The following is a 57671-nucleotide window of genomic DNA, read 5'->3' as shown; positions in this document are numbered from 1 at the left end:
AATTATGCGGACGGCTGGCGCACCAAAATGAGCTGAGATACCCGACTGCCCTGATCGGGTTGGGCCGGGAAACGTGGAAAATCGTTCCCCGGCCCTTTTGTTTCAGCGCATCTTTTCGGAAAAACTACAAAGCAGGCGTTCAAGCCGTCGTAAAAAGCCCGACCGCCTCTTGCAGCTTGGCGACCGCATGAGCCTCCAGGTCACCGTTGAGGCGAGGCGTGGGAATCGCCACGGCAAAGGCACCGACCGCCTGGCCATCCACCACCACCGCCATCCCCAGACCGTGGATGCCTGGCGTATATTCCTCACGCGTGCGGCCTATCCCGGTGCGGCGGATTTCCGCGAGTTCGGCGCGCAGTGCGGTCTCGTCAGTGATGCTGCTGGGGGTAAAGGCTTCGCGGGGACCCTGCTGGAAATAGTGGGCCAGTTGCTCGTCGGATAGCCATGCGAGTATCGCCTTGCCCGCCGCCAGACAATGCATCGGCGTGCGCGTGCCCACGCTGATCGAGTAACGCAGCGACTGTTCCGCCGTTTCCGTGGCGATCGCCTCCAACTCCCAACCATTGCGGACGAAAAAGGACGCCGTCTCATTTGTCTGGAACCGCAGGGACTTGACCAATGGCCGGACCCGGTCGGCCAGCGACAACGATCCCCTTGGAGCCCTCAATCGCTCCAGCGCGGCACCGGGCAGGTAACGCCGTCCATCACGCGCCAGATAGTCGCGCTCCGCCAGCGTCGCCAGCAGATAGGACAGGCTGCTGACCGGGATGGCCAGCCCCGCAGAAATCTCCTGCGCAACGACGCCGGCTGGCCGGGCGACGACATATTCCAATATGTCGATGGTGCGCATCGCCGATTTGACAGTGGACGGCGGGGAACCATTCATGGATCGGCGAACTCCTGGTCAAAATCTCAGGCCGCTCCGCCTTCCGGGGCGGGGCCAGCCCGCGTCCATGGGGACGAAACGGTCATGCAGGGAACCAGCCTTAATCTGCGTATCGCTGGTGAACAACAGCATTGCGCTCCGCCAGCGTCTACGCAGACAACATCGATCAGCCGGTCTCGACAGGTTCCAGCACCAGATGGCCGATTGCAGTATTGCTGCACGGGATATGATAATGGCGGTGCAGGCATCGCGTCTCCTTGCCCAGCGCGCCGCGCATGATGAGCCACATCACCATTTCAATGCCTTCCGATCCCGTTTCGCGCAGATATTCGATGTGCGGAATCCGGCGCGCCGCGTCACTGTCGCCGATCAGCGCGTCCATGAACTGATTGTCCCATTCGCGATTGAGCAGCCCTGCGCGCGGCCCCTGAAGCTGATGGCTCATGCCCCCCGTGCCCCATATCTGCACGTTCAGATCCTCAGGAAAGCTCTCCACCGCGCGGCGGATCGCTTCACCGATCGCCCAGCAGCGATTGCCGGTCGGCACCGGATAGGTGACGACGTTGACGGCGAAGGGGATGACCTTCACCGGCCAGCGGTCCGGCGTCCCGAACATCATCGACATCGGCACGGTCAGGCCATGATCCACGTCCATCTCATTAATGATGGTCATGTCGAATTCGTCCAGGATCAGGCTCTGGGCGATGTGCCAGGCAAGGTCGGCATGCCCCTCGACATCGGGAACGGGGCGCGGCCCCCACCCTTCATCCGCCGGCTTGTACCGCTCGCCACAACCGATGGCGAATGTGGGCACGATCTTCATGTCGAAAGCGGTGGCATGGTCGTTGAATACCAGGATGACGACGTCCGGCTTCTGCTCCTCTTCCCATCGCTTGGTCCATTCATAGCCCTGGAAGATCGGGCCGAAATAATCGTCCTCCGTCTTTCCCTGGTCGACTGCCACGCCCAGCAGGGGCACATGGCTCGATCCCACGCCTGCGGTGATCCTTGCCATCTCAATAGCCTCCCTTGATGGAGCGATTACCCAGTGCCGACCGTCCGCCCCGCAGCATCATGTCGCGATATTCCGGGAAGCTCATGTCTGTCATGGTCGACACGGCCTCCGCAAAACTGATGCCGTCGGTCGAAAACAGTTTGGAGAGGAAATAGATGTTGCCGCCCAGGTCTAGCAGCGCATTATAGTCGCGCCGCAGCAACGCCTGCTTGGCCGCTTCATCGATCGGCCATTCGTCCAGATAGGCCCGTTCGTCCGCACGAAAGCGGGCGCGATTATCCTCCGTCATCAGGCTCATCGCAAACTGGTTGATATGATAGCCGCGACGGGCGCGAGCGGCAGTATAGATCCGCGTACCCGGAATATCTTCCAGTTGGGCAAGATATTCATGAATATCCGGCGTTGGTCCGGCATCGCTCGTCATGCCCGTCTCCTTGTCTTTTCCCTGCTCTTTACGCGGCTTTATCTGCGCGACCCGGCCAAAGCTGAGCTACTATAGCATCACCAATAAATTCGCATAAGCGAATCATTCATATAGGCGAATATCATATCCCGACCTCATTTGCCGGGAGCTTCACCGCCAACTGCCTCATCGGCCCAATAAAGCCGCATCGGATTGTCGATCAGCATCTTCCTCTGCAACATGGCCGTGGGCGCGATGCGGGGGATCATATCCACTAAATGCCCATCGTCAGGAATGGCGTCCTGCATATTGGGATGCGGCCAGTCGGTGCCCCAAAGGACGCGATCCTCATAGTCGGCGACCAGCGGGGCAACCGCACCCGCGAAATCGTCCCACGGGCTTCCATGCGGGTCAAGCCTGTCGGGGCAGGTCGCCTTGAACCAGATGTCATCGCGGCTATCCAGCAACCGACGAAAAGCCACCATGTCCGCGCCGTCCGGCCCCTGCCTGACGTCTGGGCGACCCATATGGTCGATCACCACGGGCACCGGAATCGCGTCGATGAACGGGCGCAATTCGGCCAATATGTCGGCCTCGAAATAGATGACGACATGCCAGCCATCGGCCAGCCGCTTCGCCAGGTCCAGAAACCTGTCCTTGGGCGCATCATCCACCAGTCGCTTGAGAAAATTGAAGCGCACCGCACGCATGCCGCCCTCGTGAAGCGCCACAAGTTCCTCGCGGGAAATCGCCGGGTCGACCACGGCGACACCCCGCGCTCTCCCGTCCGAGCGCCTGATGGCATCGAGCGTCGCGGCATTGTCGGTCCCGTGACAACTGGCCTGGACGATGACATTGCGCGTGAACCCCAGATGATCGCGCAGCGCGAACAAAGCCTCCGGCCCGGCGTCCTGCGGCAGATATTTCGCCTTCGCGCTGAACGGGAAGGCCGCCATCGGCCCGAACACATGGCAATGCGCATCGACCGCGCCGGGCGGCGGCGTGTAACGCGGCCTCGATGGCGCGTGGTGCCAGCTTTTGATGCGTTCGCCCTGCCCCACGGTCATGCGAAAATTTCTCCGTCCATCAGCTTGCGGGCCGTGCGCAGCATCGCGGCGCTGACGACCGCCCCGCCTTCGCCGACGCTGACGACACAGCTCGTCTCGCCGGTCGGATGCTCCACCGACAGCGTCTTGCGCACGCCTCCCGGAATCACGGCAACCTCCGCCGCCGGAGAGCCCTCGATCAAACAGGCGGTGGCAACGCTGACCGCACCCAATACGCCGATGGAGGCATGGGCGCGGTGCGGGATGAAGCTGCGCACCGTCACCGCGCCGCCATGGCGCGGCGGTGCGACCAACATCATCTTGGGCACCGACGCTTTCGTCACATCGCCCAGATTCATGCGTTCGCCGACCGCCAGACGGATCGCCTCGATCCGCGCTTTAAGGGCGCCATTGCCATCCAAGGCCTCGCGATCCTCATAGCCAGTGATTCCCAAATCGCTCGCCTGCATGACGACACAAGGCATGCCATTGTCGATCAACGTCACACGCACCCCATCGACCTCGTCCACCGGGTTGCCGGTGGGCAGCAGCGCGCCGCAGGACGACCCGGCTATATCCTTGAACTCCAGTTGGATGGGCGCGGCGGAACCCGGCACGCCGTCGATGCGCGCATCGCCCTCATAGCATAGAACCCCGCCGGGCGTCTGGACCGTCGCGATGGCGACCTGCCCCGTATTCTCCATATAGATGGCAACGCGCGTTTCACCGCCCTGCGCCGGGACCAACCCTCGCTCGATCGCAAAAGGGCCGACGCCAGCCAGGATATTGCCGCAATTTTGGGCGTCCGACACGATTGCCTGATCGACAAAGACCTGGAGGAATAGATAGTCGACATCGACCCCTTCGCGCACCGACGGTTTAATGATCGCGACCTTGCTGGTCAGCGGGTCGGCCCCGCCCATGCCGTCAATCTGGCGCGGGTCGGGCGACCCCATCACCCGCAGCAGGAAAGCGTCGCGCCCAGCATCGTCGGCGGGAAGATCATGGGCCAGGAAATAGCCGCCTTTGGACGTCCCTCCGCGCATCCACATGACGCGGGCGGATGCCTGCCCAGACGCCTGCTCAGACATATTTCAGGCCCATCTGCTCCAGCCGGGGCCGCATATTATAGATGTCGAGGCCAAGTTCCCCGGCGGCGAGGCGGACGCGCTTGCCCTCTTCCGCCGCCTCCCGCGCTCGCGCCTTTTCCAACACAGCGGCGGCTTCGGCGCGCGGCACGATGCATATGCCATCATCATCAGCGATCACCACATCGCCGGGATTGACGAGCGCATTCGCGCACACGACCGGCACGTTGACCGATCCGAGCGTATTCTTGACCGTACCCTGCGCATGGATCGCCTTCGACCATACCGGAAAATCCATCTGCTGAAGATCCCGCACGTCACGCACCCCCGCGTCGATCACCAGGCCACGGCAACCCCGCGCCTGCGCCGACGTCGCCAGCAGATCGCCGAAATAGCCGTCGGTGCAAGGACTGGTGGGGGCGAGTACAAGGATATCGCCTTCCTGCAACAGTTCGATCGCGACATGGATCATCCAGTTGTCGCCCGGCGGTGCGGAGATGGTGACCGCGCTGCCCGCAATCCGCGCGCCGCCATAGATGGGACGCATGTGGGGCGCGAGCAGGCCAGTGCGGCCCTGAGCCTCGTGCACGGTCGCAACGCCTGCATGGGCAAGGCCGTCGATGACGGACTGGTCGGCCCGCTCGATATTCTGGACGACGATGCCGGACATATGGGCTGCTCCTGCTCCGGGATAACTCTTCCTCTCTGGCATGGACAGTAAAGGCATCGGCCACAAATCCGAACTATGCATTTCGCATAAGTTTTTGCTAATCATGCTATATGCAGGCCGATCAAATCAATATCCGCCACCTTGCCGCCATGGTAGCAGTCGTTGACCATGGCAGCGTCAGCATGGGCGCGCGCGCCGTGAACCTGACTCAGCCTGCCGTGACGCAGGGCATCGCCAAGCTGGAGGCGCTGCTGGGCGTCGCATTGTTCGAACGGGGACCGGGCGGCATGACGCCCACCGCCGCCGCGCTTTGCTTCAAACCCCGCGCGGACGCCGCGCTGGCCCTCATCGGCAGCAAACGGGTGACAGCGACGCAGGTCCGCGCCTTTGTCGCGCTCGCCCAGACAGGCAGCTATGCTACAGCGGCGCCCCATGCGGGCGTTACAGAGCCGTCGCTGCACCGGGCCGTGGGCGACCTGGCGCTGGGCATCGGCGCGCGGCTGGTCGAACGGCGGGGGCGCGGCATCGCGCTGACGGCGGCAGGACTCACGCTCGCGCGCCGGTTGCGCCTGGCTCTGGGCGAATTACGACAGGGGCTAGAGGAAATCGCGGCGTTACAAGGGCGCGAAAGCGGGCGGATCGTCGTCGGCGCAATGCCGCTCAGCCGCGCGCGGCTTTTGCCGTCCGCGATCTCCGCCTTCCGCAGGGCGTCTCCCGGCATCGCCGTTTCCGTGGTTGAAGGGTCGCATGCCGAACTGGTCGGCCCACTGCGCGACGGAGAGATAGACGTGATGGTCGGCGCGCTCCGAACGCCAGCGCTGGGCCATGACCTCGTGCAAACGCCACTGTTCGAAGATCGCCTGACCATATTCTGCCGTGCCGGGCACCGGCTGGCCTCTGGCTGGAACGCCGACGATCTGTCCCGCTGTACATGGATATTGCCAAAGGAAGGGACTCCTCTGCGCGACCTGTGGCGCGCGATGTTCGCGGAATTCGGCAGCACCTTGCCCGATGTCCCCGTCGAATGCGGTTCGGTATTGATGGTGCGCCAGATGCTGGTCGATGGCGACTATCTGACCCTCTTGTCCATGGACCAGCTGCGGGTCGAAGTGGAAAGCGGCATCATCGCCGATATCGGGCCCGTTCCGGGAAGGATCAGCCGGACGATCGGCTTCACGACAAGGGCGCAGTGGCGACCCACGCAAAGCCAGCGCCGGTTTATCACCGCTATCGAACAGGCGGCGGACACTCTTAAACAAGTGAATTCGTAAAATATTATAGCATGGGCCGGGATTCGATTGGCGATACACCGCACCTTCCCCCATTCCCGCGTCATGAAACAGGAAGTGGGTCTGATCGGATTTGGCGAGGCCGGGTTCACGCTGGCAACGACAGGCAATTGGGGCGACTCGGCCTTCGTTTTCGACATCAAGGCGACCGAAGCGGACACACGCGCCGCCATGCTCGCCGCTTACGCCCGCGCGGGTGTGCAGCAGGCGGCATCGCTCCATATTCTGGTCGGTGACGCGGCGCTGCTGCTGTCGCTCGTGACGGCGGACAAGGCGCTGTCCGTGGCGCAGGATGCAGCGGCGTCGATAGTGCCGGGCGCACTGTTCTGCGACTTCAACAGTATCGCGCCCACGACGAAGCAGGCTGCCGCACGGGCGATTGAGGGGGCAGGCGGCCACTATGTCGATGTCGCAATGATGGCCCCGGTCGCCCCTCCAGGCGTGGCCGTGCCGCTGCTGCTGAGCGGCCCGCAGGCGTCACGGGCGCAGGCGCATCTGGCGGCGCTGGGCTTCACCCGCACCCGCATTGTCGGCGCGGACGTAGGGCGCGCCTCGTCGATCAAGATGATCCGGTCGGTGATGGTCAAGGGGATCGAGGCGCTGACCGCCGAGTGCATGATCGCAGCCGATGCGGCTGGCGTGCTGGACGAACTTCTGTCCTCGCTCGACGCGAGCGAGAAGGCGCAGCCATGGGCGGATCGGGCCGACTATAATCTGGACCGGATGATGGTCCACGGCCTGCGCCGCGCGGCGGAGATGGAGGAGGTCGTCAAGACACTCGACGCTCTTGGCACAGGTTCCATGATGACGCGCGGCGTGGTGGAACGGCAGCGCGCAATCGGCTGCCTCGCCGCCACGCCGCCGCCGAAAGGCCTGAAGGAAAAGCTGCAGCATCTTTCCACCGCCTCCATCCAGTCCGACGGACGCTCGCACAAAAATGTCGATGCTTCGAGGGAGAAGATATGAGCCTGATCATCGACTGCCACGGCCATTACACCGTGTTGCCCAAGGCGCATGACGCTTGGCGGGAGGAACAGAAGGCGGCGTTCAAGGCCGGAACCCCCTGCCCCCCCTATCCCGATATCAGCGACGCGGAAATTCGCGAGACGATAGAGGCGAACCAGCTGCGCCTCATCAAGGAACGCGGCGCAGACATCACCATATTTTCCCCGCGCGCGTCTGCAATGGCCCCCCATGTCGGCGATGCGGATGTAGCACGCGAATGGGCGACGCGCTGCAATGACCTGATCGCGCGCGTCGTCAGCCTCTTCCCGGAAAGCTTCGCAGGCGTCTGCATGTTGCCCCAGTCGCCACTGGCCGACATGACGAGCAGCATCGCCGAGCTGGACCGCTGCGTGACGCAGCTGGGCTTCATCGGCTGCAACCTCAATCCCGATCCGGGCGGCGGCCATTTCACGCATCCGCCGCTCACCGACCGTTTCTGGTATCCCTTTTATGAAAAGATGGTCGAGCTTGACGTCCCGGCGATGATTCATGTGTCGGGCAGCTGCAATCCCGCGATGCATGCGACCGGCGGCTATTATATCGCCGCCGACACCATCGCCTTCATGCAGTTGCTGGAGGGCGACCTGTTCGCCGATTTCCCGACGCTGCGCTTCATCATTCCCCATGGCGGCGGCGGCGTCCCCTATCATTGGGGGCGTTACCGGGGGTTGGCGGATATGCTGAAGAAGCCGGGCCTCGACACGCATCTGATGAACAATCTGTTCTTCGACACCTGCGTCTATCATCAGCCGGGGGTCGACCTGCTAGCGGACGTGATCGACAACAAGAATATCCTGTTCGGTTCGGAAATGGTCGGGGCTGTGCGCGGCATCGACCCCACCACCGGCCATTATTTCGACGATACCAAACGCTATGTCGACGCGCTCGACATCAGCCAGGCCGAACGGCACGCCATTTTCGAAGGCAATGCGCGCCGCGTCTTTCCCCGCCTGGACACGATATTGCGGGGCCGGGGTCTATGAGCGCCATGCCCCCTATTCGCCGCCCTTACGCAGGTCGGCTTAACCCTCTATCCTGATCCATATAAGGAGAATTTCATGCGCATCGCCCTTGCGGGAGCCGGCGCCTTTGGCGAGAAACATCTCGACGGGCTGAAGAATATCGACGGCGTCACCGTCACGTCCCTCATCGGTCGCGAACTGGACGCGACGAAGAAGGTGGCGGAAAAATATGGCATCGGCCATGCGACCACCGAACTTGACGAAACGCTCAGCCGTGATGACGTGGACGCGGTGATCCTGTGCACTCCGACCCAGATGCACGCCGCCCAGGCGATCGCCTGCATGAATGCGGGCAAGCATGTGGAGGTCGAAATTCCCCTGGCCGACAGCTGGGCGGACGCGCAGGCCGTGCTGGACAAACAACGGGAAACCGGCCTGGTTTGCATGGTCGGCCACACCCGCCGGTTCAACCCCAGCCATCAATATGTGCACAACCGCATCAAGGCGGGCGAATTCAACGTTCAGCAGATGGACGTGCAGACCTATTTCTTCCGCCGCCGCAACATCAATGCAAAGGGTGAACCGCGCAGCTGGACGGACCATCTGCTCTGGCATCACGCCGCGCATACCGTCGACCTGTTCGCCTATCAGGCTGGCAAGATCGTGGCGGCGCATGCGATGCAGGGGCCGATCCACCCGGAACTGGGCATCGCCATGGACATGTCGATCCAGCTCAAGAGCGAGACCGGCGCGATCTGTACCCTGTCGCTCAGCTTCAACAATGACGGGCCTCTTGGCACCTTCTTTCGCTATATCGGCGACACCGAAACCTATGTCGCGCGATATGACGACCTGATGAATGGCAAGGAAGAACCGATCGACGTCAGCGCGGTGGACGTGTCGATGAACGGCATAGAGCTGCAGGATCGCGCGTTCGTCGCGGCCATCCGGGACGGGACCGAACCCAACAGCTCTGTCGCGCAGGTATTTGATTGTTACCGCGTGCTGGGCGAACTGGAAAAGCAACTGAGCTGAAACATAACCGCGCGGGCGTCAGCCGCCCGCGCGAATTTATGAAAAGCGCGTAAAAAGGCCCGCCGGTGCAGCACCGGCGGGCCTTTTCATATCAGAAGGTAAAGCCAGCCCGAATGCCATATTCACGCGGCGCGCCGTAAAATTCGCGCAGCCCGAACTGGCCGCTGACATAGCGCTTGCCGGTCAGGTTGGTGCCATAGGCTTCGATATGGAACTGCCCTGTGCGCAGCGTCACGATGCCAGACAGCAACCCATATCCCGCGATCCGGTCCGACACCGGAGAATAAGCGAGGTAGGTAAAGCGCGACCCTACATGGGAATAGTTTACGCGCGGCGTCAGTGTGACGTCATCACCCAGCTGGAATTCATAAGCAGCGCTGCCACCATAGGTCCATTTGGGCGAATAGAGGTTGGGTCCACCATCGGTCGTGATGATCGCCGGTGTGTAATCGTAACAGAAGGGCGGCGTCGATGGCGTTCCGACAGGACATTGCGGCCCCAAATTACCCGACGGGATCGCCCGCGTGTTGACGAAGGTAAGCCCGCTGAGCTTTGAGTGAACATAGGCGAAGTTCGCGTCGAAACTGAATCCGCCAAACTTGCTTTGCAACTGCCCCTCAATGCCCTTGATCGTTCCCTGGGAAATATTCTGCACGCCGTTAAAGCCGGTGCTGGGTTCCACCACTTCGAACTGGAACGCCGAATAATCATTGTAGAAAGCGGAAATCTGCGTGCGGACGTGCCGGTCGAACAGGCTCGCCTTCCAGCCGATTTCATAGTTCCACACCGTTTCCGGCCGGAATTCGGAATCGACGGCGTTGAAGCCACCCGGCTTGTATCCCCGCGCAACAAAGGCATAGAGCAGATTGTCGGGGTCAACGGTCCAGTTGATCGCCGCCTTGCCCGTCACGCGTCCATCCTGATGCGCTCCCGACAGGTCCGCCACCGGCAGACCGCCCGGCGGAAAGCCGGGGATGCCCGCACCGATGCGCACCTGCCCCACGCCGCTCGCTTTATAGTGCGAATAACGACCGCCCAGTTGCAGCTGGACGTCGGGCGTGATCCGGTAGCTGCCCTGTGCGAAAGCGCCCAGCGTCGTGCGCACATTGTCCGGGTCGATGTCGGTGGGGAAGCCTACCTGAGTTTGGCGGATGCGAACCTTGATCTCGTTCCGCTGGAAATAGCCGCCGAGAATCCATTCAAACGTCCCGCCCGCAGGCGAAATCAAATTGACCTCCTCGCTATACTGCCGTTCGCGAGCATAATAATCCTCGCGGATACCGCCGGGTGCCTGCGAAGCATCAAGGTCGTTGACGCCCTCGATCTTCTTGCTCTGATACCCGCTCAACGACCGCAGGACGATGCCGTTGGCAAATTCCTGGCGCAGTTCCAGGCTGGCGATGAACGCTTTTTCCCGGATCGCAACCGGCGTGTCATAACTCAGGGTATAGATATCACCGACGCGGAAATCGCCAAATTCAGTTCCCCTGATCGGTCGATAAGCATAACCGCCGATATCGCGGTCATTATACTGGACCTTCAACAGCGCGCGAAAGTCGCCCGGTTCCCACAACACGCCGATCCGACCGCCCTTTTCGTCCAGCTTGCCTGCCTTGTTGTTAAAGGGGCCGACGTCGGTGAAATAGCTGTCATGTCCACGGTAGAAACCCGCGCCGCGCACCGCGAGATTGGAGGACAGCGGCACGTTCAGCGCGCCTTCCAATCCGAAATTACCCCGGTTCCCGGCGCTGCCTTCGGCATAGCCGCTGATGCGGTCGACATCCGGGTTGCGTGAGTTGATGAAGATCGCGCCGCCGGTCGAGTTGCTGCCGACCAACGTTCCCTGCGGCCCGCGCAGCACTTCGACGCTGGCCAGATCGTAAAAGCTGTTGGCCTGAACGATCGGCGGCTGGAACAGGCCATCGACATAGGTCGCGACACCGGCGGTGACATTGGGCGAGTTACTGGCAAGGCCGATGCCGCGAATGTTGATAGCCGACGTGACCCCCGCGTCCGAAATCGACAAGCCCGGCGTGGCATTTTGCAGGTCGTTAAGCCGGACGACGGCGTTCGCCTTCAGGGCGCTTGCATCCAGCGCGCTGGCGGAAACCGGCACCTTCTGCAGATTTTCGGTACGGCGCTGGGCGGTCACGACGATCTCGCCCAACGGGTCAGACGCGGCAGCCTGCGGCGTTGCGTCCTGCGCCCACGCCTGCCCGGTGCACAGGCTGACTATGGCCGTGGAGGTTACGAGCAATATACGCTTCATTTTTTGTCTCCCCATTCTTGCTTCTCTTGTACTTATTTCGGCGACCAGGCGGATACGGCCTGAAGGAATGCTGCGGTTTCCGCAGTGGGCTTTTCGTCACCCGGCGGGAAATAGCTGATCTTGACGACAACGGTGCGGGAACGCGGGTCGACGTAGATATACTGGCCCTGTAGCCCCAGCGCGGAATAGGCGCCCTTGTCGTCCAGGACCCACCACTGCATCGCATAGCCGGTCGGCATGCCCGGCGCGTTCGCGTCGGCGGGGGTCGATGGCGCGGTGGACGTGCGCACCCAGTCGGCGGGGATCACCTGCCGCCCGTTGGCGCGGCCATTATCCAGCATCATCTGGCCGATCCGCGCGAAATCACGCAGCGTCGCGTTAAAGCCCGCGCCGCTGAATTCGCGTCCGACGCCCGGCTGGCCGTCCATGATGTAAAAGCCGTCCTGCTCCGCGCCCATCGGCTCCCACAATTTCTGCGCGGTATAGGCCGCGACGCTCGTGCCGCTGACCCGCTCGATCAGCCAGCCCAGCACTGCGGTATCCAGCGTTTTATACTGGAACACGCTGCCCGGTTTATGGAGCCGTTTGGCCGTCCGGGCGACGTCGGCAAAGCGCGCGACATTCTTGACCAGCGCCGCGATATGATTGCGCGCGGCGACGCCGGGGTTGGCGAAATCATATCGCTCCTCATAATCCACGCCCGAACGCATTTGCAGGATTTGTCGGATCGTGACGCCGTCATAGCCCCCGCCTTTCAGTTCGGGCAGATAGGTCGCGATATTGTCGTCGATCGACTTGATCCGCCCTTCCGTCAGAGCGCACCCCACCAGCAGCGACGTAATCGACTTGGTCATCGACCAGGCAATGAACCGGCTGTTTTCATCACTGTTGTTGCGATAGATTTCGCTGACGATCTTGCCGTCCTTCATCACCAGCAATGCGTTGGTATAGGTGCGGTCGAGAAAATCTTGTGCCGTGTAGTTTTTCCCGCCGAAACCATAGGTGAAATCGAGCGCGGCGTCCGCGCGCGGCAGGCGCCATGGCGCTCCGGCATGGGCGACGGTGCGGGTCGTGAACAGCCGGTCCATGCTGCGGAAAGTCAGGGCATTGATATCCCCGTCCAGCATGCGCCAACGGGCGATCTGAACCGCGACCGGCACGGTGGAGGGCGGCCCCTCCGTCAGCACCGGTGGCAACATCTGCTGAGCGACCGCCGGCTGCGCTGCCGCGCACAATGTCCCCAGAACGAAGCTTGATAAAAATCCTGTCCGCTTGTGCACACACACATCCTATGCCCTTTGGTCGAACGATGCCCGTCGACCTGATTGGCTTGAATGTGAACCTGTCGGAAAATCGGCGCGGCTCCCAAATGGGATATGCCGCGCCATCGGCAATTCAATGCAGGTGGCCGTATATCTGCGCTATGGCAGACCCATAAAGTTTCCCGACCAGGTCGGCCTGACGGCGGCTATCCGTCTTTTCCAATATCCGTTTCATCTGGATGCGCACTGTGCCCACCGATATGCCGCGACGGTCGGCATAGCTGTTCAGTGATATGCCTTGGGACAGGGCGATGGCCAGCTGCGCTTCGGCAGGCGTCAGGCCAAACAGGGACATGACGTGCCCGGCCGAAAGCGGTGGTGCCTGCCCCGGATCGATCAGGATCATCGCCACGTCATCCTGTTCCTCGCCCCACCCCTGTGCCAACCCCGCCTCCAACGCGCTGGAGGGAATGGCGATGGCCTGCACCATGCTCCCGCCCGGTGATCCGAACACGGTCGCGATCATGTCATCGCGGCAGGCTGGCGACAAAAGCCGCTCCAGCCTGTGCCGGCTATCGGCTGACACCCCACGCAACTGCCCATTGCCCAGCGTCAGCGACGCACCGCTCGCCAATATTTCTGATGCCGCGCGATTGCGCCAGCGCACCTCGCCATTCTTGCTGCACACCAATATGCCCGCCCGCAGCCGATCCGTGATCGACCGGATCGCCGCCTCTGCCACATCTGCTGCCTGCAATTTGGCCACCACGCGCGACAAGGACAAAAGATGCGGGCCGATTTCCCGCAGGAAGGTCGCGTCTATCCGATCGCTGTCGACCAGGTCGTCAATCCGCCTGTGAAGGATCAGGCTGAAATAGCGGGATGGTTCGAATTCGAAGAGGATACCCGTCCCCCCCCTCAGCCCGACCTGCGCCAGGCGATGGCGCGTTTCGGCCAGTTGCGGGGAGCGCGCGCCAAAACGCTCATCATCGGTCAGGACGGCGAGCGACTTATTCGGCTCACTCAGCGCAAGCCGGGGGTTTTCGGCATTGTTGATCCATCGGTCATGCTGCGACGCATGGGCATGCGAATAGGAATCCCGCTCCTGCCACCTGCGTGACAGGAAATCCCCCTCCCGACGATATATCTGCACGGCTGCGCTACGAGCGCCAAGACCTTCGCAAATCTGGTCGAGCAGAGAACGCCACTGGCCCGGATGATCGCAACATCCGTAAAGATCAGGCAAAATTCGCGTGCTAAGATCGTTTGCCATTGCATCCCTCCCTCCATCGCCGCGCGCTTATTATTTTCTGCGGAGACGGATTGCCTACGATAACAAATGTTATTCATGATAACAAACTATACCGCGAGGAGCAGACAGTAATTTCTCCACTGCACAGGCACCGCCCCCCGCTACAGAGGCAATCCGACATAATTTTCCGCAATCGCCGTCCGCGCGGCGACGGACGATGCGATATAGTCCAGTTCGGCGATCTGCATCTTGCGATCGAACGCGTCGCTGTCGGGAAAACGATGGAGCAATCGCGTCAATTGCCAGGAAAAACGCTCCGCTTTCCACACCCGCGCCAGCGCGCGACCGGAGTAGGCTGCGACAGCGTCGTTATCATTGCTCCTGAAATAGCGGGAAAGCGCTTCCGACAGATAATGCACGTCCGATGCTGCCAGGTTCAGCCCCTTGGCCCCTGTTGGCGGCACGATATGGGCGCTGTCCCCCGCCAGCATCACCCTGCCATGCCGCATCGGTTCAAAGACGAAGGAACGCAAAGGCGCTATCGACTTTTCCAACGCCGGGCCGCGCACGATATGCGCCGCCGCCTCTGGCCCCAGCCGGATCGCCAGTTCGTCCCACAGCCGTTCGTCGGGCCAATTCTCTATCCGGTCGTCCAGGGGCACTTGCACATAATAGCGGCTTCGCGATCCAGACCGCATCGACGCGAGCGCGAAGCCGCGCTCATGGTTCGCATAGATCAGTTCCTGACTGCATGGCGGCACATCGGCGAGGATGCCGAGCCAGCCAAAGGGATAGTTTTTCTCATAAGCCGTCGCTACCAAAGCCGGAACCGCTTGCCGGGATGGCCCATGATAGCCGTCGCAGCCGCATATGAACTGCGCGTCGATCCTGTGGGCCACGCCGCCCTTATGGTAGCTGATATAGGGCGCGTCGCTTTCGACATCGTGAAGGCACACGTCGGACGCCTCATAGACGATCTGGAGTCCACGGCCAGGCGCGGCATCCATAAGGTCGCGTGTCAGCTCCGTCTGGCCGTAAACCATCACCTGCCTGCCGGTCAGGGCTTCGATGTCGATATGGATCAACCGTTCGCCGTCGGCCAGATGGAAACCCGAATGGACCAGCCCCTCGCGGTGCATCCGCTCGCCCAGGCCGATGCGGTCCATCAGGTCCGTCGTCGTCCTCTCCAGCACGCCTGCGCGGATGCGGCCCAGCACATAATCGGCAGAAGCGCGCTCCACCACGACAACGTCCACACCCTCCGCGCGCAGCAAATGCCCCAGCAACAGACCGGCGGGGCCAGCGCCCACGATGGCGACCTGCGTTCTCATGACGATCCTCCCTAATCGGCCTGCGACCTTCCTGATCGAACATGACGCCACCGGCGCTTGTCCGACAGGGCGGCATCCGTCTATTAGTTGGACAATCCAACAGCCATGGGACCTGCCATGCCCTCACCATCACCCACGCCATCGCCGCCGATCCCCGCCTTCTATCTCTACGGCGAACCGGTACGCAGCGTCGCAGAGGGGTTCGTCCATGTCGAAGCCCTGGACGACCGATCCCGCCCCAGCGAATGGACGATCCGGCCTCATGTCCACCGCGACCTCAACCATATCATCCTGATCGCCGAGGGCGGCGGCTCCATGCGGGCGGAGGGTGACACTGTGGATTTCACCGCGCCCTGCATGCTCCTCATCCCCGCAGGCGTGGTCCACGGCTTCACCTGGCATAGGGACTCGCGCGGCTGGGTGACGACGATTGCGGACCTCTACCTCTCCCACCTGCTCCAGCGCGACCCGGATCTCACCGCCCTGTTCCGCAGGGCCTGCGCAGTTGCCCTCCCGCCACAGGAACGCGCGCCGGTCGAACATCGGATAGAGCGTCTCGCGCAGGAGCTTGGCTGGTCCGGGCGCGGCCGCCGCGCAGCCGTGGAATCGCTGCTGCTGTGGCTCATGGTCCATATATTGCGCGTGACGACGGTGTCGGAAGCCAATGTGAACGTGCCGGGCCGCCAGGCCATGCTCGTTGCACGACTGCGTGATCGGATCGAACAGCGTTTCCGCCTACGTGAACCCGTCGCGGTCCATGCGCGCGCACTCGGCATCAGTGAAAGCGCGCTGCGTCAGGCCTGCGCCAACGTGGCGGCGGCGGCTCCCGCCACGATGCTGGACGAACGCACATTTCTGGAAGCATGCCGCCTGCTGCTCTATTCCAACCTGTCCGTGACCGAAATCGCCTATGCCGTGGGGTTCGACGATCCCGCCTATTTCTCGCGCTTCTTCGTTCGTCGCGCCGGAATGCCGCCGCGCGCATATAGAGCGCACACGGCACAGGCGCACTCACCCGACCCTGTCTAACCGGGCGGCGGCACCCTATGCCGTCGCGCCCGGCTCTTCCCGTTCAAGAATATCCAGCGCATCCTGCAACGCCTGCCTGATTTCAGGCGTCAGCCTCTCTTCATAACGCTGCTCATGCGCGGTCATGATCCTGTTCGCCCGCGCACATGCTTCCTCGCCCAACGGCGTGAGGGACAAGGCGACCGAACGACCATCGACAGGCGACTTTCGCACCAGATCCCTCTGCGTCAACGCGGTGATGAGCGGCACCATATTGGCCCGCTTGATGCCCAGCGTGCGGCCAATATCGCTCTGAATGCAATCTGGATTGGCACCGATCAGCATGATGATCGTCGCTTCGACCGGGCGCAGACCGATCGCTTCCAGCGCCGCGCCCAGATTGGCCATCATCGCGGAGGACGCCCGGCGCAGGCGATAGCCCAAACGCTGCGTCACAGGATTCGTCAATTGGTCGTCGGCGCGCTTCTTTTCCATCCCCTCGACCATAATGTTATTGCCCAGAACAATCAACATTGGTATGTTTCATAACAATAGGAGAGGGCGAGAACATGCCACAATCGGAAATTTCCCTGATTATCGGCGGCGAATCGCGCGATGCGACCTCGACCTTCGACCGCATCAATCCGGTTACAGGAGCCGTCGCCACCCGCGCCGCCGCCGCCAGCACGAATGATGCCATCGCCGCCGTCAATGCCGCGAGCGCCGCCTTCCCCACATGGTCCGCACTTGGCCCCAATGCTCGCCGCGCCGCATTGATGAGGGCCGCCGATGCCCTCAACGCCAGGGTCGCCGATTTCGTCGACGCGATGATGGAAGAAGTCGGCGCAACCGAGGGGTGGGCCCGCTTCAACCTGATGCTCTCCGTCTCTATCGTGCGGGAAGCAGCGGCGCTCACCACGCAAATCGGTGGAGAGGTCATTCCGTCCGACAAGCCCGGCTGCATCGCCATGGCAATCCGCGAAGCCGCCGGCGTGGTGCTGTCGATGGCACCGTGGAACGCACCGATCATCCTCGCCACCCGCGCCATCGCCGTGCCGCTGGCTTGCGGCAATACGGTGGTGCTCAAGGCTTCCGAACAATGCCCGCGTACCCACGGCCTGATCGTGGAAGCGTTCGTGGAAGCGGGCCTTGGCAGCGGCATCGTCAACCTCATCACCAACGCGCCGCAGGACGCTGCCGCAGTCGTCGGTGCGATGATCGATCACCCCGCCGTGCGCCGGGTCAACTTCACCGGGTCGACCGCCGTCGGCAGGATCATCGCGGTACGCTGCGCCCAAAATCTGAAGCCCGTGCTGCTGGAACTGGGTGGCAAGGCACCGCTGATCATACTCGACGATGCCGATCTCGATGAAGCGGTAAAGGCCGCAGCGTTCGGCGCGTTCATGAACCAGGGCCAAATTTGCATGTCGACCGAACGGATCATCGTGGTCGATGCCGTCGCCGATGCCTTTGCCGAAAAGTTCAGGGCCAAGGTCGCCACCATGGCCGTGGGCGACCCGCGTGAAGGCAAGACGCCGCTGGGCGCGGTGGTGGATGCCAAGACCGTCGCCCACGTCCGTTCACTGATCGACGATGCACTGGCATCGGGCGCGACGCAGCTGAATGGCGGTGACGCGAACGGCGTCCTGATGCCCGCCCATGTCATCGACGGCGTGACGCCCAGCATGAAGCTGTTCCGCGACGAAAGTTTCGGCCCGGTCGTCGGCATCATCCGTGCCCGTGACGAAGATCATGCCATCGAACTGGCGAACGACACCGAATATGGCCTGTCCGCCTCTGTCTTCACGCGCGACACCGCGCGCGGGCTGAAGGTCGCGCGGCAGATCCAGTCCGGCATCTGCCATGTGAACGGCCCGACCGTCCATGACGAAGCGCAGATGCCCTTCGGCGGGGTCAAGGCGTCGGGCTATGGCAAATTCGGCGGCCGCGCCGGGATCGACAGCTTCACCGAACTGCGCTGGATCACCATCGAAACCGAGCCGGGCCACTATCCGATCTGATCCCCTCTTTAATGATTTTGCGGAGACTTTTCCCATGACCAACATCCTGCATGTCGAGGGCGTCGAACAGACCGAACTCGAAACCGTCGCCTTCACCGTCGAAAATGGCGTCGCCTGGGTCAGCCTCAATCGCCCGGACAAGCGCAACTGCATGTCCCCGCGCCTGAACCGGCAGATGATGCGCGTGCTCGACGCGCTGGAGTTTCGCGATGATGTCGGCGTCCTGGTCCTCACCGGCGAAGGCACGGCCTGGACGGCGGGCATGGATCTGAAGGAATATTTCCGCGAAACCGAAGCGCGCGGGCTGCAAGGCACGCGCGAGGCGCAGCGCGAAAGCTATGGCTGGTGGCGGCGGCTGCGCTGGTATCAGAAACCGACGATCGCCATGGTCAACGGCTGGTGCTTTGGCGGCGGTTATGGCCCCCTCTTCGCCTGCGACCTCGCCTTCGCGGCGGACGATGCGCAGTTCGGCCTGTCCGAAATCAACTGGGGCATCCTGCCCGGCGGCGGCGCTGCCAAGGTCGCGACCGAACTCACCAGCTTTCGTAACGCCATGTATCATTCGCTGATGGGTGAAAATGTCGATGGCAAGACGGCGGCGCAATGGGGCTTCGTCAACGAGGCGCTGCCGCTCGCGCAGTTGAAGGACCGCGTCTCCGAAGTCGCACAAAAGCTGCTGACCAAGAACCCCGTCGCTTTGAAGGCCACAAAGGACGCCGTTCGCCGCGTCCGCGAAATGACCTATGACAATGCCGAGGATTATCTGATCCGCGCACAGGAAGCGGCCAACAGCTTCGACAATGAAGGCCGCAAGGAAGGCATCAAGCAGTTTATCGACGATAAAAGCTACAAGCCGGGTCTGGGCGCTTACGACAAGTCCAAACAGAGCGCCTGACAGGGCTGGTTACGACGGGGCCGGACCTTCAACATGGGCGGCCCGGCAGGAATAACTGCCGATTTTACTGGAGAGACTGACCCATGACGGTCGAGGCCCTGAATCCGCCCATGTGTACCGATAGCGGCACATCGCTCGACCGCCTGTTGCGCCCACGTTCGGTCGCAATCGTCGGCGCGTCCGACAAGGTCGGCGCGCTGGGCGCGTCCGTCCTCTCCAACCTCCTCCGCAACGGATTTTCAGGCGACATCCACCTCATCAACCCTAAACGGGCGGAGATCGACGGACGGCCATGCTTGCCATCGGTCGACGCCCTGCCCGATGGCGTGGACGCCGCCGTCCTCGCCATCCCCCGCGTCGCGGTGCTCGAAACTGTCAAGGCGCTGGCCGCACGCAATGTCGGCGCGGTCGTCATCTTTTCCGCCGGGTTTGCCGAAGGCGGTGAGGAAGGCCTTGCCGAACAGCGCGAGATCGGCCGGATCGCCGCCGAAACGGGCATGGTGATCGAAGGGCCAAATTGCCTGGGCATGACCAACTTCATCGACCGCATACCGCTGACCTTTGTCGAAACCAGCGTGCAGCCCCTGGGTGACCGTCGCGGCATCGGCGTCGTATCGCAGAGCGGGGCGATGGCCTGCGTCCTGTGCACGACGCTGGCGAGCCGCGACCTTGGCCTCTCCTTCTCAATCTCGACCGGCAACGAAGCAGCTTCGGGTGTGGAGGACTATGTCGATCACCTGCTCGGCGATGACGCGACGCAGGTCATCGCCATGATCGTTGAGCAGTTCCGCAAGCCGCAACGCTTCCTCGCCGCCGCCCGCCGCGCGCGCGCGCTGGGCAAGACTATCGTCCTCCTCCACCCCGGAAAATCCAGCGCCGCGCGGGAATCCGCAGCCACCCATACGGGAGCGATCGCGGGCGACTATCAGGTCATGCGGGTGAAGGTGGAACGTGCGGGCGTCATCCTGGTCGAAACGCTCGAAGAACTGGGCGACGTCGCGGAAATCGCGCTGCGCTGTCCCACGATCCCGGCGGGCGGGGTCGCGGTGCTGGGGGAAAGCGGCGCGTTCAAGGCGCTGACCCTGGACCTGTGCGAAGCGATCGACCTCGACCTGCCGCAAGTGGATGACGGCAACGCCCCGGCCCTGCGCGCCGCGCTTCCCGCTTTCGTCCCGGTCTCCAACCCGCTGGACCTGACGGCGCAGGGGCTGGTCGAACCCGACCTCTATTATCGCACGCTCGCCGCGCTGTTCTCCGACGACCGTTTCGGCAGCGTCGTCGCCGGGATCATCCAGACCGATCCGATCACCGTCGGCATCAAGCTGCCGCCGATCCTGCGCGCGGTCGATGAACTGAAACCCGAAAAGCCGATCATCCTCGCTGGACTGGACGAAGGGGCGGACATCTTGCCCGACTATATCAACCAGCTTCGGGCCTTTGGCATTCCCTATTTCCCCTCAACCGAACGCGCCTTTCGCGCCCTCAAACGCCTGAACGACCATGCCCGCCGCGATTTCCGCGAAACCGACGCCGCGCCGCTTGCCGCTCCCGGCCTGCCCGAACAAGGCGGCGTCATCCCGGAATATCGGTGCAAGGCGATACTCGCGCCGCTTGGCATCCCCTTCCCTCGCGGCGCTTTCTGCACCACCATCGATGAAGCGCTCAGCGCGGCGCTGAACATCGGCTATCCCGTGGCGCTCAAGGCACAATCCGCCGACCTCAGCCACAAAAGCGACGCGGGCGGTGTCGTGCTGAACCTTCGCGATGCGGATGAACTGCGCGCCGGATGGGACCGCCTGCATGCCAATGTCGCCGCTTATGATACGAGCATCGCCCTCGACGGTGCGTTGCTCGAAGCCATGGGCGAGCGTGGGACAGAACTCATCATCGGCGCGAAAAGCGACCCTGATTGGGGTCCGGTCATCCTCGCCGGTTTCGGGGGCGTCACCGCGGAAATCCTTCAAGATGTGCGCCTGATCACCCCCGACCTATCAGTCGAAGCCATCGCCGCCGAACTGCACAAGCTCAAACAAGCCGCCCTTCTGCGTGGCTTTCGGGGATCCCCTCCGCTGGATGTGGAGGCGGCGGCACAGATCGTCGCCACACTCGGCCGCCTCATGATCGCCGAACCATCCATCCACGAGGTCGATCTCAACCCGGTAGTCCTTTATCCGCGCGGCAAAGGCGCGGTCGCGCTGGATGCCCTCATGCTGACCGGGCCGAAAAATGCCTGACCAATCGGGCGATCACAGTCATCACGTAAGGAAGGGATGAACGATGGCATCTGGCGGAACGGACATCAGGCGCCTGCTGGATGAAAGCTCCATGGGCCGCCTGCAGATCACAGCGATCATCCTGTGCATCCTGCTCAACGCACTGGACGGTTTCGACGTGCTGGCCATCAGCTTCGCCTCCCCCGGCATTGCTGCCGAATGGGGCGTCGACCGGGCCGCGCTCGGCCTCGTCCTTTCGATGGAATTGATCGGCATGGCGGCGGGATCGGTGCTGCTTGGTGGCCTGGCCGACAGAATCGGGCGACGGCCAACGATCTTGCTGTGCCTGACCGTCATGACGACGGGCATGCTGGCAGCGGCGTTTTCCTTCAGCGTTGCCTCCCTGTCGGCGGTCCGATTTGTCACCGGCATCGGCATCGGCGGAATGCTGGCCTGCACGAACGCCATCGTCGCAGAGCTTGCCAACGCCCGCGCCCGCAGCCTGGCCGTCGCGCTCATGGCGGCAGGTTATCCGATGGGCGCGATATTGGGCGGCTCCGTGGCGTCCATGCTGCTGGTGTCGGGGGATTGGCGCGACATCTTCCTGCTGGGGGCCGTCATGACCGGCATCTTCCTCCCCTTCAGCATCGCCCTGCTGCCGGAATCGATCGGCTTCCTGGTGCAGAGGCGGCCCGCAAACGCGCTGGACCGCGTGAACAAGCTACTGACACGAATGGGTCATCAACAACTGAGCGCCCTGCCCAGCCCCGACATGGCAGCGCCCAAGGCATCCATTGCCACGCTGTTCACCCCCCCACTCGCCCGCACGACATTGCTGCTGACCGCATCCTATTTCGCCCATATCATGACCTTTTACTTCATTCTGAAATGGGTTCCCAAAATCGTGGTGGACATGGGCTACGCGCCGTCGGCAGCGGGCGGCGTGCTGGTATGGGCCAATGTCGGCGGCTTGATGGGCGCGCTTTTGCTCAGCGTCTTGAGCTGGCGGATCGACGTTCGCGCGCTGGTCATCACCGCCATGCTGTTCTCGACCGCCATGGTGACAGTCTTCGGCCAGGGTCAGGCAAGTCTGGCGGGATTGGCGCTGGTGGCGGCGGCGGCGGGGTTCTGTACCAATGCAGCTGTCGTCGGCCTTTACGCCATCATAGCCCACGCTTTCCCTACAACGGTCCGGGCCGGCGGCACGGGCATCGTCATCGGGATCGGCCGTGGCGGAGCGGCGCTGGGACCGATCGTTGCCGGCTTCCTCTTCACGCTCGATTTCAAGCTGCCGGTTGTGGCGCTGGTCATGGCGTCGGGATCGCTTGTCGCCGCATGCGCCCTGATCCTTCTCCCAGCCAGACGGCCCTCCCCTCAGGAATGCGTCAGCACGCCTTCGTAGGCGCTATCCTCCAGCGCCCTCCCCGCGCCAGTCGCGACGCAGGTCAGCGGGCTGTCGGCGACCCTCACGGGAAGGCCCGTGACGTCCATCAACGCTTCATCCAGCCGTCGCAGCAGCGCCCCGCCACCGGTCAGGGTGATGCCTTCCTCGATAATGTCAGCCGACAGTTCCGGCGCGGTCTGTTCAAGTGCCGTCATGACCGCCATCTTGATCTGGTTGACCGGTTCGGCCAGCGCTTCGGCGATCTCCGTCTCGCTGATCGTCATTTCGGCCGGACGCCCGTTCACCAGGTCACGGCCCTTCACGATGATGCGCCGTCCTTCACCATCAGGCGCGGTGGCAGCGCCGATTTCGCACTTCACCCGTTCGGACGTGGCTTCGCCGATCATCAGATTGTGGTTCCGGCGGATATGGGAAGCGATCGCTTCGTCCAGCCGGTCGCCGCCGACGCGCGCCGAATTGCTGTAGGCCACCCCCCGCAACGACAGCACGGCGACTTCCGTCGTGCCGCCGCCAATGTCCACGACCATCGCACCGCGAGGCTCGGTGACAGGCAGGTCCGCGCCAATCGCCGCCGCCATCGGCTCCTCAATCAACTGCACGCGGGCCGCGCCAGCGTTGGAAGCGGCATCGCGCAAAGCCCGCCGCTCCACCATGGTGGAGCCTGAAGGCACGCAAACCACGACCTCGTGACGCCGCCCGAACCTGCTGCCGTTCAGCGCCTTGTCGATGAAATGCTTGATCATCTGCTCGGCCACGTCGATGTCGGCGATGACACCGTCGCGCAGCGGCCTGATCGCCTGAATATTCGCCGGCGTCTTGCCCATCATCAGCTTGGCTTCATTGCCCACCACCTTGACCCGGCGAGAACCCTGCCGCGTTTCTATGGCGATGACGGACGGCTCGTTCAGCACGATGCCGCGGTCGCGCACATAGATAACCGTGTTCACGGTGCCAAGATCGATGGCCATGTCGCAGGCCGACGAAGAAAAGAAGCGGGGAAATTTCATGGAAATATGAAGCAATCTACTGGCGCGAAGGCGGGGAGCCGATCCCCTGCAGAAGCGCCAGCCCCAGCAGAAGGGAAGTGCGACGATCCGTCCGTTTAGTGCGCCAGGATGAAACCGCATTCCAACCTCGCAGACACGATAGATATCTGCAAAAGCCCCGCTCCACATGGATTGAGAAGCGGGGCAGTTCGGGTCGCAATGCGGGCAAATGCCTGCAAAGATACTAAGTCATGACCGTCAGATGATGACAAGATGGAAACAAATTGATCCAGGTAAGGATTTGATAATTGCGCTGGAATTGCATGCTCTTGCGCGTCCCATTTTGAAACGCGATTTACCGTTTTTTGAACATGCTGCCGCAGTCGAGGCGGGCTGGTCCATTGCGGAGAGTAAATCCTTTCCAGCCCTTCAAAATCGACGACAGACGCGCTATCTCTGCGCGGGTAAGGCGGTCAACGCCTGGGGCCCTTGCAAATGACAGACCTGCCACCCGAAGCTGATGACAAAAGTCCCACCACCATCGGGCTTCAGGTGACGCCGCGTCACGACAATATTTCGGTCAACACTATCGACCATTCCTCCTCCGCGCGCTGGCGAATCCTGTCGGCGGAGCGGGCGGAAGCGGGCATCGAACTGCTGTCGCGCTGGGCAGGGCCCGCAGCGCTTATAACAGCGGTGGCCGGGATCGCCTGGTGGATCTTCGACTGACCACCCCGCCGCGCCACTCCGGCTGATTCGTCCCACATCGGTTAATTTTTTGAGTGCGTTGCAGCAGACGAAAATTCCGTTGGTCGCACCTTCAGGGCGGAATGTCCTCCCAACCCAACGGATCATCGGAAAAGATCGTCCGAGCGTCCCACCCCCAATTGCCTGCCCCTGGCATTTATGGCCTGCTGCTGCGCAACATAAATAACAAAGCTGCGAATGTCTGATGCAAGCAGGCCGATCCTTTGGGACCGTCCGCGCCACGACGTTACGACATAAAAAGGGTTGCAGATGTCCAAAATTGATCTGGCGATTGAAGGTTCTCCCGGTCGCCAGCCTGCCACATCCGCTGTTCAGCGAACCGTCCGGCTCTGGCTATGCCTGTTGCTGCTCGTCGCCGACATGGCGGCGCTGGCGGCGGGCTTTGCCATTGGGCTGCGCGTGGCGGGCGTGCCGCTGGCCGCAGGCGAATTCTGGCACCCGCTGGCCGGGGGCATGGTCGTCTATGGCGCCATTGCCTTCCATAACCAGGCGTATAATCCGGTCTGCCTCACGCGCATCACGCCATCGCTGCGCAACGCCATCATGGCATTTGCGGGCACGCTGCTGATCTTCCTGCTGGTCGTCTTTTCGCTCAAGGCAACGGGGGACCTGTCGCGACTGGGCATCTCGACAGGGATATTGTGCAGCAGCATCCTTCTCGCGTTCCAGCGCCTGCTGATCGTTCAGTCGGTTCGCCGAAACTTCAGCGACAATCTCTTCGCCCAGCTGCTCATCATCGACGACGGAGTCATCCCTGACGATGTAACCGGCATGATATTGGTCGATGCCGCCGCCGTTGGCATCAGGGCGGACCTTGACGATCCCTATATGCTGCATCGCCTGGGCACCTTGTTGCGCGACTATGATCGTGTCGTCATTTCCTGCCCCGGCGACCGCAAGGCCGACTGGGCGCAGATGCTGAAAGGCGCGAATATCCTGGGCGAAATCATCGTGCCCGAACTTGATCCCATGGCACCGCTCGCCGTCCGAAATTGCCGTGGCGTCCCGACGCTGGTCGTGGCGCGCGGGCCACTCAACCTTGCAAATCGGGCAAAGAAACGATTGCTCGACATCGCAATCACCGTGCCGCTGCTAATCGCGCTGTCCCCTGTCCTGATCGCCGTCGCCATTGCGATCCGGCTGGATTCGGCTGGGCCGGTCTTTTTCAAACAGGAGCGAATCGGTCGGGGAAATCGCCTCTTCCACATCCTGAAATTCCGCAGCATGCGCGTCGAACAATGCGATGCTGCCGGGTCGGCATCCACGCAACGCGACGACGACCGGATCACACGGGTAGGCGCGTTCATCCGCAAGACCAGCCTCGATGAACTGCCGCAGATGATCAACGTGCTGCTGGGGGAAATGAGCCTGGTCGGACCACGTCCCCATGCCCTTGGCTCCACCGCGGAAGAACAACTGTTCTGGCAGGTCGACCGCCAATATTGGCACCGCCACGCGCTCAAGCCCGGCATCACCGGCCTTGCCCAGATTCGCGGCTTTCGCGGCGCGACCGAAACCCGTCGCGACATATTGAACCGGGTCGAAGCTGACCTTGAATATCTGCATGGCTGGAGCCTGATGCGCGACATCGGGATACTGTTCGGCACATTCAACGTGTTGGTGCACCGTAACGCCTACTGACGTCGTCACGCAGTCGGCATTTACGCAACAGCCGCCCATTTTGCGACGGGATGAGCGCGTTTCAATCCTCGCGATAACTGTTTGTTAGCCACAATATCGGATATGTCAGTCCTCACGAACAGGGCGGACATCAGAACGTGGCAGACGATTTCGCAAAGGTTGCAATGGCGCGACCTTCTCAGGGCCGACCCCATGCGGGCGACATTGTCATTCCGGCTGCCCTTCCGACCGCATCCTTTGCCGATCGTGCCGATCGCGGCGTGGAATTGCTGTCCCGATGGGCGGGCATCCTGACATTCGCCGGAACCGTGGCGGGAATCATTTACCTCATCCTCTGACCGGATGCGTGCGATTTAGCTTGCTCCCAGATGAACGAAAGCAAGGCTTTCGATGGCGGCTTCAAAACACCGCTTTTGCGACCAACTGAGCCGTTGGATTGTCGCGACCAACCGCATCTGCGGTGGTTCGTTTTGTCCTGAAATGGGGCTAGCATGACCTGAGTTGCTGCAATGCAATAAAGGGTCTGCGTTTGATTAATCCTGTAATTCCGTGCTTTCGGAAGCGCTTTTTTGCGCCCGCAAAACAATCATTTACCTCGCCGGGTTCCGCAGCTGCGGTCCTCGCGGGGTGCATCGTTGCTGCGGGCATGCCGACCATGCTGCGCGCACAAACCAGTGGCGTGCAGATCAACCGGCTCGATGATGACAGCCGCATCAAGACAATGGGACTGACCGCCACGGCGGGTCTTGACCTGCTATATGACGACAATGTCTACCGCGTCGATGATCGGGTGGAAGATCCGACCGATGACCTGATCGTGACGCCCTGGGTCGAACTTGCTTATGGCAAACCGATCGGTCGGCACGACCTGCTGTTGCGCGGGCGTCTGGGCTATGACCGCTTCATTTCCGAAGGACAGCGCAGCAAGCTGCGGATCGATACGGAGGCCAAGGCGGTCATTCGTTTCGGTGCCACCTGTTCGATCACGCCGCTCGCGTCATATCGGCAGCAGCGCGCCGATTATGGCGACCTGAACCAGCAGACGGAAAATCTGCAACGCTTCACCACCTTCGGCGCGGACCTGAATTGCGAACGACCGGGCCTCTTCCCCGTCGCCAGTTATCGGCGGGACATGGCCCGCAACGATGATGCATTCGACTATGCCGACCAGACCAGCGACAGTTTCCTGGGCGGCATCGGCTATCACAAGCCCAGCCTGGGCACGATCACCGCCTTTTACGAACGGGTGAACAGCGACCGGCGCACATTGGGGATCGAAAACCGGATCAACAGCTGGGGCCTGAAGTTTCAGCGATCCGTATCCCCCATCACTCAGGTCGACGCCGAACTGCGTTGGCTGGACGTCGCCAGCGATTCCGCAGCCGTCGGCAGCTATGACGGCCTGGGCTGGGATGTCAGCCTGTCCAGCAGCATCCTGCCCCGCTTGAAGCTGACCGCCACGACCCAGCGCGACATCGTCAACGACAGCCTGATCGCCAGCGGCTTCGCCATCCGCACCCGCCACCGGCTGGAAGGAGAATTCGCCATTTCGGAACTGACCTCGGCCGGACTCTATGCGGAGTTGGAAAGGCGCAAATTCCGTCAGGATGCCGCCCTGCGCCCCTTCTCCATCATGGCCGACCGCAACCGGCGTTTCGGCGGCACATTGAAGCGCAAATTGTCCGACCGCGCCGACGTGGTGCTGGACGCCCAACATTATGTGCGCCGCACCGACACCAGCGTCGCCAACTTCAGCGGCACGCAGGTGACGCTGGGCGCGGCGCTCCGATTTTGACCTCGAACATGAAGGAGCATGAGCTGTGAAAGCAGAAACCCTCCTCAAGGGCCTTTCGATAGGTCTGGTTTTCTCGGCCCCTATGGGCGCTTCTGCCCAGACCGCGCCGACGGAAACGACTGCGACCACCCCGGCCCAACCGACGGTGGACGCCGGCTATCTGCTGGGTCCCGATGATGAAATAAAGATTGCCGTCTTCGGCCAGCCCGACCTTTCCTCGACCACCCGTATCAAGGCAGACGGCACCGTCACCCTCGCCCTGATCGGCCCGATCTCCGCGCGCAGCAAAACGACGTCCCAACTCGCTCAGGCGATCGCGGCCAGCTATGCAGCGGGCGGCTATCTCACCAGCCCCTCCGTCAATGTCGAAGTGAGCAACTTCGTCAGCCGTTTCGTCACCGTGCTCGGCAATGTGCCGCAGGCGGGCAACTATCCGCTCGACCGCAACTATACGGTCGCGTCCATGCTGGCGAAGGCCGGGGGATCGACCACGGCGGGCGCGAATGCGGTCGTGCTGACCCCCGCCGACGGCAGCGGCCCCATTCGCATCTCGCTCGCCGACATGACCGCGGGTGCCAATCGCATGCTGAAGCCCGGCGACATCCTGTTCGTGCCGCCTGCCGAAAAAATCTACGTCTACGGCCAGGTGCAGGACCCCGGTGCCTTTTCCTACGTGCCGGGCCAAAGCTTCCGCCAGGCGCTCGCCCTCGCTGGCGGCCCGACGCTCGCCGGGTCGACAAAGCGCATCAAGGTCCGTCGCGAGGGCAAGGAAATCCAGGCCGATCTGGACGACCCCGTCCGGCCTGAGGACGTTCTCATCATCCGGGAGAAGCTGTTTTGACCGCAATCGATCAAGGCTTCGCGCAGGATCGGCCCAGCGGCATGCTGGACTGGCTCCTGTCCTTCCGCCGCACCATGGCCCGCGCCGACAATGGCGTCAGCGCGTCCCGGGCAATCCCTGCCCAACCGCCGCTGCTGCTGGACACACCAGTCCAGCCCGGTTTCCGCCCCACCCCGCAGCAGGTGCAGGACAATGATCCACGCCCGCTGTCCATGGGAGCGATGGCCGCGCCGATCAAACCGATCAGCCTACGCCGCGATTCCATCTACAACGCCTTCAACACGGCCATGCCGGTATCTGATCGCCACGGCCTTGCCGGGCGCAACAGCGAACTGGAACGGCTGGTCGAAGCCATCGTGGTTCAGCGCAAGCACGCCGTCATCTTCGGCACGCGCGGGTCCGGCAAGACATCCCTCGCGCGGGTGTTCGGCGACCTGGCCGATGAAGCAGGCTGCATCGCGCTTTATGGATCGGCCAGCGGCGACGCGGACTTCGACTCGCTCTTCCGCCCTTTCCTGACCGAACTGCCGATGAGCGCGGCGGGGCAGGAACGCGCGCGCAAGCTGATGAACGAACCGCTCGACGTGACCCGGCTGGCGGCGCTGCTGGTGGAGGATGTGAAGCAACGGTCCATCCTGATCCTGGACGAATATGACCGGGTAAAGTCGGACGAAGCGAAATCCGACGTCGCCACCTTGCTCAAATTGCTGACCGACATCCATTCGCCGGTTCAGGTCGTGCTGGTCGGCATAGCCGGTGACGTGGACGGGCTGATCGCTGCCCACCCCTCACTGCGCAGGCACATCGCGCCCCAACGGGTAGCGGCCATTCCCAAGCCGGAACTGGAGCGGCTGCTGCTCAGCTGCGCTGCCAACGCCGCGCTTCATCTTGATCCCGACGCGCTCGACGCGCTGGCGGGTGCGGCGATGGGTTCGCCCTATCATGCGCGCCTTTTCGGCATGCAGGCCGCCCTCATCACCGAAGCGGGCGGGCGGGATCGCATGACGCTGTCTGACGTGGATCACGGCCTTGCCTCCGCGCTGGAGGACTGGGCGGAGATGAGCGGCGCGACCCATGCGCTGTTCCGCCGGGTGCTGTGGGACGCCACCACCAGCCGCCGGATGATCGCACTGGCGGGCGTGGCGGCGTCGCAAATGTCGACCATATCCTTCGACCGACTCGTCCGCCTTGGCGATGAAGTGCTGGGCGGCGGATCGGTCAATCAACAACTGGCGGCGGATGCCATGCGACGGCTGGAACCCGCGCTGACGGCGATGCCGGGCGGGGAACTGTTCATGTTCGAAGATACGCTGGCCCCGCAATTCCTGCTGCTGATGGCCAAGCAGCCTGTGGCAGCGGCACCCCCGCCACCGACCCCGGCAGAGGAAATGCGCGCCATGCTCAAGGGAGTGGACGGGCTATGACCATGAACCCCATGGACCTTTTGTCGGCGGTGCAGGCGCGATGGCGGACGGCGGTGTTGCTGGGCGGCGCGCTGTTCCTGGTCATCGCGATCTTCGCTTTCCTTCAGCCGCGCCAATATGTCGCGACATCGTCGTTGCTGATGGACCTGTCGCAAACCGACCCTACCGATTCCAACGCGCAACAGGGCGCGCGCGTCGATGTGGACAGCATCCTTGGCACCCAGACCGACGTCATTCGGTCGGCCAAGGTCATCAACGCCGTGGCCAGGGAAGCAGGCTTCGTCGACGCCCTGCCCAAGGATATTCCCGCCGCCGCGCGGCTCCAGCAGGCGGCGGATCGCGTGCGCGCCAGCCTGACCGTCACCACCGGGCGGCAGAGCAACGTCCTGCAACTGCAATACATGGATGCCGACCCTGAAATCGCGGCAAAGGTCGCGAACCTGACGGCACAAGTCTACATGCGGGAGCAAGTCGAACTGCGCGCCTCCCCCGCTCGCGGATCGGCCAAATGGTTCGACGAGCAGACAAAGGAAGTGCGCGGTCGCTATGAAATGGCGCAAAAACGCCTGTCCGACTTTCAGCGCGCCCATGACATCATCGGCATCAACCGCATGGATCTTGAAGCGGAAAAGCTGAAAAACATGTCCTACCAGCTGACCCAGGCGCAGGCCGAAGCGGCAGCCGCCCGGTCCAAGGCGGGCGCAGGTTCGGTATCGGACATCGAAGGATCGCTGATCGTCCAGAACCTGCAGGAACAGGTGGCGACTCAATCGGCAAAGGTGTCCGAACTTTCCAAGACGCTGGGTCCCAATCACCCGACCATGGCAGCGGCCAGCGCGCAATTGTCCGAACTTCAGGCAAAGCTGGGTTCCGCCAGAGCCAGCCAGGCCGGGGCCGTGAATGCGAACAGCCGTGCTGCAAACCGGCGCGAAGGCGACCTGCGGTCCAACATGGCGGGGCAGGAAGATCGCATGATCCGCATGTCCGACGTGCAGGACCAGTTGATGGTCATGCAGCGTGACGTGGACGCCGCGCGCCAGACCTATGACACGGTGCGCCAGCGCTTCAACGAAGCGGCCCTCAAAAGCCAGATATCGCAACCCAATGCCAGCCTGCTGGACAAGGCTGCGGTGCCGCTGCTCCCGGCCAAGCCCAACCTGATGCTCTGGTTGATCGCGGGGGCCGCATTGGGACTGATCGGCGGCGTCACCACCGTCGTCATGGCCGAAATCCTCCGCCCCCGCGTCCGGTCAGCCGCTGGCGTGACCCGCGCGACCGAAGTGGAAGTCATCACCGAACTAAAGCCGCTTCCTGCGCGGAACGGCTGGTTCTTCAAACAGCAGGAGGCTGCATGAGACTGCGTTCTACGGCAGGCGCCCCAGCCCATATGATGCCCGGCGGCGGCGGCGCGCTGCGTCCCCGCGGCAGGGACCATCAAAGCTTTGCCAAACTGGCGGTCGACAACGGCTTCCTTGCGGAATCCGACGTGAACCGCGTCGATGCGCACGCCCGTTCGCAGGGCCTGCCATTCCACGAAGCAGCGGTCGATCTGGGCCTGCTGGACGATGACGCCGCCGGACTGCTGGCGGCATTGCAGGGCGGTTTTGCCCTGCTGCCGGATGGGGATGAACGGATCGACCCGCTGGTGGTCGCCGCTTTCGATCCGGCCAGCCCCTATGCCGCAAAGGTGCGAACCGTCCGCGCAAAGATGCGCGCGGCGGCAAAGTCCGGCGATCCATCGTCGCTTCGGCTTGCCGTGCTGTCGATCGACGCTGGCGATGAAGCGGCGATCATGGCTGCCAATCTTGCCGTCGTGCTGGCGCAAATGGATGGCCCGACCATGCTGATCGACGTCGACATGGGCACGCCCCGGCTCGACCGGCTGTTCCGGGTCGCGAACAAGGCCGGCTTGGCCGAACAGCTGATGGGCAGTGCCGCCTTGCTGCCTGCGGCCCGCACGGCCATTGACGGCCTGTGGCTGATGACCGCCGGGCGCGCTTCGGGCAGCGCCACCAGCCTGATCACGCGCGGCCCGCTCGCCGAAACAGCCAATGGCTGGGGCCTTCGCGACACATCGATGCTGTTCTACCTGGCCGAACGCAAGGGCGAACAGACCCCCTTTGGCAGCATCCTTGCCGGTTTCGACGCAGCCGTCATCGTTGCGCGGCGGGGCGATACGGCAATCGCCGACATGCGGCGCATCATCGACGATCTCGACCGGCAAGGCGTCCCGATCGCAGGCACGGTCATCGCATGAGCGCCGAACAAGCGCTGGACCAGCCCTTTCCTCCGGTCGAACAGGAAAAGAGCGCGATGGTCGGCGGCGTCGCCGTCTCCACTTTGTCCCTCGACGCGCTCATCAACAAGATGGTGCGCGACGCTCCACTGCGCCGGATGCTGAAACAGCCTGCGTTGCTGGTGTTCGACTGCAATGGACAGGGCCTGTCCATGAACGCCACCGATGCATCGTTCCGGGCTGACCTGGCCCAGGCCGACCTGATCCATGCCGACGGGCAGATCATCGTGACCGCATCCCGCTGGTTCGGCCAGCCACCCATCGCCGACCGGTCCAGCACGACCGACATGTTCATCGACAGCCTGCCGCTCGCCGCTGAACATGGCGTCAGCTACTATCTGCTGGGCGGCGAGGATCAGGTGAATGCCGAATGCGCCCGCCGTATCTGCCAGTCCACGCCGGGCCTCAAGCTGGCGGGCCGCCGCGACGGCTTCTGGACAGCAGACGAAGAGGACGCGCTGATCGATGACATCAACGCAGCCGCTCCCGATGTGCTGTGGGTCGGCACCGGCAAACCGCGTGAGCAGGCCTTTTGCGTGCGCAATCGCGACCGGATCAAGGCCGGGTGGATCGTCACCTGCGGTGGCCTCTACAATTATGTGACCGGCGACTATCCACGCGCGCCCATGTGGATGCAAAAGGCCGGGCTGGAATGGCTGCACCGCATGGTGACCCGTCCTCGCCAACTCGCCTGGCGCTACATCACCACCAACCCGCACGCACTGTGGCTGATCTGGAAACATCGCCGTGCCTGAAACCCGGCTGTCCAACACGCAGCTGGCTGACCCGCATAGGTCCACCGGACGCATCAGGAACCTTGGCAGCCTTTTTGGCCGCTTCGGCCTTGCCAGCCTGTCGTCCGCGATCGTGTCGGTCAGCCACCTGGCCGTGCAGCTATTTTCGATCCATCATCTCGGCACGGCGGCCATCGGCACGCTCGCCTTCCTGCTGGTGATCATCCAGTTCGGATATGGCCTGTCGAACGCGCTCGTCTCGACGCCTTACACCATTGCGGTCAACCAGACCGACGATGCCGATCGCGCCGGTTTCGATTTCTTCTTTCCCGTGAACCTGCTGCTGTCGATCAGCCAGGGCCTCATCTGCGCGGCCATCGCCTGGACGACGGCTTCCCCCATGGCGGCGCTGATGTTCGGGCTGGCAGGCACGCTGTCGCTCGTCCGCTGGTTCGGGCGGTCCAACGCCTACGCCCATCATGCGCCCGCGCGCGCAGCATGGTCCGACCTGGCCTATGCCGGAGCGATCGTCGCGGGCCTGTTGGTCGCCACCCGAACCGGCGCGGACATCACCGGCATTGGCGGGATGCTGGTGGCGGCCAGCCTGGTCGGACTACTGCCCTTCGGCCTTGCCTATCTCCGCCGTCATGCCGCCATGGGGCCGGGCCGGGCGCTGCGCGCTTACCGTCCGGTGTGGCGGGACCAGTCCGCATGGACGCTGGTCGGCGTGCTATCGACCGAAGCCACCTCCAATTCCCACAGCTATATCGTGACGCTGCTGGCCGGACCCGCCGCCTTCGCGCCCGTGGCCGTGGGGATGCTGTTCTTCCGCCCGGTCAATGTCTGCATCACCGCCCTCACGCAGCTGGAACGGCCACGCATGACCCGCGCGGTCGCGAAAGGAGATCATGTTGCAGCGATCAAGGCGGAACGCATTTTCACGGGCGCGCTCCTGTTCCTGTGGCTCGCCACTTGCGTCCTCGCGGCGGTCGTCCTCTACGGCTTCCCCGGCCTGATCCTCAAACCCACGCTCGATCATGGGCTAGTCGCAACCGCTGTCGCCCTGTGCGCGCTGCTCAGCCTCGTCCAGTGCATCCAGACGCCCATGAGCGTCCTGACGCAGGCCCGGCGCGCCTTCCGTCCGCTCGCCACGCAAAGCCTGCGCAGCTGCGGCGTCGGGATCGTTGCCGTCACCCTGCTCACCCTCGCCGTCGCGCCGATCTTCTCCATCGCGGGCGTCGTGTTGTCGCAGCTGGTGATGATGCTGGGCATCTGGCGTCTCGACCGCAAATGGCGGCGCGACCATTTGGCGAAGGGCTGACCCATGGCCTCAACCTGGCATCGCACCGGCCACGCGCTCCCGCCTCCCGCTTCTCCCGCCATCGCGCAGGACAGCCGGATCACGCTGATCGCGCAGATATTCTACTTTGTATTCCTGATGATGGTGTTCATCGGCCAACAACCTTTCGCCTCGCGCACGCAGGATGAACTGGTCGCGATGGCGCAGGATAATGACGGGTCTGACCTGTTCAAACAGGCGCTTTTCATCGGCTTTGCGCTGCTGCTGACCTTTGTGCAGATATTGCGCAAACATCCGCTGAAATACCGTTTTTCCTTCTGGCCGCTCGCGATCATGCTGGTCTGGTTCCTGATCACGTGCAGTTGGGGCGTCGATCCGTTCGTGTCGTTCAAGCGCGTGATGCAGCAGTTGATCGTGATCTACATCACCTTCTGCGCGCTGGCGCTGATGGGGCCTGACCGGCTGTTCACGGCGCTGCGATGGGCGTTGATCCTGTCGCTGATGATCTGCTGGATATCGCTGCCGCTGACATCGGCGGCCTTCCATCCCCCGACCGAAAGCGACAAGGCGCTGATCGGCGCATGGCGTGGCTTTTTCTTCCACAAAAATATTGCGGGCGCGGTCATGGCGCTGACCTTCATCGTGTGCGGCAATGCCTGGATCGACAAGCGCAAATGGTATTACGGGCTGTTCGCGCTGATGGCCTTCGTCTTCGTGATCGGGACAAAGAGCAAGACTTCGCTCGCGCTGTGTTTCGGCATGCTGGCGATCAGCAACATCTATCGCGCGCTCAGTGGGAACACGCAGAAACGGGCGATCCTGCTGCTGTTGCTCGGCTTTGGCATGGTCGGCTTTTTGGCCCTCTACATCGCCTATCAGCCGACGGTGGAAAGGCTGTTCGCCGACCCGACATCCTTCACCGGGCGCGTGTCGATATGGCGGGTGGTGTTCGACTATCTGGGGGACCATCCGTTCCTGGGCGCGGGTTTTGGCGGCTTCTGGCAGGTTGGCGCGCATTCCCCCGCGCATGATTATCTGAACCAGCAATTCCAGATGCTGACCGCGCATTCGCACAATGGCTATCTTGAAATCTGGGTGACGACCGGCCCCTTCGGCCTCATCATGCTGCTATTGTCCTTCATCGCCCTGCCCGCCTGGTGGTTCCTGAGCGGCGCGACCAGGGAGAACCAGCATCTGATGGTCCCCGCCTTCGCCGTGTGGACCTTCGTCCTCTACCAGAATCTGCTCGAAACCTCCTTCTTCGACAAGGACCGGCAGGTCTGGGTAATCTTCCTCGCCGCCATCGCGACCGCCCACGCCACCTTCAAGGCAAAGCCGCGTCCCCAGTGGAGCAGGCAACAGCCGCGTCCTTCGACGGAGCCGACACATGGCTAGGATTATCGTCTGCATACCCACCTGCAACCGCCCGCAGGGGCTGGAACGCACGCTGCAGTCCATCGCCGCGCTCGACACCCGCCACCTGTTGGAGGTGCTGGTCGCCGACAATGACGCGACCCGGTGCGAAGGCATGGCCGTCGTCGAACGCCTCGCCTCGCAGGGCTATCGCTGGCCGATCGAAGCGTTGCTGGTCACCGAACGCGGCATACCGCTCGTGCGCAACAGGTTGGTCGAAGCGGCGCTGGCCCGTCCCGGCGTTACCCATGTCGCCATGCTGGACGACGACGAAGCAGCCTCCGCAGGCTGGATCGACGCCATGGCCCATGCCGCCGACCGCTGGAAAGCCGACGTCGTGGGCGGCGCGGTGTTGCGCGAAATGGACAGCCACGTCGCGCCCTGGGCCGCCAGCCACCCGCTGCTGCAAGCCAAGCGGCGCGGCCAGTCCGGCCCCGTCGCCCTGGTCGACAGCACCGCCAACGTCCTGATCGCCGCGCACGCCCTTCGCGCCATGGGCCCCCGCCCCTTCGATGAGCGCATGGCGCTGACCGGCGGGTCGGACAAGCAGCTCTTCACCCGCATGGCCCGCGCCGGGTTCCGCTTCGCCTGGGCGGAGGACGCCCTGGTGTCAGAGCTGATCCCCGCCAGCCGCGTCACGGCGAAATGGCTGCTGATGCGCGGCTATCGGCTGGGCATGACCGACATGATCGTGGAGCGTTTCCACAAGGGTCGCCTGCGCACCCTGATCAACGAAGCCCCCCGCATCATCGCCGGCGTCCTTGTCGGCACGCTGGGCGCGGCGGCGACCTTCAACCGGGGTCGACGCCTCGTCCGCCTCGGCAAACTCTATCGCGCGGCGGGCAAGATCGCTGGCCTCGCCGGTATCCATTATGAAGAATATCGAAAGGTGCACGGCGCATGACCAATGCAGCCCCCTTCTTTTCCGTGGTCATCCCGCTCTACAACCGGGCGGCCATTGTGGGAGAAACGATCCGGTCGGTGCAGTCGCAGGACTGGCAGGATTATGAAATCCTGATCATCGACGACGGATCGCAAGACGACCCCGCCCCCATCATCGAAGCCTTTGATGACCCCCGCCTGCGCTATATCCGGCAGGACAATGCAGGCGGCGGCGCGGCGCGCAATCGCGGCATAGAGGAAGCGCGCGGGCGCTACATCGCCTTCCTCGATTCCGACGACCTGTTCCTGCCGGGCAAGCTGTCGATCATGGCCCGCGCGCTCGACCGAGACGATGGCAGGACCGTCCTCTATTCGCGAATGAAGGTCGATCGCGGCGTCGATCGCTACTGGATCAGGCCCGAACGAGGCATCCGCGATGGAGAGGATGTCGGCGAATATCTGTTCTGCGCCAACCAGTTCATGCAGACATCCACCATGGTCGTCCCCGCCGATCTCGCCCGGCGGGTCCTGTTCGATCCCGCGCTCAAAAAGGGCCAAGACCTCGACTTTTGCGTCCGCCTGCAGGGCGCGGGCGCGCGCTTTCATATGATCGACCAGCCACTGACCATCTGGCTGGACGCCAGCGAAGCCGGGCGAACATCCTATGTCCGGGGCTATGAAACCTCGCTCGACTGGCTCAATCGCTGCGGCCATATGCTGACCGGTCGCGCCCGGCGGGGATACCGCGCCACCGTACTGGCCTATCACATGGCACCCGTCCGCCCCGCGCTCGCGCTGCGCGACCTAATCATCGGCATGCTGGCAGGCGGCGTCCCACCTCGCGTGGTCGCGCGGCAAGTGCTGCGATCCTACCTGCCCAAGCCGCTTTATCGCTCACTGGTCAACCGGTTCGTGCTGCGCTTTGGCAAGGCGGAAACAGCCCATGGCGGAGGACGACCGTGATGACCGCGTGGCAACCTCCCTCGGCTTTGCAGGCGCGCGTCGCCCAGCCGCTCTTTTCCGTCATCATCCCGACCTATCAAAGGCGCGATGCCGTGGTCGCCGCTGTCATGTCCGCCCTGGAACAAAGCGTCGCCGTGATCGAAGTGATCGTCGTCGTGGACGGGTCGACCGACGGCACCGAAATCGCGCTCGGCGCGATCAAGGACCCCCGGCTGACCGTCCTGGTTCAACCCAATCGCGGCGCAGCCGCCGCCCGCAACACCGGCATCGACCATGCCAGGGGGCGCTATATCGCTTTCCTCGACTGCGACGACCGGTTCCTGCCCCATCACCTCGCCGACCTCATCCCCCTGCTGGAGGATGGCGATCATGTCGTCGCCTATGGCCAGGTGCTCGCCGACCGTGGAGCCGGGCGCAATTTCCTTAAACCCCCCCGCGCCATCGGCCAGGGGGAGCGGCTCGACAAATATCTGATGTGCGACCGGGGCTTCATCCAGACGAGCAGCGTCGCGCTCAGCCGCCCGCTCGCGGAAAAAATACGCTATCGGGAAGATGTGAAGTTCGGCGACGATACCGACTTCGCCCTGCGCCTGTCGCTCGCCGGGGCACAATTCCGCATGACGGATCGGCCCGGCACGATCTGGGCCGACCGGCAGGCAGGCGACCGGCTGTCACAGGTTCGCGGCAATATCGGCAGCCTCCGCTGGCTGGCCGACCTGCGCCCCCATATCTCGGCCCGCGCCTTTTCCGGCTATATGGGCTGGCACGCGGCGAAAAGCATCTGGCCCACCCAGCCCAGCCGCGCATTGCGCTACTATCTGACCGCATTGCTGCGCGGTGCATATGGCCCGCGCCTTGCCGGAGCGGTGCTGATGCAGATCGTGCTGCCCGACGCCGTCTATCGCAAGATTTGCGACCGCTGGATCGATTTCATCCGGCTGCTGGTCGGGCAAAGGCAACCGCTATGAAGCGGCGCGAATTTCTGGGCGCAGCCGCCGCGCTGGCCGCTTGCTCCCCCCTGCCGCCCAGCGTCGCGCGGGTCGCGTCAAGGGATGGCCTTGCGGAACATGCCCGGCGGTCGGGCCGTCATTTCGGGCTGGCCGTCAAATCGCGGCTGCTGCGTGAGGACCGCTCCTACCGGACGACCGCCGCGCGCGAATGCAGCATATTGGTTCAGGAATATGAACTGAAACGCGGCACGACCGAACCAAAGCCCGGCAAATATGATTTCAGTGGCGCGGACCAGATCATCGACTTTGCGCAGGCGCATGACATGCACGCGCGCGGCCACACGCTGGTCTGGTATGCGGCCAATCCGAAATGGCTGGAACCGGCGGTAAAGCAGGCGGGCAAGACCGAACAAAGGCGGCTGATGACCAGCTATATCGACGTCGCCATGCGTCGCTATGCCGGGCGCATTGCCGAATGGGACGTGGTCAACGAAACGCTGGAACCCAATCAGGGCCGCGCCGACGGCATGCGCGCGGAAAATCTGTGGATGCAGGCCATGGGCGAACATTATATCGACCTCGCCTTCCACCGCGCCCGCGCCACCGATCCCGCCGCCGCCCTCTATCTGGGCGACTATGGGCTGGAACATGACTCGCCCCGCTGCGAAAGGCGGCGAACAGCCATGCTGAAACTGCTCGACCGCCTGCTGGGCCGGGGCGTTCCCATCGACGCCATCGGCATCCAGGGGCATTTGAAACCCTATAAGGAACCGTTCAACCAGCGCCAATTTGCCGATTTCCTCCAGAAATTGAGCGGTTACGGCCTGAAAATCGCGGTGACCGAGTTTGACATTGCCGACCGGGGCGGACCACCCAACCCGGAAAAGCGGGACCGCGAAGTCGCCTCCATTGCCAAGGCGTTCCTTGACGTGGCGCTGGACAACCCCGCCACCCAATCGCTGCTCTGCTGGGGCGTGTCGGATCGCGATTCATGGCTGTCCAGATATCCCGACTATAAATGGCCCGACGGCCAATTGTCCCGTGGCCTTCCTTTTGACGGGGACATGGCGCGCAAGCCCTTCTGGGACGCGATCGCCGCCGCCTTCGACGCCGCTCCTCCGGCCAACGGGAATATAGCATGAGGATTTCGTCCCTTACCGGCCTGCGCGGCATCGCGGCGGTAGCAGTCCTGCTTTATCACATCCCCCATAACCCGGCCTTCGCCCAGTTCGCGATCCCGCTATTTTCGCGCGCCTATCTGGCCGTGGACCTGTTCTTCATCCTCAGCGGCTTCGTCATCTCCTTTGGCTATCACGACCGGGTGGTGAAACATCTGGGGGCCAAGAGCTACACCGACTTCCTGTTCAACCGCATGGCGCGCGTCTGGCCGCTTCACCTGATCGTGACGCTCGTCTTTGCGGCGCGCATCATCCTCAATGTGTCGGGCAATCAGTCGATCGAACTCACGCCCGCCAACATCTTCACCAATCTCACCATGGTGCAAAGCTGGGGATGGGGTACGCAGCCCATCGCGGGCAATAGCTGGTCGGTCAGTACCGAACTGGCCGCCTATCTCCTCTACCCGCTGATCGCCCTGATCGCCTTTTCGCGCTGGGCCTTGGCGCAGGCGGCGGCCTGTATCGGCCTGTTGCTGCTGGTGGCCACTTCCGGCTTTGGGTCCAGCGGGCCGATGGACGTCAATAATTCCGACAGCGTCCTCACCCTGCTGCGTTGCCTCGCGGGCTTCTCGCTGGGCGTGCTGACATATCGTTGCGCCGATCAATCATGGTGCAGGCGCATATTGGACCGCACCGGCGGCTTCGCCATCACCTGCGTGCTCATTGCGGCGGCGCTGCTGTTGCCGGGCGCGGACGTGCTGGTCGTCTGCCTCATGCCCGCGCTCGTGCTCAGCTGCTATTATGATGGTTCGGCCGCTCGCGCGGTCATGGCTAACCCCGTCAGCTTTCACCTGGGATTGATCAGCTATTCCATCTACCTCTGGCACCCGCTGGTGCGCGATGTCGCGGCCCGCGCCATGACCATGGCGCACCGTCATGGCGTCACCGGCATGGACTGGCTGTTCATCGCGGGCATGCTGGTCGCCACATGGCTGCTATGCTGGGCCAGCTATCTACTGGTCGAAGTTCGGGGGCATCAGCTCATCAAATGGCTGCAAAGCGGCAGGCCACGACGTCCCTCCGTGGTGGAGGCCACCGCCCCATGACCGTGGGCAAGGCGATATGGATCGCCATACCGACATTCCGGCGGCCCGTTGAACTGCGCCATCTGCTCGACAGCCTGGCAAAGCAGGTTCAGCGCGACGATGTCATGCTGCTGATCGCCGACAATGACGGCACCGCGCAGGAAGGGGCCGCCGTGGTGGAGGCACTGCGCAACGCGGGCTATCCCCTGCCCATGACATTGCTGCCGGTGCCGGAACCGGGGTTGTGCGCCGTGCGGAACGCCATCTGCGCGACGGCGATGGCCGACCCGGCAATGCGTTTCATCGCCATGATCGACGACGATGAATGGCCGCAACCCGGCTGGCTGGATGCGCTGCTATCCTGTCAGCAACGCATGGGCGCTGACGTCGTGGCGGGACCGGTCGATTGTCATTTTCAGGGACAGCCTCCCCGCTGGGCGCGCGAAACCCTGGTCTTCCGGCCTGAACAACGCGCTTGGGGAGCAACCGGCTTGCTCTGGGCCAGCAATAACCTGCTGGTCAGCCGCAAGGCGCTCACCATGATCGAACGGCCTTGGTTCGACCCCCGGTTCAACCGCAGCGGCGGCGAAGATCTGGACTTCCTCATCCGTCTGCGCGCCGCCGGTGCGCGTTTCGGCTGGGCACCCGATGCGCGGGTCAATGAATGGGTGCCGCCGGATCGCGCGCGGCTATCGTGGGTACTGAAACGGATGTGGCGGATCGGCTTTACCGAAACGCTGGCCCGTCAGAAACAAAGGCCGGGCCTTGCAGGCCGCACCCGCCTGCTCGCCCGCACCATCGCCATATTGACGGCGCGGACGGTCGGGCTGGCGGCATTGCTGCTGCCCGGCGCGCACCGTGTCGACATCGCCGGGCAGTGGATCAAATGCTGGGGACGCCTCTATGCCCTGTCAGGCCGCGCCCACAGCCATTATGGCGCGCTATAGATGCGAAAGCTCTTGATGATCATGTCGCCCGATCCATCATCATAGGCGCTGGTGGTTTTCACCGCCACGTTCATGATCGGATACCAGCGGTGGCCCTTGAACGGGTTTACCGACTGATATGTTTCCACGCCGTCGACGAACCAGGTGATATAATCCCGCTGAATATCAACGGCAAAGCGGTGGAAGCCCTTTGAAAAGTCCTTGATGCCATAGGCTTGCTCGGTCTGGATCGTCACCCCGCGCTGGAAACTGCGCACCCCTCCCGAACCGCCATGGATGCCATGGGCTACGTGCCGGTCGAAATCCCAATAGCTCTGATAGCCAAAACCTTCGTAAATATCGATTTCCGGCGGCCAGCCGCTGGTCGACACCAGCCAGAATGCGGGCCATGATCCCCGGCGGCTGGGCATTCTGGCGTCCCACTCATATTGCCCATAGCCAATCTGCGAAGCCAGGAAATTGCGCCCGTCCAGCACCGTCGCACCATAATGCCAGTTGCGCCCTTCATGATAGATGGGCGTCGTCAGCTTCTGGCTATGCAGGACCAGCCCCTGCGTCCCCCAATAGACCGGCCCTTCAACCCCGGGAAATACGCTGGAATCAAGATACAGGCCCGTCTCCTCATTGGCGATCTGGGTCCGGCCATGCGACAGCGACGTTGCCCAGCGGTTCCATCCGCCATCGGGGGATCGCTTGTGCGTGTCCTTCTTCAACTCGAATTGCAACGTCCCGGTCGCCGCGAAACTGCGCGGCTGGCGGAACGTGCCGGACGCCTTGGCCGTTGGTGCTGTGCCGCTTGTGGCCGTGATCGTTGCGACCGATTGCCCCTGCAATCCGCCCCACGGCACTTCCCTCAGCTTGAGCTGGAACTGCTGCCCCTGCGCCATGCCGATGATTGGCACGGCTACGGTCTGCTCCAGCGGGTCGCCCGGACGGAAGATCACGACCCTGTCCACCGTCTCATAATGATAACCGGACAGCGCGCGCAGCGTGCCCGACCCGTTCACGGTGATGACGCGAGCGATCACCGTGTTGGGCGTGGCCCGATCCAGCCGCACCGGAACATAGGCGGTCCCCGCCCCCGGAGCGACAGTGGCATTGCCCAGCCACAGCGTCGCCTTGCCCGGCAGTTTCGTGCCATTGGCAAAATCGAAGTCAGCAAAGTTTGAAGTGGTCAATGTCGAAGTCGTCGGCGATGCTGCGACAGTCGCCGTTACTCCAGTCAGAGTCGTAGTTGTCGCGACCGTAGATAAAGTCGAAGTCGATCCACCACTCAATAGAGTCGCCGCGCCTGCAACAGCCACGAACAATATGGATAATCCCGCTCCGGCCATAGGGCCAGTCAGTTTCATATTCATGGTTGCAACCCCCTTATTATACTCCCCCCGGAGGTTCGTATAGGAAGGTTAACAACAACGCCTGGTCAAGAACGGGTCGTCGCAAAACCGCCAATTTTGCGACGACCCGTTAATCTAAATCAATTCGACGCTTCATTCATGCATTCATTCCGCCGCCTGAACCAACAGCTCAGCTTCAGGCACCGCACCTCGTCCGACACTCACATATGAAAACCCCGCCGCCTCCGCGACATCCGGACGATATATGTTCCGCAAATCAACCAGCGCATCACCACTCATCGCCGAACGCAAGCGCGGCAAGTCCAGCGCCCGCAGCGCGTCCCATTCCGTCACGATCACAACTGCCGCAGCCCCCTCGGCCGCAGCATAGGGATTGGTGCAAAACTCCACATCCTGCACCATCGACCGCGCTGCCTCCATGCCTTCCGGGTCATAAGCACGCACCTGCGCCCCGCCATCCTGCAACGCCCGGATGATCGCCAGCGACGGCGCATCGCGCATGTCGTCGGTATTCGGTTTGAAGGTCAGACCCAATATGCCGATCGTCTTGCCGCGCACCGATCCATTGCACACGGCCACAATCTTGCGCGCCATCGCCCGCTTGCGGCTTTCGTTGATGGCAACGGTGGTTTCGATCAAGCGGATGGGCGCGCCTGCGTCTTCCGCCGTCTTCACCAGCGCCAGCGTATCCTTGGGGAAGCATGATCCGCCATAGCCCGGCCCGGCATGCAGAAATTTGGACCCGATGCGGTTGTCCAGACCAATGCCGCGCGCGACCTGCTGTACGTCCGCCCCCACCTGCTCGCAAAGGTCGGCCATCTCGTTGATATAGGTGATCTTCATCGCCAGAAACGCGTTGGCGGCATATTTGATCAACTCGCTCGTCCGGCGACCAGTGAACTGGATCGGAGCTTGGTTGAGGTAGAGCGGCCGATAGACCTCCTCCATGACCGGGCGGGCGCGCTCATCTTCCAGCCCGATGACGATACGGTCGGGGCGCTTGAAATCCTGGATCGCCGCGCCTTCGCGCAGAAACTCCGGGTTGGACGCGACGGCGAACTGGGCCGCAGGGTTGGCTTCGCGGATGATGCGGTCAACTTCATCGCCAGTTCCGACAGGCACCGTCGACTTGGTGACGATCACGGTATAGCCCTTGATAGCCGACGCAATCTCACGCGCCGCGTCATAGACATAGCTCAGGTCAGCATGGCCATCGCCGCGACGCGCCGGGGTTCCCACGGCGATAAACACGACGTCGGCCTGCGCTACCGATACAGGCAAATCGGTGGTAAAGGTCAGTCGCCCAGCCTTGACATTGCGGGCGATCAGATCGGCCAGTCCCGGCTCATAGATCGGCACGCCGCCGTCCTGCAGCAACGCAATCTTGCGCTCGTCCTTGTCCACGCAGATCACGTCGTGCCCGAAATCGGCAAGACACGCCCCGGACACCAGGCCCACATAGCCCGACCCCGTCATAACGATCCGCATCAGAAATTCTCCTTACTCACATGCTCCTGCGCCGAACATCTTTCAGGGGCGCACAAACCCGGCTCCTGAAGGACAGGAGGGAGGAAATAGCGACCGTCATAAAGATCGGATATTCGGCGATGAAGCCCAACGTCGTTGCCGGAACCAACCGGTTGTGACGCACCGCAACATAATGCGGGCTGCCGCACAAAAGCAACGCAGCCCGCCGTGCGCGCAGCACATATGGACGCGATCAGTGACTTGTCGTGGAGATATGTTAAAGCGTTACCTCAGGCAGCGCCAGATTAGCGGAAATCAGATCCCGCCGGGAAACACCGGCCACCCGCCCCGCTCCAGTGCCGCACCAAGGTCTGCGATGCAGCCCTGCAGCGCTTGCGCATCGGTTGAGCGCACGACAAAGTTCGCACCCGTCTTCCCCTCCCTAAAGAAAGGATAGCTGCCGATCTGGCATCCTTCATGCGCCCGTTCGACCGCCGCCAGTAAGTCGGCGATCTCGCTTTCGGCAACCCAGCATCCAATTTGCGCGGAAAGCACCGGATGACCGCCTTCCAGCGTTCCGGTCAGGCTGTCCAGCATGCCCGCCGTGATATGCGGCACACCTGCCATGATAAAGATGTTGCCGTGCCGGATGCCCGGCGCGCCTGACATACGATTTTCGATCAGGCTCGCCCCCGCTGGCACCCGCGCCATCCGCAGCCTTGCCTCAGTCAGACCGCCCCGCGTCTCATAATAGCCCGACAGCATCGCGCGGGCCTGCGGATCAATTTCGACCCCCACGTCCAGCGCGCGGGCGATGGCATCCACCGTGATGTCATCATGCGTCGGCCCGATGCCCCCAGTGGTGAACAGATAATCATGGCGAGCGCGCAATGCGTTCACCGCCTCCACGATCGCATCGCTATCGTCGCCGACGACGCGGACCTCCACCAGGCGAATGCCCTGGACATTAAGCCAGGACGCAAGCTGGGCGACGTTCTTATCCTGCGTACGCCCCGACAATATCTCATCACCGATGACGATCAGCGCAGCTGTCCATATGCGTTCGGGTGTAAGCATGGCCTCGCAATAACTCGCACTGGCTTCCCTGCCTAGCCCGTGTCGAACCGCTACTCGCATTATCATGCTTTCCCGACTATAACCGCCAGCATGACCGATTATATGACGATGACGGCGGACGCGCCGATTTCCCGATCGACGGCGATCAAACTATATGACGAAGCGGGCTTTGACGGCATGCGCAAGGCAGGCCGATTGGCGGCGGAGATACTGGACGCGCTGGTTCCCCACGTCGTGCCGGGGGTCACCACGGGCGAACTGGACGATATGGTCCGGCGCATGACGCTGGACGGCGGCGGAGTGCCCGCGACGCTGGGTTATCGCGGCTATACGCACAGTTGCTGCATATCGCTGAACACGGTCATCTGCCACGGCATTCCGGGCGATCAGAAGATCAAGGAAGGCGACATACTGAACATAGACGTCACGCCTCTGGTCGATGGATGGCATGGCGACAGCAGCCGTATGTATATTGCGGGTGAAGCCTCCATCAAGGCGCGCCGCCTGATCGAAGTCACCTATGAATGCCTGATGCTGGGGATCGAGCAAGCAAAGCCCGGCAACCATTTGGGCGATATCGGCCACGCGATCCAAAGCCATGCAGAAAAGCACCGCTATGGCGTGGTGAGGGACTTTTGCGGCCACGGGCTGGGCCGGGTCTTCCACGACAGCCCCGAAGTTATTCATGTCGGACGGCCTGGCGCTGGGCCGGAATTGCGGCCCGGCATGTTCTTCACCATCGAACCGATGATCAACATCGGAAAACCAGGCGTGAAGATGCTGGACGACGGGTGGACGGCGGTCACGCGCGACCGGACGCTATCAGCTCAGTTTGAACATAGCATCGGCATTACGGATACGGGCTGCGAGATATTCACCAAAAGCCCAACCGGCTTGAATGCGCCTCCCTACGAGCCTTGATCGCTGAACTGCCCAAAAAACAGGCATAGCTGGGTAAAATTGCACGGAATAAGGGCAATATGGACAAAGGTTGCCGCTTCGCCGAAAGCGAGTTCTGGCGATTCGCCATTTGGCACGGTAATTGATTGTTTGGGGACGGCGCGTGTCTCTGGGAGCATGATGATCGTCGCTGGATGAGATAGAAATGGGTGGGGCTACCTGCCTTCGTTCGCGCGTTTTGTTGGGATAGAATGATGAAAAAGATCGAGGCGATCATCAAGCCGTTCAAGCTCGACGAGGTGAAGGAGGCGCTGCATGAGGTCGGCGTGTCCGGCATCACCGTCACCGAAGCCAAGGGGTTCGGTCGGCAAAAAGGGCATACAGAGCTGTATCGCGGCGCTGAATATGTCGTCGACTTCCTGCCCAAGGTTAAGCTGGAAGTGGTGGTGGACGATTCCCTCGCCGACCGCGTGGTGGAAGCCATATCATCAGCTGCACAGACCGGTCGCATCGGCGACGGCAAGATTTTCATCACTGCGATCGAAGGCGCCGTGCGCATCCGCACCGGCGAACGCGACAACGACGCCATCTAACAATTTCTAACAGCTTTTCGCTTCTCCCTGACCGGAGGCAGCGAACCCATGCATCAACTACCCCTACGGGGGGGTATTAAAAGAGAAGGGCAGACTGCACATGGCAAACACGCCAAAAGACATCCTCAAGATGGTCGAAGAAAAGGAGATCGAATGGGTCGATCTGCGCTTTACCGATCCCAAGGGCAAGTGGCAGCACCTGACCATGGTAGCATCCATCCTGGGCGAAGATGAGCTGACCCAGGGCCTGATGTTCGACGGTTCGTCGATCGAGGGCTGGAAGGCGATCAACGAATCGGACATGATCCTGAAGCCGGACCTCGACGCAGTCTATGTCGATCCTTTCAGCGCCACGCCGATGCTGATCCTGTTCTGCGACATCGTTGAGCCTGACACCGGTGAACTCTACGCCCGCGACCCCCGCTCGACCGCCAAGCGGGCCGAATCTTTCGTGAAGTCGGCTGGTTTTGGCGACACCGTCTATGTCGGACCGGAAGCCGAATTCTTCATGTTCGACGATGTCCGCTTCAACTCGGACTATAACGAGTCCTTCTACAAGATCGACGACATCGAACTGCCGACCAACACCGGCCGTGAATATGAAGGCGGCAACCTGGCCCATCGTCCGCGCGCCAAGGGCGGTTATTTCCCGGTTGCTCCGGTCGATCCGGCTACCGACATCCGTGCCGAAATGGTCACCACCATGCTCGAAATGGGCCTGCCCTGCGACAAGCACCACCACGAAGTGGCCGCTGCTCAGCATGAACTCGGCCTGACCTTCGGCACACTGGTCCAGACCGCCGACCGCATGCAGATCTACAAATATGTCGTTCAGATGGTCGCCCAGGCCTATGGCAAGACCGCGACCTTCATGCCCAAGCCCATTGCACAGGACAATGGTTCGGGCATGCACACTCACATGTCGATCTGGGACGGCGGAAAGCCACTGTTCGCGGGCGAAGGCTATGCCGGACTGTCCGACATGTGCCTCTATTTCATCGGTGGCGTCATCAAGCACGCCAAGGCCCTGAACGCCTTCACCAACCCGACCACCAATAGCTACAAGCGCCTGGTGCCCGGTTTCGAAGCGCCGGTTCTGCTCGCCTATTCGGCGCGCAACCGTTCGGCCTCCTGCCGTATTCCGTACGGCGCGGGTGCCAAGGCGAAGCGCGTCGAGTTCCGCTTCCCCGACGCAATGGCCAACCCCTATCTGTGCTACGCCGCGCTGCTGATGGCTGGCCTCGACGGCATCGAGAACAAGATCCATCCGGGTTCCGCGATGGACAAGAACCTCTATGATCTGCCGCCCGAAGAACTGAGCCAGGTCCCAACCGTCTGCGCCTCGCTGCGTGAAGCGCTCGACTCGCTGGCTGGCAACCACGACTTCCTGCTGAAGGGCGACGTGTTCACCAAGGATCAGATCGAAGCCTATCTCGAACTGAAGTGGCCCGAAGTCTACCGCTGGGAAATGGCTCCTTCGCCGGTCGAGTTCGACATGTACTACAGCGCCTGATTTTTCAGGAACTGATGAAAAGGGAGGCCCTGCCGCGCAAGCGCGGTAGGGCTTTTTCTTTAACCGGATGGGCTAATTCAACCCACGCCGAAGGCGTGCGAGGAGGACCGCCCGGAAACGCGCGAGATCAACATAATTCCCGACCCCCATCGGCTACGCCGACAGTTCCCTTCCCCATCTTCCGGTAGGAAGAATATGAATATGTTCGGCAAAGCGCATCCGCTTGAACGCGCGTCTACACCAACAGGAAAGGCGACGGGCAGCTAGCGATGCCTTCTCCCCTCCAGCAGGCGGGAGGGGAATGTCTCAAATCCACCCTGGTCCGCCATGCTTCGATCGATAGTGCCTTACCCCTGATCAGGAATAGACGCACCGAACAGCAGCATCGGCTCTCCGGGCGCGGACAGTACGATGTCACCACCCGCCCCGGTCACGAGGTTGCGCGTCATCCAGGCCGCAGCCGTGCGCGATCCCAGGCTCTCGACCGGGAGCGTCCCTGCAAGCGCGGAGCGCAAATCCGGGTCAAGCACCAGCTTTGGCCCTTCGCCGCGAACGACGATCTCCGTCACCCCCGGCCGCCGTTCGGCACCAATGTCCAGTTGGCCACCACGCACCAGTGCGTCACCCGCGATCAGCGCCAGGTTCAGCAGCACCTTGACCGGCAACTTATCGAGCATTTCCTCGCCCACCAGCCAGCCGATCTTCACTCGGCCCGAACCGGCGAACATGCCTTCGATGGCGACACGCGCTTCATGCGTGGGCACCGCATCACCAAAGCCGCCCGCCGAACCAAAAGCCAGACGAAAGAATTTAAGTTTGTTGGCCGACGTCCGCGCGCTGTCTCCCAGAAGTTCCAGGCAGCGCTGGCGCATTTCAGGATCGGTTTCATCCGCCATCAGCTCAAGCCCGTTGTTGAGCGCGCCCACCGGACTCAATAAATCATGGCAAAGACGGGAGCATAGAAGACTGGCAAATTCGATGTTGTCGGTCGGATGAGTCATGAAGGTCGCTGCCGCCGGGATAGTGAAAACAGGAAGGGAATGAACGGCTAATGCGCTGCCCTGTCCTGCGATGCAACCCCGACCCGCCGTCTTTCGCTCACAGTATATCGAGCTCGACGGCAACAAAACGCACCTCCCCACCCTCTCCCGCGGTCGTCTGCCAAAGGCGCGCCGCGCCATTCGCCACGATCATCCAGTAGCTGCCATCGGCCGCCGCGCTGGCCTCGTCGTTGGCCGAAGGTTCACTATGGCCGCTGGGATGGGAATGATAATGGCCAATGACGGCGCTGCCTCCCATCCGCGCCTGCCGGTGCGCGGCGATCAGGACCACCGGATCGACTTCAAAATGCCGCGCAGGATCGGGCGCGACGTTGGCCGCCGGCGTGATATCTCTTATCCACCCCGCCTCGCCCAGCAAGAGGCCGCAAACCTCATCCTGTTCCGCCTGAGCCATCGCGACGACGCGGCGCAGCAAAAAACTTGAAATGCGCACCCTCATCCCTACATCCCTAGCCAATGGGTTCGGGGGTTTCTATAATCGAAACGACGATTGGTGAGGCGCAACAGGGTTTGCGGCTCGACAAGGCGCTTGCCGATCTGCTGCCGGACGTATCGCGTGAACGACTTAAAGCATTGATTGTCGATGGGCAGGTTACCTCCGGCGGCCGACCGCTGAACCCTTCCATGAAAGTCGCGGTGGGACAATCCTTTGCCATCGCCATGCCGGCCCCAGTTGAATCGGAAGCCGTGGGGCAGGATATTCCGCTGAACATCGTCTATGAAGACGCGGACCTAATCGTGATCGACAAGCCCGCGGGCATGGTGGTCCACCCGGCGGTGGGCAATCTGGACGGCACACTGGTCAACGCGCTGCTCCACCACTGCAAGGACAGCTTGTCCGGCATCGGCGGCGTGGCGCGTCCTGGCATCGTTCATCGCATCGACAAGGATACTTCCGGCCTTCTGGTCGTTGCAAAGTCGGACAAGGCTCACGAGGGTTTGGCGCAACAGTTCAGCGCGCACAGCATCGACCGGCTCTATGCCGCTATCGTCTACGGAATACCGAAGCCGGCGGCGGGCACTGTGGATACATGGATTGGACGATCCGATAGCGACCGCAAGAAAATGGCGGTTCATCGGGAAGGACGCGGCAAGCACGCCGTCACCCATTACCGGGTCATTGATCGGCTGAGGGGCGCGGCATTGGTGGAATGCCGGTTGCAAACAGGCCGGACGCATCAGGTCCGCGTCCACCTGACGCATTTGGGTCACCCCTTGATCGGGGACCCGGTTTACGGTAGAGAAAGAAAAGGTTTCAAATCGATACTGGAAACGCTGAGTTTCAAAAGGCAGGCATTGCACGCAAAAAGGCTGGGGTTCATACATCCGGTGACCGGAGAAAAACTCAGCTTCGACAGCGCACTGCCCACCGATATGCAGGAACTGTTAAGCGAGCTCCACGTATAGTCTTGGACAAGTTTGCGACGGCGCTCTGGATGCCACTATTGGGTCCCGCCGCGCATGAAAGGGAAAGGTGAAGCGACATGGCTGATAAAAGCAATGTCCCCGCGGTTCCGGCGTTGGGCGGTGAAGCCAGCCTCAACCGCTATCTTTCGGAAATCCGCAAATTTCCGATCCTCAAGCCCGAGCAGGAATATATGCTCGCCAAGCGTTACGCCGAGCATCAGGATCCTGAGGCAGCGGCGCAGTTGGTGACGTCGCACCTGCGCCTGGTCGCAAAGATCGCCATGGGCTATCGCGGCTATGGCCTGCCGGTCAGCGAGCTGATCAGCGAGGGCAATATCGGCCTGATGCAGGGCGTGAAGAAATTCGAACCCGATCGTGGTTTCCGCCTGGCGACCTACGCCATGTGGTGGATCCGTGCATCGATTCAGGAATTCATCCTGCGGTCGTGGAGCCTGGTCAAAATGGGCACCACCGCGGCGCAGAAGAAGCTGTTTTTCAACCTTCGCCGGATGAAAAACAGTATCGAAGCGTTCGAGGATGGCGATCTGCACCCTGATGATGTCAGGAAGATCGCCACCGATCTGGGCGTGAGCGAAGAAGATGTGGTGTCCATGAACCGTCGCATGGCGATGGGCGGGGACACATCGCTCAACGTCCCCATGCGGGAAGATGGCGAAGGCCAGTGGCAGGATTGGCTGGCCGACACCGGCCCCCTGCAGGATGAACGCGTCGCGGACGAACAGGAAAAGACCCTGCGGCACGACATGCTGGTCGAAGCGATGGATGATCTTAACGATCGCGAAAAGCACATTCTTGCCGAACGGCGCCTGGCCGAAGAGCCAAAGACGCTGGAAGAACTAAGCCAGGTCTATGGCGTGTCCCGAGAGCGGGTCCGTCAAATCGAGGTGCGGGCCTTTGAAAAGCTGCAGAAAGCGATGATGCGAATTGCAGGCGACCGGCTGGGCAAGATGCGCCTCGTCCTTGCCTGAAGACCGCACCTGTAACAAAGTCAGGCCCCGGAGCGATCCGGGGTCTGACTGTTTATAGGCCAACTATTTATAGGCAATTGCCGCGCTGGCCGGACCACCCAGCGGCAATATCTCGCAACGCGAAAAGCCAGCATCCAAGCACCATCTGCGGAAATCTGCGCCGGTAAAGTCGAACGCTTCACCAAACTCAATCAGCATATTGAGCGACATGAGCAATCCAAAGCTGTTGTGCCGCCGCTCATCGTCGATGATATTCTCAATCGCCACAAATGCACCGCCCACAGGCAAGGCACGATACGCCTTTCCTATCAGCATCTTTTTTGCATCGAGGTTCCAGTCATGCAAAATCATGCCCATCGTGATCACATCCGCAGCTGGAAAATCATCGTCAAAAAAGTCGATAGACCCGGCGCTGACCCGGTCACCAAGGCCTGCGGCGCGAATCCGCCGTTCGGCAATGGGCTGGACCACTGGCAAATCGTAAGAGGCGCAGCGCATGTGCGGGTGACTGGCGGCCACAAAGCATGATAGCTGGCCGGTCGCTCCACCGATGTCGGCAAGGCTATGATAGCTTGAAAAATCAAAACTACGGGCAAACGCTTCGAAATTGCCCATCGACACCCCACTCATGGCATCCATAAACTGTTCGAGCCGGGCCGGATCATCATAGAGTGCGTCGAACATCGACCTGCCGGACTTTTTGATTTCATTCTGCGGCCTACCCGTCTGCAACGCTGTGGTCAGGTCGGCCCAAAAGCGGAAAAGCCGGGCGTTGGCCATTTCCAGGATGCCGCCCAGATAGGTCGGGCTTTGCCGGTCCAAAAATGCGGCGGTTGCAAGCGTATTGCTGTAGCGCCCCTCCGCACCGTCCCCTTCCCGATCAAGCAGGCCGATCGAAACCAGCGCATCAAGAAAATCGTAGGTTGCCCGTGAATGGAGGCCCAGCGCCTGCTCCAATTGAGCAGCGGATCGGCTGCCACCTCCCAGTTCCGTGAACAAGCCAAGTTCGACCGCGCTCAGCAGCGTCTTGGATGGCCAGAAGCCCATGCCGATCTGCAGGATATGGTCGGGCGAAATATCGGACCGCATACTCCACTCCTTCGCAAAGCCAGGTGGCAGGCGAACAAGAAGCGACCCTTTCCCTCAATCATAGCATGAATTTCGGTAGAATGCGCCTTCCACCCTTCCGCTGGCGACCCCCGGTGGCTTGAACCCGCGCAGGATCGCGCTACGAGGAAAGCATGATCGCCCGTTCAGCCGCTCCCCGCCGTCGTTCCCGCTGGCTTGGCATCCTCTTCAAAATTATCGGCGGATTCGTCCTGTTCTCGCTGTTGCTTGTGGCTCTCTATCGCTTCGTGCCGCCGCCGGTGACGCTGACGATGCTGTTCGACCCCAACGGCATAACCAAGGACTGGGTCAGCCTGGACGAAATCGATCCCGACATGCCGCGCGCCGCCATTGCGGCGGAGGACGGTCGCTTTTGCAGCCACCATGGCTTCGATGCCGTGGCCATCGCGCAGGCGCTGCGCCACAATGCCAGCGGCGGACGCATCCGTGGCGGGTCGACCATCAGTCAGCAGACCGCGAAAAATGTGTTCCTGTTCCAGGGCGGCGGCTTCGTCCGCAAAGGATTTGAAGCCTGGTTCACCATGCTGATCGAAGCGATCTGGGGCAAGCGGCGGATCATGGAAGTCTATCTGAACGTCGCGGAAACCGGCATCGGCACCTATGGCGTCCAGGCGGGTGCGATCCGCTATTTCCACCACGGCGCGGGCAAGCTGACCAAGGCCGAAGCCGCCCGGATCGCGGCAGTGCTACCCCTCCCCAAGAAACGCGCGGCCATCGCCCCAAGCGGCTTCACCCGCCGCTATGGCAACAGCATCGCCAGCCGTGTCAGCGTAGTTGCCCGCGATGGATTGGACAGCTGCCTGCGGTGAGGTTGGGTGGGAAGCGGACATCCTTCTCCCCTCCCGCAGGCGGGAGGGGCCGGGAGTGGGCCAGCGCAACATTGGCGATGTTCGTCAAAGGCCAAGGTTGAAGCTCGCTTCGCTCGCGCCCACCCCCTAACCCCTCCCGTCTACGGGAGGGGAATGCCTCGGAGCGGTCGTTTCCAGACGACTGCCTCAGCCTGCCAGCCTTCAGACGTGACCTCGCGGGCCACCCGATCCCATCCCATAACGAAAAGGCCCACTCGGATCACTCCGAGCGGGCCTTTTCAATCTTTCACAGCCAGCGCTATCAAGCGGCGTCTTCGGCTCTCTTGTCCTTTTCGCTGAACACGCGGATCGGCTCCTTCGTGCCCGCAACGACATCCTTGTCCACCACGACTTCGCCGACGCCTTCCATTGATGGCAGGTCGAACATTGTGTCGAGCAGGATCGATTCCAGGATCGAACGCAGACCGCGAGCGCCCGTCTTGCGCTCGATCGCTCGCTTGGCGATCGCCGTCAGTGCATCATCGGTGAAGCTCAGTTCCACATTCTCCATGTCGAACAGCTTGCCATATTGCTTCACCAGCGCATTTTTCGGCTCGACCAGAATCTTGACCAGAGCGTTCACGTCCAGATCTTCGAGCGTCGCGATGACAGGCAGACGGCCGACAAATTCGGGAATCAGTCCGAACTTCAGCAGATCTTCCGGCTCACTTTGACGTAGCAGTTCGCCGGTCTTGCGTTCCTCGGGCGCGGCGACATAGGCACCGAAACCGATCGACTTGGCTTCCAGACGATCACCGATGATCTTTTCAAGGCCCGCAAACGCGCCACCGCAGATGAACAGGATATTCGTCGTGTCCACCTGCAGAAATTCCTGCTGCGGATGCTTTCGGCCACCCTGCGGCGGGACGGAGGCCGTCGTGCCTTCCATCAGCTTCAGCAGCGCCTGCTGCACGCCCTCACCCGACACGTCACGCGTGATGGACGGGTTTTCGGCCTTGCGGCTGATCTTGTCGATTTCATCGATATAGACGATGCCGCGCTGCGCCTTTTCAACATTATAATCGGATGCCTGCAGCAGCTTGAGGATGATGTTTTCCACATCCTCACCCACATAGCCCGCCTCTGTCAGCGTCGTGGCGTCGGCCATGGTAAAGGGAACGTCGAACGTCTTGGCCAGCGTCTGGGCGAGCAGCGTCTTGCCGCAGCCGGTGGGACCGACCAGCAGGATGTTGGACTTGGCCAGCTCTACCTCGCCCGGCTTGCTGCCGTGGTTGAGGCGCTTGTAATGGTTATGCACCGCGACGGACAGGACACGCTTTGCTCGGTTCTGGCCGATCACATAATCGTCCAGCACATCGCAGATTTCCTGCGGGGTGGGCACGCCACCATCCTTCTTGCCCACGAGACCACCCTTGGTCTCCTCACGGATGATGTCGTTACACAATTCCACGCATTCATCGCAGATGAACACGGTCGGCCCCGCGATCAGCTTTCGCACCTCATGCTGCGACTTGCCGCAGAAGGAGCAGTAAAGCGTACTTTTGGAATCGGAGCCCGTAAGCTTAGTCATTCGCCAATCTTTCCTCCCTGCCCTTTGCGGAACGCCGCGCCAGGCCAGGGATATTTCGGTCCTAGGATCATCCTAGACCGCGTCACGCCGGTTTCACAAGGGGGGAAACGGCGCGCGCGATCAAGATCCATGTTAACTTTCCGTCGAATCCGGCATCGCCGGTCGACGATCGAATACCTCATCCACCAGGCCGAAGGTCTTTGCCTCTTCCGCTTCAAGGAATGTGTCGCGGTCCATGGCGCGCTCAATCTCTTCCAGCGGACGGCCCGTGTAAGTCGCGTAGAGGCTGTTCAGCCGCTGACGAATACGCAGGATTTCCTTCGCCTGAATTTCAATGTCGCTCGCCATGCCCTGCGCACCGCCCGAAGGCTGGTGCACCATGATCCGGGCGTTGGACAGAGCGATACGTTTGCCCGGTTCACCCGCCGCCAACAGGAAACTGCCCATCGAGGCCGCCTGGCCGATGCACACCGTGCCAACCTGCGGACGGATATATTTCATCGTGTCGTGGATCGCCATGCCCGACGTCACCACCCCGCCCGGCGAGTTGATGTACATCCAGATGTCCTTCTTCGGATTTTCCGATTCGAGGAACAACAGCTGGGCAACGATCAGCGACGCCATATGATCTTCGACCTGGCCGGTAATGAAGATGATCCGTTCGCGCAGCAGGCGGGAATAAATGTCAAAGCTGCGCTCACCCCGATTCGACTGCTCGATGACGATAGGAACCAGCGCGGCCATGGGATCAGACATGATATCAGTCATTATGCTCTTTCAGCTAAGTGCTTTTGCCCGATCACTACATCGGCACAAAAGCGGGGCGGTTCAAGGGGGCGCGTGAACAGACTGTGGCGTCAGTCGCGGCGGGCGAAGTCGGACGGCGCGCGAAATCCCAGATAGGCGAGGCGGCGCACTTCCCGGCGGCCACGCACGACCGTATCCAGAATGAGGCCGCAGGTGCCAGACAGGGTTGCCAGGATCATGAGGCCGGTTACCAAAATTGCGGTCGGGAAACGCGGCACCAACCCCGTTTCCATATAGGTGAAGATGAGCGGCGCGGCGAGGATCAGGCCTGTTGCTGCAAGCAAAACCGCGAAGAAACCAAAGAATAGAACGGGGCGTTCGATTCGGTAGAGGGTGATAATCATTCGCAGGATGCGCCAGCCGTCGCGATAGGTGCTGAGTTTGCTCACTGACCCTTCCGGGCGGGCACCATAAGCCGTGAGGACTTCGGACACTGGCATGGCTAGCTCCAGCGCGTGGACGCTGATTTCGGTTTCGATTTCAAAGCCGGCGGAAAGCACGGGGAAGCTTTTGACGAAGCGGCGGGAAAAGACGCGATACCCCGACAGAATATCCGTGAAGCTGCGACCGAAGAGCTGTTTCAAAAGACTGGTCAGCGCCCAATTGCCGAAGCGGTGGCCACGGCGATAGGCTTCTTCCGCCTCGCTGATACGCGCGCCCACGACCATGTCGAGATTGTCTTGCAACATGGCCGCCACCATGCGTGGCGCCGCCGCAGCCTCATAGGTCGCGTCGCCATCGGCCATGACATAGATGTCGGCGTCCACGTCCGCGAACATGCGACGGACCACATG

General features: G+C 62.2%; 55 protein-coding genes (2 of these 55 cut by a window edge). 34 read left to right on the top strand and 21 right to left on the bottom strand.

The features are described from left to right. Positions 1–36, top strand: partial view of a syringate O-demethylase gene (desA, locus tag FHS54_RS05930; RefSeq protein ID WP_167302905.1) — the 3' portion only. It extends 1365 nt beyond the left edge of the window; only the last 36 of its 1401 coding nucleotides appear in the window; its start codon lies beyond the left edge, outside the window; its stop codon occupies positions 34–36. 103 nt (positions 37–139) lie between these two features. Here desA and FHS54_RS05925 read toward each other — a convergent pair whose 3' ends face one another. The 6 genes from FHS54_RS05925 to ligK form a co-directional block, all read right to left on the bottom strand. Then, positions 140–886, bottom strand: a complete 747-nt coding sequence (locus tag FHS54_RS05925) for an IclR family transcriptional regulator (protein WP_167302904.1) — start codon at positions 884–886, stop codon at positions 140–142. Positions 887–1052: 166 nt separating this feature from the next. After that, positions 1053–1901, bottom strand: coding sequence for a class III extradiol dioxygenase subunit beta (locus tag FHS54_RS05920; RefSeq protein ID WP_167302903.1), 849 nt, complete (start codon positions 1899–1901; stop codon positions 1053–1055). Position 1902: 1 nt separating this feature from the next. Further along, positions 1903–2325, bottom strand: a complete 423-nt coding sequence (gene ligA, locus FHS54_RS05915) for a protocatechuate 4,5-dioxygenase subunit alpha (RefSeq protein ID WP_167302902.1) — start codon at positions 2323–2325, stop codon at positions 1903–1905. Positions 2326–2459: 134 nt separating this feature from the next. Next, positions 2460–3371 (bottom strand): amidohydrolase family protein, encoded by a 912-nt coding sequence (locus tag FHS54_RS05910; RefSeq protein WP_167302901.1) that lies wholly within the window; start codon positions 3369–3371, stop codon positions 2460–2462. After that, positions 3368–4441: a 4-oxalomesaconate tautomerase gene (locus FHS54_RS05905; RefSeq protein ID WP_167302900.1), complete on the bottom strand. Its 1074-nt coding sequence runs from the start codon at positions 4439–4441 to the stop codon at positions 3368–3370. The genes FHS54_RS05910 and FHS54_RS05905 overlap by 4 nt, the downstream gene beginning before the upstream one ends. Next, positions 4434–5108, bottom strand: a complete 675-nt coding sequence (gene ligK / locus FHS54_RS05900) for a 4-carboxy-4-hydroxy-2-oxoadipate aldolase/oxaloacetate decarboxylase (RefSeq protein ID WP_167302899.1) — start codon at positions 5106–5108, stop codon at positions 4434–4436. The genes FHS54_RS05905 and ligK overlap by 8 nt, the downstream gene beginning before the upstream one ends. A gap of 110 nt (positions 5109–5218) precedes the next feature. On the opposite strand from ligK, the gene FHS54_RS05895 reads away from it, so the two are divergent. From FHS54_RS05895 to FHS54_RS05880, 4 genes are all read left to right on the top strand, one after another. Beyond that, positions 5219–6379 carry a LysR family transcriptional regulator gene (locus FHS54_RS05895; protein WP_167302898.1) on the top strand — a complete coding sequence of 387 codons (1161 nt, stop codon included), beginning with the start codon at positions 5219–5221 and terminating at the stop codon, positions 6377–6379. Positions 6380–6442: 63 nt separating this feature from the next. Continuing rightward, the gene (locus FHS54_RS05890) at positions 6443–7363 is read left to right on the top strand and encodes an NAD(P)-dependent oxidoreductase (RefSeq protein ID WP_167303569.1); all 921 of its coding nucleotides are present in this window, start codon (positions 6443–6445) and stop codon (positions 7361–7363) included. Beyond that, positions 7360–8385, top strand: coding sequence for an amidohydrolase family protein (locus tag FHS54_RS05885; protein WP_167302897.1), 1026 nt, complete (start codon positions 7360–7362; stop codon positions 8383–8385). Before FHS54_RS05890 ends, FHS54_RS05885 begins: the two co-directional genes overlap by 4 nt. A gap of 75 nt (positions 8386–8460) precedes the next feature. After that, positions 8461–9399 carry a Gfo/Idh/MocA family oxidoreductase gene (locus FHS54_RS05880; protein WP_167302896.1) on the top strand — a complete coding sequence of 313 codons (939 nt, stop codon included), beginning with the start codon at positions 8461–8463 and terminating at the stop codon, positions 9397–9399. 91 nt (positions 9400–9490) lie between these two features. Here the strand turns inward: FHS54_RS05880 and FHS54_RS05875 are convergent, their stop codons facing one another. The 4 genes from FHS54_RS05875 to pobA all read right to left on the bottom strand — a co-directional run bounded on the left by FHS54_RS05875 (position 9491) and on the right by pobA (position 15513). Then, positions 9491–11668 (bottom strand): TonB-dependent receptor, encoded by a 2178-nt coding sequence (locus tag FHS54_RS05875; protein WP_167302895.1) that lies wholly within the window; start codon positions 11666–11668, stop codon positions 9491–9493. 32 nt (positions 11669–11700) lie between these two features. Then, complete coding sequence (locus tag FHS54_RS05870; protein ID WP_341785945.1) at positions 11701–12948, bottom strand: serine hydrolase domain-containing protein; 1248 nt, start codon at positions 12946–12948, stop codon at positions 11701–11703. 115 nt (positions 12949–13063) lie between these two features. Continuing rightward, positions 13064–14203: a helix-turn-helix transcriptional regulator gene (locus FHS54_RS05865; protein WP_167302894.1), complete on the bottom strand. Its 1140-nt coding sequence runs from the start codon at positions 14201–14203 to the stop codon at positions 13064–13066. A gap of 140 nt (positions 14204–14343) precedes the next feature. Beyond that, a complete protein-coding gene (gene pobA, locus FHS54_RS05860; RefSeq protein WP_167302893.1) occupies positions 14344–15513 on the bottom strand; it encodes a 4-hydroxybenzoate 3-monooxygenase in 1170 nt (389 codons plus the stop codon). 117 nt (positions 15514–15630) lie between these two features. On the opposite strand from pobA, the gene FHS54_RS05855 reads away from it, so the two are divergent. Next, positions 15631–16542: a helix-turn-helix domain-containing protein gene (locus tag FHS54_RS05855; RefSeq protein ID WP_167302892.1), complete on the top strand. Its 912-nt coding sequence runs from the start codon at positions 15631–15633 to the stop codon at positions 16540–16542. Between the two features lie 15 nt (positions 16543–16557). Here FHS54_RS05855 and FHS54_RS05850 read toward each other — a convergent pair whose 3' ends face one another. After that, on the bottom strand, positions 16558–17055 hold the full coding sequence (locus tag FHS54_RS05850; protein ID WP_208404801.1) for a MarR family winged helix-turn-helix transcriptional regulator: 498 nt from the start codon (positions 17053–17055) through the stop codon (positions 16558–16560). Positions 17056–17090: 35 nt separating this feature from the next. Here FHS54_RS05850 and FHS54_RS05845 point away from each other — a divergent pair, with 35 nt between their 5' ends. The 4 genes from FHS54_RS05845 (at position 17091) to FHS54_RS05830 (ending at position 23052) form a co-directional block, all read left to right on the top strand. Then, positions 17091–18542: an aldehyde dehydrogenase gene (locus FHS54_RS05845; RefSeq protein WP_167302891.1), complete on the top strand. Its 1452-nt coding sequence runs from the start codon at positions 17091–17093 to the stop codon at positions 18540–18542. Between the two features lie 34 nt (positions 18543–18576). Continuing rightward, the gene (locus FHS54_RS05840; RefSeq protein WP_167302890.1) at positions 18577–19437 is read left to right on the top strand and encodes a p-hydroxycinnamoyl CoA hydratase/lyase; all 861 of its coding nucleotides are present in this window, start codon (positions 18577–18579) and stop codon (positions 19435–19437) included. An 83-nt stretch (positions 19438–19520) separates the two neighbouring features. Then, the gene (locus FHS54_RS05835) at positions 19521–21671 is read left to right on the top strand and encodes an acetate--CoA ligase family protein (protein WP_167302889.1); all 2151 of its coding nucleotides are present in this window, start codon (positions 19521–19523) and stop codon (positions 21669–21671) included. A gap of 43 nt (positions 21672–21714) precedes the next feature. Beyond that, complete coding sequence (locus FHS54_RS05830) at positions 21715–23052, top strand: MFS transporter (RefSeq protein ID WP_167302888.1); 1338 nt, start codon at positions 21715–21717, stop codon at positions 23050–23052. Here FHS54_RS05830 and FHS54_RS05825 read toward each other — a convergent pair. Beyond that, on the bottom strand, positions 23025–24062 hold the full coding sequence (locus FHS54_RS05825) for a rod shape-determining protein (protein WP_167302887.1): 1038 nt from the start codon (positions 24060–24062) through the stop codon (positions 23025–23027). The genes FHS54_RS05830 and FHS54_RS05825 overlap by 28 nt on opposite strands. Positions 24063–24270: 208 nt before the next feature. Between FHS54_RS05825 and FHS54_RS05820 the strand changes: the two genes are divergently transcribed. The 18 genes from FHS54_RS05820 (at position 24271) to FHS54_RS05735 (ending at position 42198) form a co-directional block, all read left to right on the top strand. After that, complete coding sequence (locus FHS54_RS05820; RefSeq protein WP_167302886.1) at positions 24271–24540, top strand: hypothetical protein; 270 nt, start codon at positions 24271–24273, stop codon at positions 24538–24540. Next, positions 24537–24770: a hypothetical protein gene (locus tag FHS54_RS05815; RefSeq protein ID WP_167302713.1), complete on the top strand. Its 234-nt coding sequence runs from the start codon at positions 24537–24539 to the stop codon at positions 24768–24770. Before FHS54_RS05820 ends, FHS54_RS05815 begins: the two co-directional genes overlap by 4 nt. Before the next feature lie 288 nt (positions 24771–25058). Next, entirely contained in the window at positions 25059–26450 is a 1392-nt protein-coding gene (locus FHS54_RS05810) for a sugar transferase (RefSeq protein WP_167302885.1), read from the top strand. 164 nt (positions 26451–26614) lie between these two features. Beyond that, the gene (locus FHS54_RS05805) at positions 26615–26788 is read left to right on the top strand and encodes a hypothetical protein (protein ID WP_167302712.1); all 174 of its coding nucleotides are present in this window, start codon (positions 26615–26617) and stop codon (positions 26786–26788) included. Between the two features lie 317 nt (positions 26789–27105). Further along, positions 27106–28245, top strand: a complete 1140-nt coding sequence (locus tag FHS54_RS05800) for a hypothetical protein (RefSeq protein ID WP_243855669.1) — start codon at positions 27106–27108, stop codon at positions 28243–28245. Positions 28246–28270: 25 nt separating this feature from the next. Continuing rightward, positions 28271–29086, top strand: a complete 816-nt coding sequence (locus FHS54_RS05795; protein ID WP_167302884.1) for a polysaccharide biosynthesis/export family protein — start codon at positions 28271–28273, stop codon at positions 29084–29086. Then, positions 29083–30510, top strand: a complete 1428-nt coding sequence (locus FHS54_RS05790) for an ATP-binding protein (protein ID WP_243855668.1) — start codon at positions 29083–29085, stop codon at positions 30508–30510. Before FHS54_RS05795 ends, FHS54_RS05790 begins: the two co-directional genes overlap by 4 nt. Beyond that, entirely contained in the window at positions 30507–31865 is a 1359-nt protein-coding gene (locus FHS54_RS05785; protein WP_167302883.1) for a GNVR domain-containing protein, read from the top strand. The genes FHS54_RS05790 and FHS54_RS05785 overlap by 4 nt, the downstream gene beginning before the upstream one ends. Then, entirely contained in the window at positions 31862–32767 is a 906-nt protein-coding gene (locus tag FHS54_RS05780; protein ID WP_167302882.1) for a P-loop NTPase family protein, read from the top strand. The genes FHS54_RS05785 and FHS54_RS05780 overlap by 4 nt, the downstream gene beginning before the upstream one ends. After that, the gene (locus tag FHS54_RS05775; RefSeq protein WP_167302881.1) at positions 32764–33561 is read left to right on the top strand and encodes a WecB/TagA/CpsF family glycosyltransferase; all 798 of its coding nucleotides are present in this window, start codon (positions 32764–32766) and stop codon (positions 33559–33561) included. Before FHS54_RS05780 ends, FHS54_RS05775 begins: the two co-directional genes overlap by 4 nt. A gap of 22 nt (positions 33562–33583) precedes the next feature. After that, entirely contained in the window at positions 33584–34861 is a 1278-nt protein-coding gene (locus tag FHS54_RS05770; protein ID WP_167303564.1) for a polysaccharide biosynthesis protein, read from the top strand. Positions 34862–34864: 3 nt separating this feature from the next. Further along, positions 34865–36235, top strand: a complete 1371-nt coding sequence (locus FHS54_RS05765; protein WP_167302880.1) for an O-antigen ligase family protein — start codon at positions 34865–34867, stop codon at positions 36233–36235. Continuing rightward, complete coding sequence (locus FHS54_RS05760; protein WP_167302879.1) at positions 36228–37157, top strand: glycosyltransferase family 2 protein; 930 nt, start codon at positions 36228–36230, stop codon at positions 37155–37157. The genes FHS54_RS05765 and FHS54_RS05760 overlap by 8 nt, the downstream gene beginning before the upstream one ends. Continuing rightward, a complete protein-coding gene (locus FHS54_RS05755) occupies positions 37154–38098 on the top strand; it encodes a glycosyltransferase family 2 protein (protein ID WP_167302878.1) in 945 nt (314 codons plus the stop codon). Before FHS54_RS05760 ends, FHS54_RS05755 begins: the two co-directional genes overlap by 4 nt. Next, positions 38098–39066, top strand: coding sequence for a glycosyltransferase family 2 protein (locus FHS54_RS05750; RefSeq protein ID WP_167302877.1), 969 nt, complete (start codon positions 38098–38100; stop codon positions 39064–39066). Before FHS54_RS05755 ends, FHS54_RS05750 begins: the two co-directional genes overlap by 1 nt. Then, on the top strand, positions 39063–40190 hold the full coding sequence (locus tag FHS54_RS05745; RefSeq protein WP_167302876.1) for an endo-1,4-beta-xylanase: 1128 nt from the start codon (positions 39063–39065) through the stop codon (positions 40188–40190). The genes FHS54_RS05750 and FHS54_RS05745 overlap by 4 nt, the downstream gene beginning before the upstream one ends. Beyond that, complete coding sequence (locus tag FHS54_RS05740) at positions 40187–41272, top strand: acyltransferase family protein (RefSeq protein WP_167302875.1); 1086 nt, start codon at positions 40187–40189, stop codon at positions 41270–41272. The genes FHS54_RS05745 and FHS54_RS05740 overlap by 4 nt, the downstream gene beginning before the upstream one ends. Next, positions 41269–42198, top strand: coding sequence for a glycosyltransferase family 2 protein (locus FHS54_RS05735; RefSeq protein ID WP_167302874.1), 930 nt, complete (start codon positions 41269–41271; stop codon positions 42196–42198). The genes FHS54_RS05740 and FHS54_RS05735 overlap by 4 nt, the downstream gene beginning before the upstream one ends. Here FHS54_RS05735 and FHS54_RS05730 read toward each other — a convergent pair. The 3 genes from FHS54_RS05730 to FHS54_RS05720 form a co-directional block, all read right to left on the bottom strand. Beyond that, positions 42183–43376, bottom strand: coding sequence for a family 16 glycosylhydrolase (locus FHS54_RS05730; protein ID WP_243855667.1), 1194 nt, complete (start codon positions 43374–43376; stop codon positions 42183–42185). The two genes, FHS54_RS05735 and FHS54_RS05730, sit on opposite strands and share 16 nt — an antisense overlap. A gap of 324 nt (positions 43377–43700) precedes the next feature. After that, a complete protein-coding gene (locus tag FHS54_RS05725) occupies positions 43701–45044 on the bottom strand; it encodes a UDP-glucose dehydrogenase family protein (protein ID WP_167302873.1) in 1344 nt (447 codons plus the stop codon). Between the two features lie 294 nt (positions 45045–45338). Beyond that, complete coding sequence (locus tag FHS54_RS05720) at positions 45339–46100, bottom strand: competence/damage-inducible protein A (protein WP_167302872.1); 762 nt, start codon at positions 46098–46100, stop codon at positions 45339–45341. Positions 46101–46190: 90 nt separating this feature from the next. Between FHS54_RS05720 and map the strand changes: the two genes are divergently transcribed. The 3 genes from map to glnA all read left to right on the top strand — a co-directional run bounded on the left by map (position 46191) and on the right by glnA (position 49106). Continuing rightward, the gene (gene map, locus FHS54_RS05715) at positions 46191–47021 is read left to right on the top strand and encodes a type I methionyl aminopeptidase (RefSeq protein WP_167302871.1); all 831 of its coding nucleotides are present in this window, start codon (positions 46191–46193) and stop codon (positions 47019–47021) included. Positions 47022–47254: 233 nt separating this feature from the next. Next, positions 47255–47593, top strand: a complete 339-nt coding sequence (locus tag FHS54_RS05710; protein ID WP_167303562.1) for a P-II family nitrogen regulator — start codon at positions 47255–47257, stop codon at positions 47591–47593. 100 nt (positions 47594–47693) lie between these two features. After that, positions 47694–49106 (top strand): type I glutamate--ammonia ligase, encoded by a 1413-nt coding sequence (glnA, locus tag FHS54_RS05705; RefSeq protein ID WP_167302870.1) that lies wholly within the window; start codon positions 47694–47696, stop codon positions 49104–49106. 347 nt (positions 49107–49453) lie between these two features. On the opposite strand, the gene FHS54_RS05700 is transcribed toward glnA, so the two are convergent. Further along, positions 49454–50107 (bottom strand): histidine phosphotransferase family protein, encoded by a 654-nt coding sequence (locus FHS54_RS05700; RefSeq protein WP_167302869.1) that lies wholly within the window; start codon positions 50105–50107, stop codon positions 49454–49456. Positions 50108–50204: 97 nt separating this feature from the next. Continuing rightward, positions 50205–50606: a M67 family metallopeptidase gene (locus FHS54_RS05695; protein ID WP_167302868.1), complete on the bottom strand. Its 402-nt coding sequence runs from the start codon at positions 50604–50606 to the stop codon at positions 50205–50207. A 17-nt stretch (positions 50607–50623) separates the two neighbouring features. On the opposite strand from FHS54_RS05695, the gene FHS54_RS05690 reads away from it, so the two are divergent. After that, entirely contained in the window at positions 50624–51574 is a 951-nt protein-coding gene (locus FHS54_RS05690; protein WP_167302867.1) for an RluA family pseudouridine synthase, read from the top strand. A 77-nt stretch (positions 51575–51651) separates the two neighbouring features. Then, positions 51652–52563 carry an RNA polymerase sigma factor RpoH gene (rpoH, locus tag FHS54_RS05685; protein ID WP_167302866.1) on the top strand — a complete coding sequence of 304 codons (912 nt, stop codon included), beginning with the start codon at positions 51652–51654 and terminating at the stop codon, positions 52561–52563. Positions 52564–52626: 63 nt separating this feature from the next. Here the strand turns inward: rpoH and FHS54_RS05680 are convergent, their stop codons facing one another. Continuing rightward, the gene (locus FHS54_RS05680; protein WP_167302865.1) at positions 52627–53652 is read right to left on the bottom strand and encodes a methyltransferase; all 1026 of its coding nucleotides are present in this window, start codon (positions 53650–53652) and stop codon (positions 52627–52629) included. Positions 53653–53804: 152 nt separating this feature from the next. On the opposite strand from FHS54_RS05680, the gene mtgA reads away from it, so the two are divergent. Then, positions 53805–54500, top strand: coding sequence for a monofunctional biosynthetic peptidoglycan transglycosylase (gene mtgA / locus FHS54_RS05675; protein WP_167302864.1), 696 nt, complete (start codon positions 53805–53807; stop codon positions 54498–54500). Positions 54501–54801: 301 nt separating this feature from the next. On the opposite strand, the gene clpX is transcribed toward mtgA, so the two are convergent. From clpX to FHS54_RS05660, 3 genes are all read right to left on the bottom strand, one after another. Next, positions 54802–56070 (bottom strand): ATP-dependent Clp protease ATP-binding subunit ClpX, encoded by a 1269-nt coding sequence (gene clpX, locus FHS54_RS05670; RefSeq protein ID WP_167302863.1) that lies wholly within the window; start codon positions 56068–56070, stop codon positions 54802–54804. A gap of 132 nt (positions 56071–56202) precedes the next feature. Further along, complete coding sequence (clpP, locus tag FHS54_RS05665) at positions 56203–56838, bottom strand: ATP-dependent Clp endopeptidase proteolytic subunit ClpP (protein ID WP_167302862.1); 636 nt, start codon at positions 56836–56838, stop codon at positions 56203–56205. Positions 56839–56927: 89 nt separating this feature from the next. Further along, positions 56928–57671: the 3' portion of a glycosyltransferase family 2 protein gene (locus FHS54_RS05660; protein WP_167302861.1), read on the bottom strand. Its footprint extends 234 nt past the window's final position; only the last 744 of its 978 coding nucleotides appear in the window; the start codon falls outside the window, past its right edge; its stop codon occupies positions 56928–56930.

The organism is Sphingobium vermicomposti, assembly GCF_011762025.1.
GTDB classification, from domain to species: domain Bacteria; phylum Pseudomonadota; class Alphaproteobacteria; order Sphingomonadales; family Sphingomonadaceae; genus Sphingobium; species Sphingobium vermicomposti.
This window is presented reverse-complemented; position numbering and strand designations above follow the sequence as displayed.

Bases quoted from the DNA above. Each gene is read 5' to 3' on its own strand.
- FHS54_RS05785 (WP_167302883.1), top strand. From the start codon at position 30,507: ATGACCATGAACCCCATGGACCTTTTGTCGGCGGTGCAGGCGCGATGG.
- ligK (WP_167302899.1), bottom strand. From the start codon at position 5,108: ATGTCCGGCATCGTCGTCCAGAATATCGAGCGGGCCGACCAGTCCGTC.
- FHS54_RS05890 (WP_167303569.1), top strand. From the start codon at position 6,443: ATGAAACAGGAAGTGGGTCTGATCGGATTTGGCGAGGCCGGGTTCACG.
- FHS54_RS05885 (WP_167302897.1), top strand. From the start codon at position 7,360: ATGAGCCTGATCATCGACTGCCACGGCCATTACACCGTGTTGCCCAAG.
- FHS54_RS05815 (WP_167302713.1), top strand. From the start codon at position 24,537: ATGACAGACCTGCCACCCGAAGCTGATGACAAAAGTCCCACCACCATC.
- FHS54_RS05840 (WP_167302890.1), top strand. From the start codon at position 18,577: ATGACCAACATCCTGCATGTCGAGGGCGTCGAACAGACCGAACTCGAA.
- map (WP_167302871.1), top strand. From the start codon at position 46,191: ATGACCGATTATATGACGATGACGGCGGACGCGCCGATTTCCCGATCG.
- FHS54_RS05910 (WP_167302901.1), bottom strand. From the start codon at position 3,371: ATGACCGTGGGGCAGGGCGAACGCATCAAAAGCTGGCACCACGCGCCA.
- FHS54_RS05820 (WP_167302886.1), top strand. From the start codon at position 24,271: ATGCCTGCAAAGATACTAAGTCATGACCGTCAGATGATGACAAGATGG.
- FHS54_RS05700 (WP_167302869.1), bottom strand. From the start codon at position 50,107: ATGACTCATCCGACCGACAACATCGAATTTGCCAGTCTTCTATGCTCC.
- FHS54_RS05750 (WP_167302877.1), top strand. From the start codon at position 38,098: ATGACCGCGTGGCAACCTCCCTCGGCTTTGCAGGCGCGCGTCGCCCAG.
- FHS54_RS05855 (WP_167302892.1), top strand. From the start codon at position 15,631: ATGCCCTCACCATCACCCACGCCATCGCCGCCGATCCCCGCCTTCTAT.
- clpX (WP_167302863.1), bottom strand. From the start codon at position 56,070: ATGACTAAGCTTACGGGCTCCGATTCCAAAAGTACGCTTTACTGCTCC.
- rpoH (WP_167302866.1), top strand. From the start codon at position 51,652: ATGGCTGATAAAAGCAATGTCCCCGCGGTTCCGGCGTTGGGCGGTGAA.
- pobA (WP_167302893.1), bottom strand. From the start codon at position 15,513: ATGAGAACGCAGGTCGCCATCGTGGGCGCTGGCCCCGCCGGTCTGTTG.
- FHS54_RS05895 (WP_167302898.1), top strand. From the start codon at position 5,219: ATGCAGGCCGATCAAATCAATATCCGCCACCTTGCCGCCATGGTAGCA.
- FHS54_RS05740 (WP_167302875.1), top strand. From the start codon at position 40,187: ATGAGGATTTCGTCCCTTACCGGCCTGCGCGGCATCGCGGCGGTAGCA.
- FHS54_RS05825 (WP_167302887.1), bottom strand. From the start codon at position 24,062: ATGAAATTTCCCCGCTTCTTTTCTTCGTCGGCCTGCGACATGGCCATC.
- FHS54_RS05835 (WP_167302889.1), top strand. From the start codon at position 19,521: ATGACGGTCGAGGCCCTGAATCCGCCCATGTGTACCGATAGCGGCACA.
- ligA (WP_167302902.1), bottom strand. From the start codon at position 2,325: ATGACGAGCGATGCCGGACCAACGCCGGATATTCATGAATATCTTGCC.
- FHS54_RS05805 (WP_167302712.1), top strand. From the start codon at position 26,615: ATGGCGCGACCTTCTCAGGGCCGACCCCATGCGGGCGACATTGTCATT.
- FHS54_RS05680 (WP_167302865.1), bottom strand. From the start codon at position 53,652: ATGCGGTCCGATATTTCGCCCGACCATATCCTGCAGATCGGCATGGGC.
- glnA (WP_167302870.1), top strand. From the start codon at position 47,694: ATGGCAAACACGCCAAAAGACATCCTCAAGATGGTCGAAGAAAAGGAG.
- mtgA (WP_167302864.1), top strand. From the start codon at position 53,805: ATGATCGCCCGTTCAGCCGCTCCCCGCCGTCGTTCCCGCTGGCTTGGC.
- FHS54_RS05875 (WP_167302895.1), bottom strand. From the start codon at position 11,668: ATGAAGCGTATATTGCTCGTAACCTCCACGGCCATAGTCAGCCTGTGC.
- FHS54_RS05810 (WP_167302885.1), top strand. From the start codon at position 25,059: ATGTCCAAAATTGATCTGGCGATTGAAGGTTCTCCCGGTCGCCAGCCT.
- FHS54_RS05695 (WP_167302868.1), bottom strand. From the start codon at position 50,606: ATGAGGGTGCGCATTTCAAGTTTTTTGCTGCGCCGCGTCGTCGCGATG.
- FHS54_RS05755 (WP_167302878.1), top strand. From the start codon at position 37,154: ATGACCAATGCAGCCCCCTTCTTTTCCGTGGTCATCCCGCTCTACAAC.
- FHS54_RS05745 (WP_167302876.1), top strand. From the start codon at position 39,063: ATGAAGCGGCGCGAATTTCTGGGCGCAGCCGCCGCGCTGGCCGCTTGC.
- FHS54_RS05800 (WP_243855669.1), top strand. From the start codon at position 27,106: ATGCTGCGCGCACAAACCAGTGGCGTGCAGATCAACCGGCTCGATGAT.
- FHS54_RS05905 (WP_167302900.1), bottom strand. From the start codon at position 4,441: ATGTCTGAGCAGGCGTCTGGGCAGGCATCCGCCCGCGTCATGTGGATG.
- FHS54_RS05710 (WP_167303562.1), top strand. From the start codon at position 47,255: ATGAAAAAGATCGAGGCGATCATCAAGCCGTTCAAGCTCGACGAGGTG.
- FHS54_RS05925 (WP_167302904.1), bottom strand. From the start codon at position 886: ATGAATGGTTCCCCGCCGTCCACTGTCAAATCGGCGATGCGCACCATC.
- FHS54_RS05865 (WP_167302894.1), bottom strand. From the start codon at position 14,203: ATGGCAAACGATCTTAGCACGCGAATTTTGCCTGATCTTTACGGATGT.
- FHS54_RS05920 (WP_167302903.1), bottom strand. From the start codon at position 1,901: ATGGCAAGGATCACCGCAGGCGTGGGATCGAGCCATGTGCCCCTGCTG.
- FHS54_RS05760 (WP_167302879.1), top strand. From the start codon at position 36,228: ATGGCTAGGATTATCGTCTGCATACCCACCTGCAACCGCCCGCAGGGG.
- FHS54_RS05765 (WP_167302880.1), top strand. From the start codon at position 34,865: ATGGCCTCAACCTGGCATCGCACCGGCCACGCGCTCCCGCCTCCCGCT.
- FHS54_RS05880 (WP_167302896.1), top strand. From the start codon at position 8,461: ATGCGCATCGCCCTTGCGGGAGCCGGCGCCTTTGGCGAGAAACATCTC.
- FHS54_RS05735 (WP_167302874.1), top strand. From the start codon at position 41,269: ATGACCGTGGGCAAGGCGATATGGATCGCCATACCGACATTCCGGCGG.
- FHS54_RS05845 (WP_167302891.1), top strand. From the start codon at position 17,091: ATGCCACAATCGGAAATTTCCCTGATTATCGGCGGCGAATCGCGCGAT.
- FHS54_RS05690 (WP_167302867.1), top strand. From the start codon at position 50,624: ATGGGTTCGGGGGTTTCTATAATCGAAACGACGATTGGTGAGGCGCAA.
- FHS54_RS05775 (WP_167302881.1), top strand. From the start codon at position 32,764: ATGAGCGCCGAACAAGCGCTGGACCAGCCCTTTCCTCCGGTCGAACAG.
- FHS54_RS05830 (WP_167302888.1), top strand. From the start codon at position 21,715: ATGGCATCTGGCGGAACGGACATCAGGCGCCTGCTGGATGAAAGCTCC.
- FHS54_RS05725 (WP_167302873.1), bottom strand. From the start codon at position 45,044: ATGCGGATCGTTATGACGGGGTCGGGCTATGTGGGCCTGGTGTCCGGG.
- FHS54_RS05720 (WP_167302872.1), bottom strand. From the start codon at position 46,100: ATGCTTACACCCGAACGCATATGGACAGCTGCGCTGATCGTCATCGGT.
- FHS54_RS05780 (WP_167302882.1), top strand. From the start codon at position 31,862: ATGAGACTGCGTTCTACGGCAGGCGCCCCAGCCCATATGATGCCCGGC.
- clpP (WP_167302862.1), bottom strand. From the start codon at position 56,838: ATGACTGATATCATGTCTGATCCCATGGCCGCGCTGGTTCCTATCGTC.
- FHS54_RS05850 (WP_208404801.1), bottom strand. From the start codon at position 17,055: ATGTTGATTGTTCTGGGCAATAACATTATGGTCGAGGGGATGGAAAAG.